This window comes from Corynebacterium suranareeae, from assembly GCF_002355155.1.
Classification (GTDB): Bacteria; Actinomycetota; Actinomycetes; order Mycobacteriales; family Mycobacteriaceae; genus Corynebacterium; species Corynebacterium suranareeae.
On sequence record NZ_AP017369.1, the window covers coordinates 1 to 57,671 of the forward strand.

A 57,671-nucleotide genomic window follows, 5' to 3' on the forward strand; every position below is an offset into this window, starting at 1 on the left:
GTGAGCCAGAACTCATCTTCTTTGCTCGAAACCTGGCGTCGGGTTGTTGCAGATATCACAACTTTGAGCCAGCAACCGGACAGTGGATTCGATCCACTGACGCCAACTCAGCGTGCTTATTTAAACCTGACTAAGCCGATTGCCATTGTGGATGGATACGCCGTGCTATCCACACCCAATGCGATGGCAAAAAAGGTCATTGAGCAGGACTTGGGCGAAGCATTAACCCGAGTGTTGTCGTTGACAATGGGGCGTTCTTTCAGCCTGGCTGTCAGTGTCGAGCCAGAGCAAGAAGCACCAGAAACCCCAGCTCAACAGGAGTTTAAGTATCAGCCAGATACTCAAACCATGCCGGAGCCAACACCTACTAAAGGGCCACAACAATTTGAAGTTGGTGGGAAAGGGGGAACGTCGATAAGCGATGGCTGGGAACGCACCCACACCGCCCCCGCCCCAGAACCGGCCCCAGTACCGGTGCCCGAACCTGTTCCGGAATTGCAAACTCCGCAGCGCATTCCGCGTGAAACCCCTGCTCACAACCCTAATCGGGAAGTGTCCCTCAATCCTAAGTACACCTTTGAAAGCTTTGTGATCGGACCGTTCAACCGGTTTGCCAATGCTGCGGCGGTCGCGGTCGCAGAAAGCCCAGCGAAAGCTTTCAACCCACTGTTTATTTCCGGTGGTTCTGGTTTGGGTAAGACGCACTTGCTGCATGCCGTGGGAAATTATGCCCAAGAATTGCAGCCTGGCCTGCGGATTAAATATGTCTCGAGTGAGGAATTCACCAATGACTACATCAACTCCGTGCGTGATGACAGGCAAGAAACCTTCAAAAGGCGTTACCGCAATCTAGATATCTTGATGGTCGATGACATCCAGTTCCTTGCTGGTAAAGAAGGAACCCAGGAAGAGTTTTTCCATACTTTTAATGCATTGCACCAGGCGGATAAGCAAATTATTTTGTCTTCGGACCGTCCACCCAAGCAGCTGACCACGCTTGAAGATCGTTTGCGTACTCGATTTGAAGGTGGCCTGATCACCGATATTCAGCCACCTGACCTGGAAACTCGCATTGCGATTTTGATGAAGAAGGCACAAACCGACGGCACGCACGTGGATCGGGAAGTCCTTGAACTCATTGCCAGCCGTTTTGAGTCTTCGATCCGCGAGCTTGAGGGCGCACTGATCCGCGTTTCGGCTTATTCTTCGTTGATTAATCAGCCAATTGATAAAGAAATGGCCATCGTTGCGTTGCGCGATATCCTCCCAGAACCTGAGGATATGGAAATCACTGCGCCGGTGATCATGGAAGTTACTGCAGATTATTTTGAAATTTCCGTAGATACACTGCGTGGAGCAGGAAAAACACGTGCAGTAGCGCATGCCAGGCAGTTGGCCATGTATTTGTGCCGTGAGCTAACCGATATGTCTTTGCCCAAGATCGGTGATGTTTTTGGTGGAAAAGACCACACGACTGTGATGTATGCAGATCGTAAGATCCGCCAGGAAATGACAGAAAAACGCGATACTTACGATGAGATTCAGCAACTGACTCAGCTGATCAAATCGCGCGGACGGAACTAGACACCGACTCAAATTACAAGTTTTCCTCTAAAAGGCCCATCTTCGGATGGGTCTTTTTGTAATTCGCCAATTTTCAAGCATTGTGCAGGTGTTTTCCGTGGGAATCTGCAAAAAGCCCAGCTCAAAAAGTTATCCACAGGGTTATTCACAACAGTGTAATTACAAACTTGTAATTCCGTGAGCTTGCTCACTTTAAAATCCGAAATACACCACCAAACCACTTGTGTATAACTTCCTAAAAATTGGGGATAAGCTGGGGATACATCTGCACAGACTGGGGATAAAACACCCACCTCAAAATCTATCCACAGATAGCAAAAGTTATCCACAATCAATTCACACCCCAGTTCACACCGCGGAATTTGGCAGCTACCTTGTAAAACAACGGTCTATCCACAGTTTGAACAGGACTTACTGTTACTACCAATCTTTTAACTAGAAATTAACTACAAGAAAGAGGGGTTGGGGAGAAACTCTCGGGGATAAGGTTCTGGTGCCTAAACAACTAGGTTGGATGCTTCGAAGAAATTGAAATTACAAATTCCAGATCTGCAGGGATCACAGGTAGGTTGGGTTTGTGTAATTCGGAAAAGGTCTTAACCGAACGGGAACTTCCTCGAGAAGTTTTACCTATTGGTGGATGTCCGGATTTAGTTAAACGATGAACTATATTTGTTGGATCTATTTTCCCAAGGAGCTTTAAACAGCATGGAGTCACAAAATGTGTCCTTCCGTGTGGCCAGGGAAGACCTGGTTACCGCGGTAGCCTGGGTCGCTCGCAACCTGCCCACAAAACCGACTCAGCCGGTGCTTCGAGCCATGCTGATCACTGCCGATGATGAAGGCTTAGAGCTAGCAGGCTACGACTACGACGTGTCCACGCGTGTTCGCTTATCAGCTGAAGTTTCACAACCAGGACGCATCGCTGTAGCAGGTAAACTACTGTCTGAAATCACAGGATCTTTGCCCAACAAGCCAGTTGATTTCCGCATCGACGGATCAAAAGCGTTTGTCACATGTGGTTCTTCCCGCTTCGAGCTTCCTTTGATCCCGCTTGATGATTACCCAATGCTGCCCAAGCTTCCAGCTGGTACTGGCTCCATCAACGCAAAGCTGTTTACCGAAGCAGTCTCCCAGGTAGCTTCAGCTGCAGGTAAAGATGATTCCTTGCCCATGCTCACCGGTGTCAACATGGAAATCGTAGGCAATCAGATCAACCTTGCCGCTACAGACCGTTTCCGTTTGGCCTTGCGCACCTTTGAGTGGGAAGCCAATGACCCAGAACTCAACGTGAAACTGCTAATTCCTGCACGTACATTGCTAGATAATGCACGATCCTTGGATACTGGTTTGAACGATTCCATCGATATCGCCGTGGGAACTGGCGATCAGGTTGGCCGCGAAGGACTATTCGGTGTGCACACCGATAACCGCGAAACCACCACTCGTCTTCTTGATGCAGATTTCCCCAACATCGCACCACTGCTTCCCAAAGAGCACACTGCCATTGCCTCGGTAGAAATCGCACCACTAGTCGATGCCATTCGCCGTGTGTCCCTCGTTGCAGAACGCAATGCTCAGATTGTTTTACATTTCAGTGAAGGCCAGGTCATCTTGACCGCCGGTGCTACTGAGGCCGGACATGCTGAAGAAACCTTGCCGTGTGCATTCACAGGTAAAGAACTCACCATCGCCTTTAACCCCGGTTATTTGAAAGATGGACTTTCTGTCGTACCAACCTCACGTGCAGTGTTTGGATTTACTGAGCCATCACGGCCAGCAATTATGATTCCAGAACCTGAAGAACTTCCATCAGCTAATGAAAATGGGATTTTCCAAACCCCGGATACTTACTTCACCTACTTGCTGATGCCAGTGCGCCTGCCAGGCTAAACACCACAATCATCACTTTCGCGCCTGCCTTTGAAACTCCTAGAATGACAAAGACAGGCGCGTTATCCAATCTCATTCCAATCTCATAACTTTTAAGGAGGTCAGAAGATATGCATATCCGTTCTTTGGAATTACGCGATTATCGTTCCTGGCCTGAACTCAAAGTAGATTTGGAACCTGGAATTACAGTATTTATCGGCCGCAACGGTTTTGGAAAAACCAACATTGTTGAAGCAATTGGTTACCTTGCACATTTGTCGTCTCACCGGGTGTCCTCGGATGCGCCCCTAGTGCGAGCACATGCAGCAAATGCACGAGTGTCGGCCGTAGCTGTTAATCAAGGCCGAGAACTGGCAGCTCATCTGCTGATCAAACCACATGCAGCAAACCAAGCAAGCCTTAACCGCACGAAGTTAAAAACCCCCAGGGAACTTCTCGGCGTGGTCAAAACCGTGCTGTTTGCGCCTGAAGATTTGGCATTAGTCAAAGGTGAGCCTGCTGAGCGCCGCCGATATTTAGATGACATTATCGCTACCCGCCAACCTCGAATGGCAGGTGTCAAAGCGGATTATGACAAGGTGCTGAAACAACGAAACGCCCTGCTTAAAACCGCAACCATTGCACTTCGTCGTGGATATGGCACGGAGGAAGGTGCAGCTGCTTTAAGCACATTGGACACGTGGGATGGGCAGTTAGCGCGCTTGGGTGCAGAAGTGATGGCAGCCCGGTTTGCGCTGCTTAATCAGCTGGGCTCGAAAATTTTCGATGCCTATGCCACGATCGCACCTGAATCTAGGCCGGCAGCGGTAAATTACAAAACCACCATCGATGCCGGATTGGCCCAGTATCCGGAATTTGATGCTGGAATCATCGAGGCCACATTGCTCACGGAGTTAGCGGCAAAACGGCAACGAGAAATTGAACGAGGCTCAAGTCTGGTCGGCCCACATCGCGATGACCTGGAATTATTGCTAGGTGATCAGCCAGCCAAAGGTTTTGCCAGCCACGGGGAAACCTGGTCTTTTGCCCTGTCTCTAAGAATCGCAGAGTTTAACCTTCTGCGTTCCGATGGCACTGATCCCATTCTCATTTTGGATGATGTGTTTTCCGAACTCGATGCCGGACGCCGAGAAAAACTTGTCAGCATCGCCCAAGGCGTTGAACAGGTACTGATCACTGCCGCGGTCCACGATGATCTGCCGGAAAATCTCAAAAATGTGCTCGCCGCACAGCATACCGTCACCGTTCAAGACTCCGATACCGGCCGTATTTCACTACTGGATTCGACACCATGACTGATCCCATTGAGCAGGCATTTGAACGCATCCGCGCTGAAGCCATGCGTCGAAATGGATCCGTTCCAGACCTCAAAAAGAATGATGCTTTTCGACGCCCCCCAGCGCCGAAGGGAGGCGTCGACAAGCGAAAAAAGGGCCGTCCCAGCGGCCTAGACGGCCGCCAAAAACGCTATGTGCGGGGCGCGGAATCGCTTGGATCTGTGCTGAATAAGGAAATTCAGCGTCGTGGTTGGGGCAAAGATATTGCCGGTGGTTGGGTGACATCCAACTGGGAGGAGCTAGTTGGGGCGAAGATTGCGCAGCATACGCGCGTAGAAATGATCAAAGATAAAAAACTGTTTATTACTTGTGATTCCACTGCGTGGGCGACGAATCTCCGCATGATGCAACGGCAGATTTTGCAGGTCATCGCCGAAAAAGTCGGGCCGAACATCATTACCGAGCTGCGTATTTTTGGACCGAAAGTACCGAGCTGGCGCAAAGGGCCTTTGCACGTCAAAGGACGGGGTCCGAGAGACACTTACGGATAGTTTGGTGAAGAAAATCGTCGAATTGGGGCCTATTTTGCCGTTTCTCGCGTTGTGTGCGGTGCTAGGTGGGGCCCTAAGCGTGTAAGATGAAAAGGTCTGTATCGGATAAGTAGCGAGGAGTGTTCGTTAAAAGTGGCAAACACTGAACACAATTATGACGCTTCATCGATCACCATCCTTGAAGGTCTTGAGGCGGTACGTAAACGCCCAGGCATGTACATCGGTTCAACTGGACCGCGTGGACTGCATCACCTGATTTGGGAAGTCGTTGATAACTCGGTGGATGAGGCCATGGCTGGCCACGCCACTAAAGTTGAAGTGACCCTTCTAGAGGATGGCGGCGTACAAGTAGTCGATGACGGTCGAGGTATTCCCGTCGATATGCACCCATCCGGTGCGCCAACCGTCCAGGTTGTTATGACCCAGCTGCACGCCGGCGGTAAGTTCGACTCCGATTCTTACGCAGTGTCTGGTGGACTTCACGGTGTGGGTATTTCTGTGGTGAATGCGCTGTCCACCCGCGTGGAAGCTGACATCAAGCTGCACGGCAAGCACTGGTACCAAAACTTCCAAAATTCCGTTCCCGATGATCTCATCGAAGGCGGCAACGCCCGCGGAACCGGAACCACCATCCGTTTTTGGCCAGATGCTGAGATCTTCGAAACCACTGAGTTTGATTTCGAAACCATCTCACGTCGCCTGCAAGAAATGGCATTCTTGAACAAGGGTCTCACCATAACCCTGACCGACAACCGTGCCACGGATGAAGAACTAGAACTAGAAGCACTCGCTGAGCAGGGCGAAACCGCAACCGAGCTGTCACTTGATGAGATCGACAATGAAACCGAACTCGTCGAAGAAACCACGGATGCACCAAAAAAGCCTAAAAAGCGTGAAAAGAAGAAAGTCTTCCACTACCCAGACGGACTTCAGGACTACGTAAAATTCCTCAACCGCAGCAAGACTGGCATCCACCCATCCATCGTGTCATTCGAAGCAAAAGGCGAAGACCACGAAGTTGAAGTGGCTATGCAGTGGAACTCTTCCTACAAGGAATCAGTTCACACCTTTGCCAACACCATCAACACCCGCGAAGGCGGTACCCATGAGGAAGGTTTCCGTTCTGCGCTGACCTCCCTGATGAACCGCTACGCTCGTGAGCACAAACTTCTGAAAGAAAAAGAAGCCAACCTCACTGGTGATGACTGCCGCGAAGGCCTGTCCGCTGTTATTTCCGTTCGTGTTGGCGACCCACAGTTTGAAGGCCAGACCAAAACCAAACTGGGCAACACCGAAATCAAGTCATTTGTGCAAAAAATGACCAACGAGCACGTTGGACACTGGCTGGAAGCAAACCCTGCTGAAGCCAAAGTGATCATCAACAAAGCTGTTGGTTCTGCGCAAGCCCGCTTGGCTGCACGAAAAGCCCGTGACCTGGTTCGACGTAAGTCCGCCACTGACCTCGGTGGCCTTCCAGGTAAGCTTGCCGACTGCCGATCCAAAGACCCAGAAAAGTCCGAGCTCTACATCGTGGAGGGTGACTCCGCAGGTGGCTCCGCAAAATCTGGCCGTGACTCCATGTTCCAGGCGATCCTTCCGCTACGAGGCAAAATCCTCAACGTGGAAAAAGCCCGCCTAGACAAGGTACTGAAAAACGCCGAAGTTCAAGCGATCATCACAGCACTCGGTACCGGCATCCATGATGAATTCGACATCAAGAAGCTGCGCTACCACAAGATCGTGTTGATGGCCGACGCCGACGTTGACGGCCAGCACATCGCAACCCTGCTGCTCACCCTGCTCTTCCGCTTCATGCCAGAACTGGTTGCCCAAGGACACGTGTACTTGGCACAACCACCTCTGTACAAACTGAAGTGGCAGCGCGGTGAACCAGGATTTGCCTTCTCCGACGATGAACGTGACGAACAGCTTGCTGAAGGCCTGGCAAACGGACGCAAAATCAACAAAGATGACGGCATCCAGCGTTACAAGGGTCTCGGCGAGATGAACCCGAACGAGCTGTGGGAAACCACCATGGACCCAACCGTTCGTATTCTGCGCCGCGTAGACATCGCAGACGCACAGCGCGCTGATGAACTGTTCTCCATCTTGATGGGTGACGATGTTGTGGCTCGCCGCAGCTTTATCACCCGAAATGCCAAGGATGTCCGCTTCCTAGACGTCTAATCAGCATTCACATGTCCCGCCTTTGGAAAATCCAGGGGCGGTTTTGTGATTTCACCTTGGGGTCGGACACAGATACCCAACATTGGGGTTTCTGAGGGGCTTGAGCACCGTGATCTGACTCGAACCAAACATACGTGCCAAAGTTTCGGGATTTCGGGATTTCTTGTCACGTATGTTTGGTCTGGCGTGGGTGGTCGAAATTTTGGTGGCTGACCTCAAAAATCTTAAGGCTCCAGAATCGCTTTTAAGGGCTTTTCAAGGCCCCATCCATACCAATGCTTATCACAGATTTTCGACGCCTTAAAACACCCCTGAGCGTGTCGGTCACTAAAGTGCGATTCCTTAAGTTCGATACCGCACCTCCGATACCTCAAGCTCAATTTCTTAACACCGATTTCAGTCGTATTTCCACCCCAAACCGACTGGTATCGAATGTGCGAAATTGGGGATAAGGAATTGGAACGCGAACTCGAAAGGGTGAAATCGCAGTCAAGGTCTCGAAGTTAAAGGCGGCGGCAAACCTCAGTACACACCAGTGTTCATCCTGGAAGTTTGTGTGCCTTATGTGGCCCGGAATGTGGCCTGCAGAGAGCAAAAGCTGAAAACCTCCAACTTCACAGATACTCTTGGGCACGTGTTATCTACTGAACCCACCACCACTGCACATGTTCCACTGCCTGATGGATCGTCTACTCCAGTCCAGATTTGGGCGTCGGAAAATAAAGACGCCACGTTTGTGATGATGTGGCCAGGTTTTGGCATGGGTGGATATTATTATCGTCCGATTGCAGCTGCGTTAAATAATGCTGGTTACCACGTGGCTATTGGTGAGTTACGTGGTCAGGGTCAAAGTTCAGCGAAGGCTAGCCGAAAGAATCAGTGGGGATACCATGATTTGGCTTCCGTGGATTTCCCGCTTCAGATTGCTGCTGCGAAAACTGCACTTGGCTTGGCCCAAGATCATCCCATGAGGTTTTTGTCGCATTCGATGGGTGGGCAGATTTCTTGTCTTTTTGCAGCTCGTCCAGAGGCTGAAAAATACAATCTTCAAGCAATTTTCGGAGTGGGGGCTGGTTCGCCGTGGAGGCCTACGTTTAGTCCTAAAATGGGGAAGCGTTTGGGATTGGGGGCTGTGTTGCTCGGTGGCATTGGTGGGCATGTCATGGGATTTTGGCCAGGTAAAGTTTTAGGAAAAGACTTGGTGGGTTACGGCCGACAATCGGGAACTCACATGCGGGAATGGCGACTATTTCATAAACACAATTCTTTGGAAGATCTTTCCAAGCAGGATATTAACTATGTGGAAGCGATGAAGAATGTGAGCATCCCCATTACTTTTACTCGATGCCCTGATGATGAGGACTGTCCGCGAGCATCAATGGAGGCCTTGGCTAGTTTTGTTCCCGCTGCTCAGGTTACTTTTGAGGAAATTCCGGAGGAGCTTGGCCACAATAGGTGGGCTCGGCAGCCGGAGGCAACGCTCGAGCTTTTTCTACGCCAAATGTCTTAGTGGCCGATGGAACGGAGGTAGAGTTTGCGCCATTGTCTGACAAAAAATCCGATGAAAAAGGCTGCGAACACAGTACCTTCGCGCACACCTATGAGGGCACCCATGGTGATCCAGGACAAAATCGCTGCGCAGGAAACAAAGGTCCAGTCGACGATTTGTTTCATGGTGCCAAATTCCACTTTGGGAAATCTCGTCACCAATGCGGATACGATGCCTTCGCCGGCGATGAACGTGATGTTGGGGAGCACTTCTATAAAAACACCGATCGACATCAAGATGGTGGCCACGATGACCCAAATCCATGCCACAAAGTAATTATCGGTTTCTGCCCAGGTTGTTAAGAGAAGGCTGAAATCACAAAGAAAACCGAAGAGGAATGCCCACACAATCTGGATCAGCATGTGTGGTTTGAATTGTGACCGCAGCACAATCATCTGGCAAAGAATAAGAAAACCATTGAAGATAATGGTGGTCCATCCAAGTGATAAGCCAGTAGCAGCGGTCCAAACCACTGGTGGGGATGAAATTGTGGTGGTGCCAAGGCCTGCATGGACAGTAATGCCGATGGCGAAAGACATAATAAAGATCCCGACAAAAAACATCGCCCACCTAACAGGTAAGGAGAATCTTTGTGCGGGATCTAAAGGTTTCTGATTAGGGTTGCTCACCTAGTTATTGTGCGTGCTTTTCTATCAACTGGCCAATTTTTGGTAGTTCTTGTTCAATTACCTTGGCAGCTTTGCCACGTACGCCTTTGTACACCTTGTCTAGGCCGGGGACGTTGATGTTGTTTGCGTTGCGGTCAGCAACGTTCAAAATCGCATCAAGTGCGCTGGAGCTGTTGGCTTCTAGGTGTGCGCCGAAATCTGTAGCACCGCCATTAGCTTTGTAATCCTGCCACAGGCCATCTAGGGAATCAGCCATTTCTGGCAAAAGGCGCCTGGAGCCTTTGGTTACGATATCGGAATCTACTTTTGTTGCTGCAGCCATTGCGCCTTTGAGTGCGATGCCGGTGATTCCGGATTGCTTGCTCACGGTTTCTTCGATGAAGGCTGACATATCTTTTACTGCAGCGTCGAAGTTTGTGGAGACAAGTAAGTCCTTGAGTGAAGTCATGGTGCATATCTTAAGTGAAATGAGAAAAGACCGGCGCTTTACGCTTTAAAATCAAGCGGACGCTCGGCCATTCTCGTTGAAAAGTGTTGCAACCCTTCCTCCACAGAAACCGCAAACCACAACAGTCACTGCAATCACAACAATCACAAAGCTTACATTCCGTAACATTTGCCCCGCAACATGGGGCACCACAATACGTCTTAAGAATCTACAAATGCCAAAGGATCTTGACGGATGGGATGCAGTGCGACCTGGATAGCTGCAGTGCGCAGAATGTGGGCATCGGCGCGTTGAATTCTTAATTGACTGCCTGTGTTTGAGCGAAGCTGGGTCACCACGATGCGAAGTGTTTCTGGATCCAGAGTAAAAGCCTCGCCGGCAAACACTACTGCTTCGGGGTCAACCACATCGACGGCGGTGGTCACAGCATCGGCGAGGTTATGTGCGCGTTCGTTAAGAATCTCGCGCGCAATCGAGTTTGTGTGGGAGAGTTGGACTAAATCGGAGAATGATGAAGGTGAGAGGCCGCGTCGAAAAGCATCTTTTAAGGTATTTGTATTGCCGAACGCCGTCGGCGTGCGTCCGCTGTTGGGGCGGTGGACGGCGCCATTAAAGATCCAGGCGTGGGAGACCATTTCACGCGCATAGAAATACAGCGTGGACTGCGTGGCTTGTGTCAGGGAAGCGTTGATAATTTCCGATCCCGCCATCGCCGCAACACCCGAACCGATGGTGGCGGGGAAGGGGAGATGCGCCCCAATATCTACGTTTGACCAGCCATAATCTTCCGAAGTGACGGTTCCATCAGCGCTGAGATGAGCAGAAAGTGCCACGCCCACATTACGTGGCGCGGGCAAACCCAAACTTAGCGTTTCTAGTCTGCGTGCCACAAAATTTAAGGTCTCAGCTGCCGTTGATTGCGCGACTTCGTGGTTGACGCGCTCGTATCTAATCACCCTGCCTGCGAGATCGCACACCGTAAGATCCATGCTGCGCAGGCCGATGTGCGCGCCCCAAGCGGTCAGGTGACGTGCATCGATTCCTAATTTGGTGCGCGGCCGCCCTGATTTTACGCCCGCATCAACACGGGTTTCTTCCACAAGACCTGCATCAATGAGCGCTGCCACATGGCGTGTGACTCCCGCTTGGGAAAGGTTGAGATCACGCTGCAAGGAGGTGCGATCGGCATCAGTCGCGCGGATTTGATGGAATACACGCGCGATGGGCAAGTGCGGTGCCGTGATGTGGACGGGGGAAAGACGCTGAGCAAGCATGAGCACATCATAGACTGAATGGTCTATTTTAAAACAGATTAGATTCATGGATTTAGCTGCACGAATCGGCCACATTAGACAGTATTGTCTATTTATTTACCTCCAGAAGCACTCTTTGGGTGACTGCCGCAAAGGTTTCATTTCGACCACTTAACGGCTTTAAAGCACGGATAATTTCAGAAACTTTTTCAGCCATCGCCTCTGCTGATCCGAAAACTCGCACTCCGTGAAAACTTGCGGTACTCAACGCTGCTGCGGCGGACAGTGCCGCGAAATCCCGCACCGCAACCCCGTGCGCGGCGCACACTTCGTCGGCGATGGCCAAGATATTTTCCGCAGACAGCCCCCTCATCGTGCTTGCCTAATTCGCTTTTCGACGCCCGCATACTCCTTCAACATCGCCCGGGCGAGCCCGGCGATCTCAGCGTCATCAACCGCTCTGCTGGCGGCTGCAATGATGGCCCGGGTGGTAGCTTCTTGTTTGCTGCAACCTTGGGCCCGGGCGAGCAGGGTGAGGGCGCGGCCCTGGGCGTCGTTAAGCCTTAAAGTCATAGCCATACTCAGAATGGTATCGCTTTGATACCAAATTTGGGGCGCGCAAGGCGTTAAAGGGGCCTGTGGACTAAAATCGTTGGGGTTGACACGAAGAAAGGTGATCAGTGAGCGACGACAATACCGGACAATTCGACCGCGTTAATCCCATTGATATCAATGAGGAAATGCAGTCGAGCTACATCGACTATGCGATGTCAGTCATCGTCGGCCGCGCCCTCCCCGAGGTGCGCGATGGCCTGAAGCCTGTCCACCGCCGCGTTTTGTACGCGATGTTTGACAACGGCTACCGCCCCGACCGCAGCTACGTGAAGTCTGCAAAACCAGTGGCAGACACCATGGGTAACTTCCACCCACACGGTGACTCCGCAATTTATGACACCTTGGTGCGCATGGCTCAGCCATGGTCCATGCGCTATCCGCTGGTAGACGGCCAGGGTAACTTCGGCTCCCGCGGTAACGACGGCCCTGCGGCTATGCGTTACACCGAGTGCCGCATGACCCCACTGGCCATGGAGATGGTGCGCGACATCCGCGAAAACACCGTCAACTTCTCACCAAACTATGACGGCAAGACACTTGAGCCAGATGTGCTTCCATCACGGGTGCCAAACCTTTTGATGAACGGTTCAGGCGGCATTGCAGTCGGCATGGCCACCAACATCCCTCCGCACAACTTAAATGAGCTTGCCGACGCCATCTTCTGGCTCTTAGAAAACCCGGAAGCAGAAGAAGCTGAAGCTCTAGAAGCGTGCATGAAGTTTGTGAAAGGCCCAGACTTTCCAACTGCTGGCCTAATCATCGGTGATAAAGGCATCCATGATGCCTACACCACCGGTCGCGGCTCCATCCGTATGCGCGGTGTTACCTCCATCGAGGAGGAAGGCAACCGCACCGTCATCGTTATCACTGAGCTGCCTTACCAGGTCAACCCCGATAACCTGATCTCCAATATCGCCGAGCAGGTCCGCGACGGCAAGCTGGTGGGCATCTCCAAGATTGAAGATGAATCCTCCGACCGCGTTGGTATGCGCATTGTTGTCACCCTCAAGCGCGATGCCGTTGCCCGCGTGGTGCTAAACAACCTATTCAAGCATTCCCAGCTGCAGACCAACTTCGGCGCAAACATGCTTTCCATTGTTGATGGCGTGCCACGCACCCTGCGTCTAGATCAGATGCTTCGCTACTACGTAGCCCACCAGATCGAAGTTATCGTCCGCCGTACCCAGTACCGCCTGGACAAAGCCGAAGAACGCGCCCACCTCCTCCGTGGCCTGGTTAAGGCCCTGGACATGCTGGACGAGGTCATCGCACTCATCCGCCGCAGCCCAACCCCAGATGAAGCCCGCACCGGCCTCATGTCGCTTCTCGACGTCGACGAGGCACAGGCTGACGCCATCTTGGCTATGCAGCTGCGTCGTCTGGCGGCACTGGAACGCCAAAAGATCATCGATGAACTCGCTGAAATTGAGCTTGAAATCGCTGATTTGAAGGACATTCTGGCCAGCCCAGAGCGTCAGCGCAGCATCGTTCGCGATGAGCTAGCCGAAATCGTAGAAAAGTATGGCGACGAGCGTCGTTCCCAGATCATCGCTGCTACTGGTGATGTTTCTGAAGAAGACCTCATTGCGCGTGAAAACGTGGTTATCACCATCACCTCCACCGGCTACGCAAAGCGCACCAAGGTCGATGCCTACAAGTCACAAAAACGTGGCGGCAAGGGTGTGCGTGGCGCCGAGCTCAAACAAGATGACATTGTCCGTCACTTCTTCGTCAGCTCCACCCACGACTGGATCCTGTTCTTTACCAACTACGGTCGCGTCTACCGGTTGAAGGCCTTCGAACTGCCAGAAGCATCCCGCACCGCACGCGGACAGCACGTTGCCAACCTTTTGGAATTCCAGCCAGGCGAGCAAATTGCCCAGGTTATCCAGCTGGAAAGCTACAAAGATTACCCATACCTGGTGCTTGCTACCGCTCATGGTCGCGTGAAGAAGTCCCGTCTGCTTGATTATGAATCAGCACGATCCGGTGGTCTGATTGCCGTCAACCTTAACGAAGACGATCGCCTCATCGGCGCTGCACTGTGCGGTGAAGATGATGATCTCCTGTTGGTTTCTGAATTTGGACAATCAATCCGCTTCACCGCAGATGACGAGCAACTGCGTCCAATGGGTCGCGCCACCGCAGGCGTTAAGGGCATGCGTTTCCGCGACAACGACCAACTGCTGTCTATGTCCGTGGTTCGCGACGGCGAATTCCTACTCGTTGCCACCTCTGGCGGCTACGGCAAACGCACCCCACTTGAGGAATACTCCACCCAGGGCCGTGGCGGCGTTGGCGTTGTAACCTTCAAGTACACCCCGAAGCGTGGACGTCTGGTCAGTGCCATCGCAGTAGATGAAGACGATGAGATCTTCGCCATTACCTCCGCCGGTGGTGTTGTCCGTACCGAAGTCAAACAAATCCGACCATCCTCACGTGCAACAATGGGTGTCCGACTGGTTAATTTGGAAGACGGAGTGGAATTGCTTGCCATCGACAAAAACGTCGAAGAAGAAGGCGAAGCATCCGCAGAAGCAGTAGCAAAGGGTGCAGTCGAAGGACCAGCAACCAAAACTGCTGAAGAAACCAACTCCGACGAAAATAGCGAGGAGTAGTACATGGCATCCCGAGAAGTATCCATCACCCGAATCTCACCACTAGCAACCTTCCGAGTTGCACTGGCAATGTCCATCATCGGACTCGTGGCATGGATCATCTGCGTAACCGTCCTCTACTTCGGACTAAACGCAGCTGGTGTCTGGCAAAACCTCAACGATGTCATTGGAGGTGTCGGTGGAGAACAATCCATCACCTTCGGACTCGTCCTGAGTATTTCAGCACTTCTGGGAGCTATCGGAGCGATTACCATCGCTGTGCTCGCACCGTTGTGTGCAGTCATCTACAACTCGATCGTTGATCTTTTCGGAGGACTGAAGATTCAACTACAAGAGGAAGTTGACTAGCTAATAAAACAACACCCCTGGCCATTGCTAAACATAGCTTTTGACCAGGGGATTTGTTGAATTGTTAACTTATGGGTAGAGTCTATTCTCGTTCCTATCGGGGCCTATAGCTCAGTCGGTTAGAGCGCATCGCTGATAACGATGAGGTCGCAAGTTCGATTCTTGCTAGGCCCACCAGGAACAAAGGGGCATTAGCTCAGTTGGTAGAGCACCTGCTTTGCAAGCAGGATGTCAGGAGTTCGATTCTCCTATGCTCCACAGTTTCCCGGTTTACCTTTGATGGTGGGCCGGGATTTTTTCTGTTTGCTTAGATCTGGGTCAGCAGGATGCCGACTAGTGCAAGACTGGTGACAAGCACCGTAGAGCCGAGGGCCAGGATGAAGGGCCTAATTCCAACATGGATGAGGCTTTGAAACTTCACGCCACACCCGAGTCCGAACATCGCTGCAGAGAGTAGAGCAGTTTGTAAGAAACCGCCAGCGGAGATGACCGCATGGGGGAGGGGGAAAGTGGAGCGTAAAACTACCATCGCTAAGAATCCAAGGATGAAAAAAGGAACGATTGGGGGACGCTTTCCATCTGAGGAAGTGTATCCACGGTGCCGCTGGCGAAAACTCAAAATAGCGGTGACGGGGGCAAGCAAGAGTACTCGCGCAAGCTTCACCACAACTGCAACGCCTAAAGCTCCACCACCGATAATTCCTCCAGCAGCCACCACCTGGGCAATCTCATGAATGGAACCACCGGCCCACATCCCTCCAATTTCATTCGATAAGCCCAAGGCCTGAGTGGCCAACGGAATGAAAGGAATCATCAGCGTTCCGAAAATAACAACAAGTGCAACCGCAGTAATGACTTCCTCTTCTTCGGAATCAGTTACTCCTTCTACACCTGCTACAGCTGCAGCGCCACAAATGGAAAAACCACAAGCAATGAGCAGGACCTGGGTGGGTTGCATTTTAAGCAAGCGTCCTAAGAAGATCGTTCCAAAAATTCCCCCTGCCACAATGCACACGATCACTCCCAGCATGGGCAAACCGAGTAACAAAATATCTGAAAAAACTAACTGCAATCCAAGGAAGACAATTCCCAACCGCAAAAGCTTTTTCGACGCCAGGGTGATCCCAGGCGAGGTTGCGGCAGGGAGTTGAACCAGGTTGGTCACGGCAATGCCAATGATGATGGCGATAATCAGTGGGCTTATACCTGAAAAGAAATGGTTCACGATCATCGAGATCAAAACTGCTATAGAGCATAAGAGTAGCCCCGGGATGTACTTCTGAAAAACTTCCATGCGTCGGTGAATGAAGCGGGAAGTTGTTGTCAGAGTGGGTGTAGACATGCTTTAAGGCTGCGCTTTTCCCACACAATGCGGTAGACGGTTTTTCCATATCCACCCATATAATGTTGATATGGATTATCGGTGGCCGAATCTTCAAACACTCGCTTTACTTGTAGCGATCGTAGAAGAGGGAAGCCTGGGTGCTGGTGCACGCAAGGTTGGAATGGCACAACCCAACGCCAGTCGCGCTATTGCAGAGCTCGAGGTCGAGATGAAAACTGAGCTGCTGGTCCGCCACCCTCGAGGATCACATCCGACCACAGCTGGTCTTGCGCTCGTAGAGCACTCACGTGAACTCCTTCAATCTGCGCAAGATTTCACCGCGTGGGTGACAGAAAGTCGAACTGAACAGCCGCTGAAATTACATATTGGGGCCAGTATGACAATCGCTGAGACCTTGCTTCCTTCCTGGATTGCCACCATGCGTATGCGTTTTCCTGACTCTCGCGTCGATGTCTCTGTGATGAATTCTTCTCAAGTGGTTGAAGCTGTCCAGCAAGGACAACTGCAGCTTGGTTTCATTGAAACTCCACATGTTCCTGTCCGACTTAATGCTCGTGTGGTGCAAGAAGACAAGCTCATTGTGGTCATTTCCCCAAATCACAAGTGGGCATCCCGTACTGGCAAGATCAGCCTTCAAGAGTTATCGGAAACTCCATTGATTGTTAGAGAACCTGGTTCAGGTACGAGGGAAGCATTGCAAGAGTTGCTTGGAGATTATGACTCTGTGGAGCCAATTCAGGTATTGAACAGTAATGCTGCAGTTCGGGTGGTTGTTGAAGCAGGGGCAGGTCCAGCAGTGCTTGGTGAATTAGCATTACGTGATCATCTTGCGCTGGGCCGATTACTTAGCGTGCCGTTTGAAGGTAGTGGAGTTACCCGGCCTCTGACTGCTGTGTGGAGTGGTCCGCGCCGACTCCCGGTTCTTGCCGCAGAGTTGGTTGCTATAGCCTCGAGTCATATCTAATTTTTGTTGCTTGAAATTGAGCCCCGATGGAGATCTGATAGGCATGAAAGTTAACAGGTCCAGCGCAGTTTATGGCCCGGGTGCGGTGCTCGCGTTCCACGGCGTCGCGCGTGCAGCAGGAAGCTTTTCGACGCCCCCTTCTTAGGTACCGCGTTTCCGTTATCCACGATCACCGTCCTTGGGCCCTGACATTTTCATCGCATTGGTGGACAGCATTGCAGCTCAATTGCGTTGGGTTCTGTTTATTGGAGAGTCCGCAGAAATCCTGCCTGATTATTTAGAAATCGCCGCTGATCAACAAGCCTGCAGAAACGTAAATACCGACAGGGGCCGTTGGAGCAGCTGCCAGTACGTCTCAGCTTTTGCCTCAGATAGTCAGGTTTTCTTGCTGGGTGTCCTATGCAATCGCCCTGCTACTGGCTGTTCGCTGCCGTAAACTAGAAATCTCACTCAGGTGCTTACTCCTGGATCGACGAAGGGTATGACTTTGGACAGGCAAAACACCATCCTGATTTCAATTTTGTTTCTATTGCATGTAGGAGCCTATATTGCTTTATTGCTTTGGAATTCAGTTACCTTGATCTCTGATGCCGTGGCAATTTTAGTGTTCATAGCTGTGTCTTTTACTTTTTCATTCATGGCAATGGCACTGACGCTCAAAGCACCTTCCTGGATAATCGCCATTGTTGGCGCTGTAGGAATCGTGGGCATAGGAATCAGTCTCTATCTAATGAACATTGAGCCAGAAGGAATTTTGACTCCATTCGTACTGTATTTGAGTATTGGAATTGCTCTTGCAGAACTGGTCGTACTTGGAGATCGATACTGGAGAAACCGGGGTATGTCGAAAAGTATAAATGGATAAAAACATCCCTTTAGCTGCAGATTTCTCTAGATGTCTAGGCTGGGTGTAAAATTTAAAAAGCAAGTTTTATTAAACTTGATTTAGTGCGGGGCATTAGCTCAGTTGGTAGAGCACCTGCTTTGCAAGCAGGATGTCAGGAGTTCGATTCTCCTATGCTCCACAGTTTCCCGGTTCACCTTTGATGGCGAGCCGGGATTTTTCTTTAAAGGTAAGAAACTGAAACCCTCGTTAAGCTTGTGATTTGGTAGTTTTGGCACTAGTCGGTAAAGTTTGGGATTGTTCCTATCGGGGCCTATAGCTCAGTCGGTTAGAGCGCATCGCTGATAACGATGAGGTCGCAAGTTCGATTCTTGCTAGGCCCACCAGGGACAAAAAGGGGCATTAGCTCAGTTGGTAGAGCACCTGCTTTGCAAGCAGGATGTCAGGAGTTCGATTCTCCTATGCTCCACAGTTTCCCGGTTCACCTTTGATGGCGAGCCGGGATTTTTCTGTTTGCTCGTGCTTCCTTGATCTGGGGAGGCGTCGAAAAGCAATGATGCTTAGGCTTTCAAATAAGCCCGGTTACGGCTCGAGGGTGGAGCAGTAGCAATTACAAGACCTGCATCAACAAGTGATCGCAGCAGTGGCCGAAGAGATGCTGTAGTTTTCCCCGTTATCGTGGCAATTTCTCGGATGGTGACAGGGGTGGATCCGTTGATTGCATCGAGGACCGCCTGCTCGCTTGGGGACACACTAACTGCGGGCGAAGCTAGATGATATTGATTCTTGGAGCTTTGATGCAAAATTTGTCGATCGACTAGATCATCCAGCAAGTTTTGCATGTCTTCTGAATCGTGTCCTGTTTGATTGCGGAGATCTCGAGGAGTAACTGCCCCAAGTTCTTTTGCAAGAACAAGAGCAATGCCTTGCGGGTTAGAAAAATTCGGCCCAAGCTTTTCTACAAGCCATTCATTTGTTTGAGTGTCTAGGAGTCCATGACGGCTGAGCTCAACAGTGACGCTAGAAATATCAATCTTAAAATTTGGTACCGGGAGTCCGGCTTCCCGCATCAAATTAAACATTCGGGGCACACCTCTACCGTTACTTTCGGCAAGCACTCCTTGTACTTCATGGGTCCATGGAATATCCATCAGAATTCGTGAAAGTACGCGATTTCTAGGTTCAGAGTATCCATCCATAATTGACTCAGGCCGTTTACCATTGGGTAGTCCGCCTGGGCTCGTAATTTCTACACGGTCTTTGTAAATGTCTACATGAATTGCTTCATTTTGAGCTAGCTCGGAGTAATCACGGTGGAGTACCGCATTTGCTAGAGCCTCTCTCAAAACTTCCTCGGGTATTTCTAAAACATCTTTACCTGAGAGCCCTTCAATGACTCGGCGAACACGTAAGTTTCGCTTGATGGCAGCCATGGCCTCTTGCACCATCTCGAGAAGATTTCCCTCGCAGATTTTTCGATCTTCAAAACGGGTTGAGGTACCTATAGGTGACTTATGTAGACCGGGATGTACTGCAACATCGATGAATACTCCAGGGAAGAACTGTTGAGGATAGCTTCCTAGAGCCAGTAAACCAGCAACTGTCAGTTCTCCGTTGGACGCAGTGATATTTTTACGTAGCAACCAGTTGTCATCTGTTCCAATAGATCGACTTCCTGTCTCAATCAAACGTTGTTTAAATAACGTCACGAGCTGGTTATTGAGGTCATCGATGCTGGAATCTGGAACCGGATTCCTATCTATTTTAGTTTGAACGAATCGATTCTGAAGTTCGTAAATTTCAAGGTTACTGAGCTTTCTATCTTCATCGCCTACTCGTTTGAAGCTGCCATTATTGATGCCAGCGGGAAGGTAGTAACACGGTCCGTTTACATCTAATGGTGAAACTGAAATGACAACAACTTTGGCACCATCAACAGTGATCTCTTTAATTTCATGATGGGGTACCGGCTCTACTTTTTGGCCGTCGCGATCTTGTGGATTTAAACCTGCACGAATGAATTGAATGCTCATCTGTGAGTCAAATCCTTCTACGGGAGTGAAGTCTGGCTCGCTTAGCCCTAAAAGAATGTATCCACCATTGGTGTTTGCAAATGCGCTCAAGGATTCCCAGAAGCTTTTTGATTCTTCGCCTGAAGGCGACGAACTCCAGGATTTAACTTCTATGGTTTTATCGTCTTTTCGGTTTTTCCTTAGCCGATCGAGATGTTCTTCTAATTCAAATGGTTCCATGGTGGCTTGTGCCCCACAATCTATCGGAAGTAGTAGATGTAGCTATCAGTCTACGCCACTGAGGACGTCACTTTATACACTCAAGACCCTCAGTTTCTACACTGAGGGTCTTGAAATCTAGAGTGAGGAGCGCGCTAGGCTTGCCTGAAGGGGTGGAGGGAGGCGTCGAGAAGCAATTCTTTTCTAGCCACTGACACCGGTGAGCTCGTTGGGGGTGCCGGGCAGGGTGGCGCTGGCGAGGATGTTTCCGTTGGCTAGGTCAACGACGTGGAGTTCGTTGTTCGCGGGGTCGGAAACGTAAGCGCGGTCCTTGTTGATGAACAAGGTTGGGCGTGGTTCCTGCCAGACTTCAGGCTCGGTCCATTCGTCGATGACGGGGTAGGTGTTGGTCACTGAGCCGGTGTTGGGGTCGATGATGTGGAGTGCGCCATCGGTGCCAAGGACAACGGCTTCACCGGCAGGGCCACGGCCAAGGGATCGGAAAGAATAGGAAGTTCCGAGGTCAACGAGGGTGAGTTCGCCGGTTTCGGTGTTGGTGAGAGAAACACGTTCTGGACGTTCCAACGTTGCGTCTTTATCTACTTTGTAATCACCGAGAACAACAGGGGAGATATCGCTACCAGCTTGGTTGCCAATGCGTCCGTAGGCATCAGGTGCCTGGACCTTGGTGAACTCGCCATCCTTGTAAATCAGCACTCCGTCTTCGCAACCAACCGCAATGGCGTCGTTTAGAGCTGCGCTTTCACCGTGAACGCCGGGGCATTGTTCATTGCGGGCAATTTCTTCACCGGCTGCGTTGAAGACTACTGCGCCGTTGCGGGAATCTTCATTTCCCAAAGTGTGCAGCAGGTCGCCGTTTTCTAGAACAACTGCCACACCATGGTGGGCTTCAAGGGCGTTTTTGATTTCGGGTTCTACCTCTTCGCCTTTGAGGAGGGACGCGGTATCAAAGATTTGGATCTTGCCGTCACCGTCGCCGAAAAGAACGGTCTTTCCGGCGTGATTTACCACGTGACCAGGCTTATCGGTGGAGTAGGTGATATCGGTAAGTTCTGGGGTGGAGGTGTAGCTGTGGGTGTGATCGCCGTGTGGTTCAGTCCATGCGCCGGTATCAAAAAGCTGGAAACCGCCACCTGTGGAGACAAATACGTGGCGTCCATCGCCGGCGCTGTTGAGGCGGTTAAAACCTGCTAGTTCGGTGTCTTCCAAAACCTCTAAAGTACTGGCGTCGAGGGTGATAATACCGCCGTCGTAGGTTGCCACAATGCGGGCTTGTGGGGAAGATACCTCTACTGCGGTGTCGCTGCCTTCGGCTTCGTGGTTATGTTCCTCAGTGCTCGCGGAGCTCGAGGTAGTTGCAGTATCCGCTGGATCGGCGGAGCTATCTGTCCCACAGCTTGCCAGCAAGATAGAGGCAGTAGACACTGTGGCAATAAGAAGCAGCTTGGGGTGTTTCATAGTTCTCCTTCGGGTCAAATGTAGGGAGCGATCAAGATAAAGTGCTTGCAATGCGCTGGGCATTGATTTTTTGCATGCTGATATACGTGGGGGCTTCACCGTCTGAGTCAGTGAGTGATTCCGTAAAAACAGACACCACTTGCACATCGATGCCGGCATTACTGGCCAAAACCTCAGCGAGACGTTGTGGGCTTGAAGTATCGGTGAAGATTGCGGGAACATTGTTATCTTCAATGGCTGTGGAGATGTCATTGAGATCAGAAGCTGAAGGTGCCGCCAATGTGGTTCCACCTGGGATGATGGTTCCGATGACGGTGTAGTCGAACCGCTTAGCAAGGTAACCAAACACATTGTGATTGGTTATGAGCTTGCGGTTGTCGGGAGCCACACTGGTGAGTAATTCGGCGACTTCCTCATCCAAAGACTTAAGTTCTTCGCGGTATTGCTGTGCCGAATTTGTGATTGATTCCGTCAGTGATGGATCGAGTTCTTTGATTAGTTCTGCTTCTATGACCTTGGTGGCAGTAATCATGCGCGCCGGGTCTGTCCAGAAGTGGGGGTCGGGAACTCCAGGGGAGTACTCGATCGCACCTATGTGTTCGCCGACTTCCAAGACAGGAACCCCTTGGCTTTTGGCATTGTCCACATTGGATTGAAGGCCCTCTTCCAGTCCTAATCCATTAGCCACAATAAGATCAGCGTTTTCCATCACTGCAGCGTCATGTGCGGAAACACCGAAAGAATGCGGATCGGCATTAGGTTTCATGAGCACGTGGACATCTGCAGAATCTCCGACTAATTGCTCCACCACATCGCCCAAAATATTGGTGGTGACCACAATGTCAGGGGTGTCATCAGCTGTGGAAAAGGTGGAACATGCAGTGATACCAAAAGCTAGCGACACAGCTACGGCTGGTACGGCTAGTAGTTTTCGGAGTGCCCGAGCAGGCCCCACCTGAATCGGGAGCGTTTTCAAACAGCCCTTGTTATTGAAAATGTCTTTCAGTATCACGCGGTGAAGTTTAACCTACTAATGGCACTCTTTGTCAATAAGGATCCAAAAAACACTATGGCGCTGAGTAGGGTGATGGTGGCTCCTGCTGCGGTACTGGCATGCCAGCTGATGAGTAATCCGAGGTAAATTTCCGCACATCCAAGAAGTGATGCAACGATCATGATCAGGGAAATGCTGGCTTTATGTTGTATCAAAAGCGCTGCTGTGGCTGGTGGCCCAATAAGAAGTCCGAACACTAAAAGTGTGCCCACCACCTGAAAGGACACCACGGTGGCCAAGGCGATTAACGCCAACATGAGCAGGTGAGTGAATCGGGGTGCAAGTCTAAGGGTGTGGGCTTTGCGTTCATCAAAAGTAAGTGCGGTGAACTGGCGATGAAAAAGGAAAATGATCAACGTGCCAAGTGCTGTGGCAACCGCGATGATGAATATATCTTTCCAGCGGACACTAAGGATGTCGCCAAAAAGAAAACCGGTGAGGTCCACGGCATGAGAGTCGGAGTGGGAAACAATAACCACGCCGAGTGAAAGCATGGTGATAAATTGCAGACCGATGCTCACGTCTTGGGAGAGGCTAGATTTTCTGCTGGTCCACACCACTCCCGCTGACATAATTAATGCGCTAATCGCCGCGCCGAACATCAAATTCCCACCCAGTAGTGATGCTGTGGCCACGCCGGGAAGCATGCCGTGGGACATGGCGTCGCCGAAAAAGGTGAGTCTGCGCAAAATTACCCACGTACCAATAAGAGCGCACAAAATAGCGGCCAGGCATCCGGCGATTAGCGCGCGGGAAACAAAAGAAACGTTAAAAGGAGTCAGAAAAAAGTCGACCAAAAACTGCATTTGAAAATGATAACCGTTATCATTAAGAAATGGCAGATCTTAGAGTAGGCAATCTCACCTGCGCATATGGCAATCACATCGCGCTTAACAACATTTCAGCACGCTTTCCCACCGGCCAGATCACAGCGTTAATCGGATCCAATGGCTCTGGAAAATCCACACTGTTAGAAGCTCTGGCAGGAACACTAAAACCTCGCGCCGGAAGCATAGACAACCTCGCGCCCAACATCGCATTTGTCCCCCAACGCAGTCACGTATCACACACGCTTCCCATCACCGTCCGCCAAACAGTCAACATGGGACGTTGGTCTGCTAGAAAAACTTGGCAACGTCTCACTGCTAAAGACCGAAACATCGTGGATAGCTGCCTCGAACTCTTAGGAATTTTAGACCTCGCCGACCGCCCGCTCGGGGAAATTTCAGGCGGTCAGCGCCAACGCACTCTGATAGCGCAGGGGCTTGCGCAACAGGCGCCTTTATTGCTTCTCGACGAACCCCTCACCGCCGTAGACTCCCACGCCGCCCACCTCATCGATATGGTGATTAACAACCAACGCAGCCAAGGTGTCACCGTCATCGTGGCTACTCATCATCTTGATCAAGCCAATTACGCTGACCAGGTAATCGAGCTAGATAAAGGACATATAAAATCACAGCGCAATGCCTCGACGTTTCCTTAAAGATTGATTTGGTTGGGGTAGCTTCTAAAAACCGTCAAACGTGACCAAATCCAGAAGAAGATCAACGGTCTTTGGTCGCCAGAGCAAGTTTGTTGGCCTGGATAACGCCATATTTGACCAAGGCTTCGTTTTCACAAGCCTTATTGGTCGCCAGATGAAGTGAAGATCAAAAACTTAAAAAAGGGGCCAAAAAACGACCCCTCTAAAATCGTTTCTAAGAGCCTTAAGTATTTCATCTGATACAAACACTCATCCGAAAAACTTGGATGCCTTAAACAAGCGTTAAAAGCTTTAGAGCCACAGTGGATTCTTCATGTCGATTTCACGGTACCGAGCTCAAATCGATCGAAACTGGGGAACTAAGCAAAATTGTGAAATTCTTCAGCAGCCAGGGCATCAACACCTCGATCACCATGATCAGACAGTTGAGCTCGATAAGGGGGTAGATAAAATCACAGCACAATGCCCCTGAATCAATAAAGAACATTCAATAAAGTTTGACTTGTACCTTTGACCTGCGTTGACTTGAGTAAATGAAGCTACCAAGAATCGCCGCAGCGCTCATTGGTGCTGCGCTTTTAATCACGGGTTGTTCAGCTACCGGGGGAGCTCCACGCGCAACAGATGGGGCATCCGGCGGCGGAACCGTTGATACACCTCGTTTAGTTGTCGCGATGGTCAGCCACGGTGCGCCGGGCGACACTTTTTGGGATTTAGTCCGAAAAGGTGCAGAAGATGCAGCTCAAAAAGACAACATTGAGTTGCGTTATTCTTCTCATCCAGAAATTCCAGATCAGGCAAACCTTGTGCAAAATGCCATTGATTCAAAAGTAGACGGCATTGCCATGACCATGCCTAATGCGCAGTCACTGGGTCCTATTGCACAAAAAGCAGCAGATGCAGGCATTCCCGTTGTTGGTCTCAATGCCGGAATGAATGAATACCAAGATTATGGAATGACCGGATTTTTCGGCCAAGATGAATCAGTCGCGGGAACTCATGCTGGTCAACGCCTTGCGGAAGAAAACGCCCAAAAAGTCTTGTGCGTTATCCATGAGCAGGGAAATTCTTCCCAAGAAGCCAGATGTGGTGGTGTGTCTGAAGGCTTGGGCAAGCCAGTAGAAACCCTTTATGTCAACGGCATGGATCTCACCTCTGTGAACTCCACCCTGCAAGCAAAGCTGGCGCAGGATCGAAGCATTGATTGGGTTGTTGGCCTCCAAGCGGGGGTCTCCATGGCTATTTCAGATGCCGCAGATGCTGCGAACTCAGAAGTGAAGATCGCTACCTTTGATACAAACGCACAGCTCATGACCGCTATTCGTGATGGCAAGATTCAGTTTGCCATTGATCAACAACCTTATTTGCAGGGATATATGGCCGTGGATTCCTTGTGGTTGGCGCACCGGAACGGCACCACTGTTGGTGGAGCGCGCCCAGTTTATACAGGTCCAGCCATCGTGGATAACACCAATGTTGATGTCATTGAACAAGCTGTCGGGGAGGGTCTGCGATGACCGTGGTGAGTGAAAAGAGGGGGAGTGCGTCGACAAGCATTTTTGCGCGCGCCATCAAGCGCCCCGAACTGACAAGCCTGCTGGGCGCGGTGCTTGTTTTTACGCTGTTTATGGTGGTAGCGCCTGCTTTTAGGTCATGGGATTCGATGGCGACGGTGCTGTATGCGAGCTCCACGATCGGCATCATGGCGGTCGCTGTCGGACTTTTGATGATCGCCGATGAATTCGATCTGTCCACCGGCGTTGCGGTGACTACAGCGGCACTCGCGGCATCAATGTTTAGCTACAATCTGTGGCTCAACACGTGGGTGGGTGCACTGATCGCTTTGGTGATTTCCCTGGCCATCGGCTTTTTCAATGGTTTTTTGGTGGTGAAAACCAAGATTGCATCCTTTTTGATCACCCTGGCTACCTTCCTCATGCTTCAAGGTATCAATCTGGCTGTCACCAAGCTGATTTCCGGCACGGTGGCTACGCCAACGATCGCTGATATGGAAGGTTTTCCTTCTGCACGTGCGGTATTTGCCAGCTCGATTCCAATTTTTGGCGTAAATATTCGCATCACTGTTTTTTGGTGGCTTCTTTTTGTCATCGCGGGCACGTTTGTGCTGTTCAAAACGCGCATCGGTAACTGGATTTTTGCCGTCGGCGGTGATCAAGAGGCCGCCCGCGCGGTTGGTGTTCCAGTGCGAGGCGTAAAAATCGGCCTGTTTATGTTTGTTGGATTTGCAGCCTGGTTTGTGGGCATGCACAACCTGTTTCTTTTTGATTCGATCCAAGCTGGCCAAGGTGTGGGCAATGAATTTTTGTACATCATCGCAGCGGTGATCGGTGGCGTGGCCATGACCGGTGGCCGCGGAACTGTGGTTGGCACAATGATTGGTGCACTCATCTTTGGCATGACCAACCAAGGCATTGTTTATGCAGGTTGGAACCCAGATTGGTTCATGTTCTTCCTGGGCGGAACGTTGCTGCTTGCCGTGTTGCTTAATCACCGCTTCGAGCTTTTCAACAAGGAGCGATCATGACAGATCTCATTCAGCTTCATGAAATAACAAAAAAGTACGGTGCGTTCCAAGCATTAAACGGCATCAATTTATCTGTTCGGGCAGGAGAAGTTACCTGCGTGTTAGGTGATAACGGCGCCGGTAAATCCACACTGATCAAAATTTTGTCCGGTTTGCATCAAGCCACCTCCGGCGAGGTCATTGTTGCAGGTGAAGAGGTAAATTTCGGATCCCCACGCGAAGCCCTTGATGCTGGGATCGCCACCGTCTACCAAGACCTTGCCGTGGTAGGCCAGATGAGCGTGTGGCGTAATTTCTTCCTCGGTCAGGAAATAACTGGCCGTTTTGGCATTATGAAACAAGACGAAATGCGCCGCATTACCGATGAACAACTCCGTGAAATGGGCATTGAACTACGAGACGTCGATGTGCCCGTGGCCTCCCTTTCCGGTGGTCAACGCCAAGTAGTGGCCATCGCTCGCGCCATTTACTTCGGTGCGCGGGTATTGATTTTGGATGAACCCACCGCAGCTTTGGGCGTGAAGCAATCCGGCATGGTGCTGCGCTTTATTGCTGCAGCACGAGACCGCGGGATCGGGGTCATTTTTATCACCCACAACCCCCACCACGCCTACCTGGTGGGCGATCACTTTGTGCTGCTTAATTTAGGCAAGCAAGTGATGGATAAAACCAGGTCCGAGGTAGAGCTGGAAGAACTCACCCTCGCCATGTCTGGCGGTGGCGAGCTCGACGCTCTAAGCCACGAATTGAAGCGTTAACTTACTTCTTTTTATCGCTTTGATCGCGCTGAGGCGCGTTCTTCTTATCAAATTCAGCTTGAATAGCTTCCGCCTCAGCCTCAACCTCATCGGTTACATCATCCGTAGCATCGGCGGTCTCTGCTGCTTCGCCGTTTAGCTCGGCGTCGATTTCAGCTTCTAAGTCAGCATCAATCGGGGTGCTGGCTTCGGCATTTTCTGAAGACTCGGTGGTGAACACCAAATTTGGCTCTGCTGCTTCTTCTGGTTGCTTTTCTGGTTCCATCTTAGGTTCCTCCTGTTCAACAGCCTTTTTCAACTGCACCTCAACCCGTGGAGGCTGAGTGCCTGGTGCTTCCTTCTTACTCTTGTTTAACAGCGCGTAGGCCACCGCGACAACGCCCGAGGTTGCCAGCGCCGCCAAAGACAGGTTGCGCACCCAGTGCGACTCCTTCTTTCCAGCCGCCTTGCGCGCTGCTTTAGCAGCCTTGTCTGCTTTTCGACGCGCCTTCCGGTTTAATTTCTTACCCGATTTACGAGCGTCTTTCAGCGCAGAAGAACCCTGCTTCTCCGCCTCCGCAAGTGCCTTTTCTAAACGAGCACGCGCAGCCTTGGTGACATTTCCGGCCTTATCACGAGATTCTGCATAAAACTCTTTTGCAGACTCCCGAGCAGACTCCACAGCTTGCTCAGCTTTCGGTGCATACTCACCTGCAGCATGAGACAACGCATCATAGGTCTCTGAAACTTTGCGGTCACGGTAATCCGCGTACGTTCCATAAGCCTTACGTGCGCCGTCCACAACTAACTTGAGGTTGCCGATCGTGCTCATATTCAACTCTCCTTTAATTGGTGGTTCTACGTTAAGACCCCACATTAGTAAAAGCATGGGACATGTGGTTGGCATTTCGCTCGATGTAGTTATGATGGGCGTTATGACTTCTAAGACCGCAACTGCGATTCTGCACACAAATCGCGGAGATATCTCAATTGATCTCTTCGGCAACCACGCTCCAGAGACCGTAGCTAACTTCGTTGGCTTGGCTCAGGGCACCAAAGAGTACAAGTCCGCAAACGCTCAAGGTGGCAGCGAAGGTCCGTTCTACGACGGCGCTGTTTTCCACCGCGTGATCGACGGCTTCATGATCCAGGGTGGAGACCCAACCGGAACCGGCCGTGGCGGCCCAGGCTACATGTTTGCTGATGAATTCCACCCAGAGCTGCGCTTTGATCGCGCATACCTGCTGGCAATGGCAAACGCAGGCCCAGGAACCAACGGCTCCCAGTTCTTCATCACTGTGACCCCAACCCCTCACCTGAACAACGCTCACACCATCTTCGGTGAGGTCACCGATGCAGAGTCCCAGAAGGTTGTGGATGCAATTGCAACCACCGCTACTGACCGCTCTGACCGCCCAACCGATGCCGTTGTCATCGAGTCCGTAGAGATCGTCTAAAGCACCTCTGCACACTAATCTTCAGGTTATGCCGCCATCCGCGGTGTGGCCTGATTTTTTTATTACCTAATAAAGATTGTTGGACGTTATGAATGTAGAGCGGCTTTATCGCCAAGCACCAGCAAGCACGGTGATATCTGCGGTGATCATCGTGGTTTATGCGCTAACAGCAATACAATCGCGGTCTTTAACAAACAACCTTGGGGCAAGCAGCATCGGTGATGCATGGATTTTGTATGCACCGGCAATGGATCATGGTTTTGGTCCGCTGCGCGCTATCGGCGGCATGTTTTTGCATATTGGCCCGGGCCACATGCTGTTAAACCTCCTGCTGTTGTGGTTATTTGGCCGAGAAATTGAACGTGATTTTGGTTCAGCACTTTTTATTGCGATGTACTTTGTCGGTGGCATCGGTGCTTCCGCCGCAGTGATCTGGATGGATCCATTTTCACCTACTGCAGGAGCTTCTGGAGCCATCTACGCGATGATGTCCATTTTGGTGGGATTATTTATCCTGCGCGGTGCAGATATCCGCGCACCACTGATACTTATCGCCATTAACATTGCTTATACCTTGAGTGCTTCTGGTGTGTCTTTGTGGGGACACTTGGGTGGTTTGATCACCGGTGCACTGATTACGTGGCCAATGATCAAAGCCAAAACCTACAAAACGCAATGGCTCATTGTCACCATCGGTCTAGTTTTAAGTATTGTCGCTGTCTTTTTAGGCATTGCGCGGATATAAATAAAGTTCACTTTATGCCCTCACCGGGGTTAACTTACTCCCCTCGGTGAGGGCATTCGTGTATCTATCGACAAACAGAAACTAGAGTAAATTACAAAAATGTCATTTAGCGGGAAAAGACGCCTAGCGGTGGTTTGTCCACAGAATGTGTAATTCCAAGTTTTCTTCTTGTTCACACAGAATCTACTCACATCCCACATGTTTGTGAGTAAAGCTGTGGACAACTGTGGATAACTCACAAGGGGAGAAGTTATCCACATAAGTTATCCACACTGTGGATAGTTACATTTTTGTAATTTACCGAGATGCTGATCGAATTCCTTATTCGAACAGCTAGATAGCGTGGAAACACCGCTGTCAGTACTGGTGCTATTCGAACAAATCACAACCCGGTGGAAACTGTTCACAGAGTTATCCACAGGCTGTGAAATGGTAGGTATACCTGAATCTGTGAACGAAAAACTGTTCCATTCACAATTTGTTCCACAGCCTGTGGATAACTGTGGATGAGTAATTAACTCACACTTGTCCACAGTTTGATGTGAATAACTATGTGTATCTGTGGATAACTTATGGGGTGGGGATGCGTACGCAATCAACTTGATACTGCGCCGGAGTGCAACCATGCGTGGCGGTGAAAGCACGGTTGAAAGCGGATAAATGGGCGTAGCCGAGATTCCGTGCGACTACCCCCGGAGTTAACCCTCGACTCAATTGGATGCGGGCAAGCGTCATCCTTCGGACTAATCCCCACCGCTGCACAGCAATGCCAGTGATGTGGGCAAACCCTTCAGCAATTCCACCTCGAATATCGGAAACATTTGTTTGACGTGATGCAGCTAGATCAGTGGCCAAAGCGATTAGGGTGTCGTCATCGTTACTGAGAGGGGGTTGATCTGTGGAAATCTTGCTAAAAGGAAGCGAGAAGCACTGATCTGGGTTTTTATGATGCGGGTGGAACGGAGTGTAGGTGGAAATAGTGCATTCCAAAAGCTTATTGGTGGAGCATTGGAACTGAATGACATCTACGTGTTGTGCACCAAGTGTTTGTGCACGTGGAACTTGGTACCCCAGTGGCAGAATCAACCCACCTGCTGGAGTGTGTAGGTCAAGGCGAACGCCAGCAGGAAGAATGATGCCCTCACCTTGATTAACGGTGAATTTCCTATCGGCTACGTGAACAACCGAACTTCCTTGAAAAGCCCACACCATAATGTGTGAACCATTAATCCGTGTCCAGGTTTCATTTTCTGGAATCTCACCTGTCCTGAGCCCCAGTACAGGTGGGACAGTGTTGTGCGCAGTTTGTAGCTTATGAATCTGGCTGGGAGAAATGCCCATGTGGGTTCGAAATGCTTTGGCCAAACTGCTTGCTCCGGAAAATCCCACATGGTGCGCTGCCCATTCTGCAGTGTGTCCATCGGAAAGGTACGCCACCGCCAAACTAAGTCGCGTGCGGGTTCTCCAGGTGCCGACATTTAGTCCTGTTTCTTCCAAAAAACGCCGTTGAAGTGTGCGTTCGCTTAACCCAACCCGTCGTGCAATCTCGGCAATAGGCAGGGTAGTTATGGGATCATCGATGATAATCCGGCTTGCTTTTAATGCTTCAGCTGATTGAGGCTTTGGGGGAGTGATGCTGTGTTGCTTAGGAACAGTGGCCACTAGCTCATGAAGGAAAGCATCTGATTCAGGGCTTTCTTTCAAATATCCAAGACCTTGCGCAAAGGCGTACATCAGCCGGTTGTGGGCATGTTCTGGAATGCGCAACACCCCAAGGTTAGGTCTGCAGCCCGTGGGTAATTGAATCGGAATCACTAACGCATCGGGGGAGTATTCCACAGTTATTTCACTGCCTGCGGGAATCAGAATGCCTTGTGCGGCGTGAAGTTCAAATGTGGATTCAATGCTGATGCGTACGCGCCCGCTATATACCCAGATCAAGACCGCATTGGGGGTGATGGTAACAACGTGGCAGTTTAGGAACACACCATCAAATTAGGTGAGGCTATGTTTATTTTCAAGTATTTTCCATATAAAAAAGAGGAAGAATGTCTCGAACTTTAAAACTGCTCGCCATCGGCATGATTGCCCTGCTTGCCACTGGATGTTCCCAATCCGTTTCTGAAGAAGCGGAGTCAACAACCACAACAGATGGGCAATGGCCCAGAACCATCACCCATGAAGCTGGTGAAACAACTATTCCCGAACAACCACTACGCATTGTTTCTACCTCACCATCGATCACCGGCACCTTGCTGGCTGTGGATGCGCCAGTGGTGGGTACAGCCTCAGCACTAGTGACATCACTTGCTGATGACAAGGGCTTTTTCACCCAATGGGCAGATGTTGCCGATGAGCGTGGGGTAGAGGTTGTGTATTCCAATTTGGAAATTGACCTTGATGCCATCGATTCCTTTGAGCCTGATTTGATCATTGGAGCTATTTCAGGTGGAGATAGCGTGGCAGCTGAATATGATCAGCTCAGCGATATCGCCCCAACCGTTTTGCTCAACTACGCAGAACCATCCTGGCAAGAACTGACTGAAACGGTTGCGGAAATCACTGGACATGAAGATGATGCGCAGCAGATCCTTGCTGAATACGATGAGTTTGTATCTGAACAGGCATCATTGATCTCATTGCCAGAGCAACCAGTAACAGTGCTGTCCTATATGGGTGCAGATGGTGGTTGGGTCCTCGATGCTGACAGCCAGCAAGGATTGCTTCTAGACAGCATTGGTTTTGATTATGTGGGTGTGGCACCGGAGTTTGCCTCCCAATCAAATAACGGCGTATCGCAGGTATCTCCAGAAAACCTCCCGGCAGCATTGGAACAGTCACAAACACTGTTCCTTATGCCCACCGGAGGACCCACACCAATCGAAGAATTCACCGGAAATGCGCTGCTAGCCAACTTGCCTGCTGTGAAAAACCAACGGGTATTTGACCTAGGTGATCAGTCTTTCCGCCTGGATTATTACAGTGCTCGTTCCACAGTAGAGCACGTGGTCAGTCTTTTTAAGTGAACCGTCTATACATGGTGATCTTTGGATCACTCGCACTGATGATTGTTTCCATTTTTGTTGGCCTGTGGTTTGGGTCAGCGTCAGTGAGTCCTGGTGAGGTGTTCAAGGCGTTTGTGCAGTTTGATCCCACCAACAATGACCATCTCATCATCAGACATTCACGAGTCCCTCGGATTTTATTAGGCGTCATCGTGGGTATCGCTTTGGGATTAGCCGGTGCCATCATGCAGTCGCTGACCAGAAACCCTTTGGCTGATCCTGGAATTTTGGGAATCAACGCTGGTGCCTCAGCCGCAGTGGTGATCGCGATCGCATATTTTGGCATGACTGATGTTTCTAGCTATCTGTGGTGGGCTTTTATCGGTGCCGCGTTGGCAGCAGTAGTGGTGTACATGTTGGGTGGGGTGTCTAAAAATGGTGCTTCACCTGCACGTCTAGCTTTGGCTGGAGCTGCATTAGCCATGGCAATTGGAGCGTTGACCTCAATGGTGTTGGTGAGTAACGAATCTGCGTTTAATCAATTTAGGTATTGGACGGTTGGTTCTTTGCAGGGCAGAGATTTAGATGTCATCACTGCGGTGGTCCCATTCATCGTGGTGGGTGTGGTGGTGTCGTTGCTGCTTATTAGGTCACTAAATGCCATTGCCTTAGGTGAGGATTCCGCACGTGGATTAGGGGCAAATATTCCTTTGATTCGAGTGGGTTCGTTCCTGGCTGTGGTGTTGTTGGCAGGTGCTGCTACTGCTGCTGCAGGTCCCATTGCGTTTATTGGTCTGGCAGCTCCACACATTGTTCGATTGATCGTGGGTCCTGATAATCGAAAGCTGATTCCAGGCGTGCTGTTTTTATCGCCAGCACTGTTAATCATGGCGGATTCCATAGGAAAAACAGCAGCAGCACCAGGTGAATTACAAACTGGCATCGCAGCTGCAGTTCTTGGTGCACCGGTATTTATCGCTTTGGTGAGATCGAAAAAGGTGACGGCTCTGTGAAAAACCACACCATTCGGTTTTCTCAATTTTCAGTCAGCTTCCGACCCCGCACCGTGATAGTGGCACTGATGGGCTTTTGCGTGGTGGTAATTTTGATCCATTTCAGCCTGAGTGCGGGTTCGATTACCGCGCTCAAAGCATGGTCTGCTGCTGTGGGAATAGGAGATCCTTCAGATATTCGCTCGGTGCAATCACGACGGTTACCGCGGGTACTTACTGCTGTAGGTGTAGGTGCTGCGCTGGGATTATCTGGTGCAGTTTTTCAATCTGTGTCCCGAAATGCACTGGGTTCACCGGACATCATTGGATTTACCACAGGAGCTGCCACGGCCGCTGCGATCAACATCATCTTTTTTGGCGGTGGAGTGGTGTTCACCGGAGTAGCAGCGATTATCGGTGGCTTGGTAACTGCACTGTTTGTTTATGTCATGGCCAGGCACAACAGCAGTACTGGCGGAATGCGATTGGTGCTGGTCGGTATTGGAACCGGCGCATTTTTAGGTGCGGTTCGAGATTTCCTCATGGTGCGCGCAGATATTACTGATGCCACCACCGTGCAGTTGTGGTCGGCGGGATCGTTAAGTGGACGCGGATGGAATCATGCCTTGTTGGTGCTGGGCTCGTGTGCGGTGGTCATACCTCTGCTGAGCATTATTGCCCGACGGTTGCGTCTGATGGAGATGGGTGATGAAGCAGCCGGTGCATTGGGTATTGCTGTGGAAAAAACCAGGCTGATCGCCATTTTATTGGCGGTGTTGTTGGTCGGTATCGCCACCGCGGCTGCAGGTCCCATCGCTTTTATTGCGCTGGCAGCACCGCAGATTGCCAAGGCTTTGGCCCGGGAGGATGGAGTGCTGGTGGCGGCGTCGATAAGCATTGGTGCTGCGTTGCTGGTGGTGGCGGATTATCTGGCGCAACACGTCGATATCGGGCTGCGCACACCCGTGGGCCTGGTGACCAGTTTGCTGGGCGGGGTGTATTTGATGTGGCTTTTAAGCAGAAAGGAGGCATAAATGCTGCAAGCGCATGATCTCACGCTGGGTTATGGCGGGCGACATATCGTCGAAGGGCTCAGTCTGGACATTCCGGAAGGAGGCTTAAGCATTATTATTGGGCCCAATGGCTGCGGAAAATCGACGGTCCTAAAAGCCCTGGGCAGGCTGCTGAAACCACAATCAGGGCAGGTCACGCTACACGGGCGAGATATTTCTAGCATGGGCACCAAACAAGTGGCCAAACACATTGGGCTGCTCCCGCAATCGCCGCACGCGCCAGACGGCGTGAGTGTGACAGAACTGGTTAGCCGCGGGCGCTACCCGCACCAACATCTGCTATCCCAGTGGTCAAAAGACGATGAGAAAATCGTCGAACGCTGTCTGGCTGAAGTAGCCATGCACGCCCACGCTGATCATTTAGTCTCAGAGCTGTCAGGCGGCCAGCGCCAGCGCGCATGGATCGCCATGGCGCTGGCACAAGAAACAAGCATTTTGCTTCTCGACGAACCCACCACCTTTTTAGACATCGCCCACCAAATAGCAGTCCTAGATTTGTGCTCTGAGCTCCACCAACGTGGACAAACCCTAGCGATTGTCCTCCACGATCTGAATATGGCAGCAAGATACGCCACCCACATCATCGCCATGCGGGACGGCACCATCATCGACCAAGGAAAACCCGACGACATACTTACTGAAGCCCTGCTCAAAGAAGTTTTTGACCTCGACGCTTTAGTACTAAAAGACCCCAACAACGGCCGACCACTGATCGTGCCCAAAGACAGGAGAAACCAATGAGAAACACCGACAATGGTTTGAGTGAAAGCGCCCACGACCGCGATATTTCAGAAATCACAGCAACCATCACCGCCCTAGACCGCCCATCACCTTCACTACTGCGCTTTACAGCCCTGATCCCAGGTTCAGCAAACAACCCAGTGTGGGGCCAACCCAACGTAGCGATCCGGCTCTACCTCACTGAAGAATTCGACAACGCCACCCGCATTTACACCGTCCGAACCTTCGATCCATCAACAGAAAGCATCGTGGTAGATGTGGTTCAACACCACCACGATAGCCCCATGATGCGCTGGTCAGACACCATAAAAATCAACGACACCGTGGTGCTCACTGGCCCCCGTCCACACTTTATTATCCCCAAAGGTGAACAAGTAGCACTGTTTCTTGACGACACCGCCATCCCCGCACTCGCCGCCATCATGGATCAATGGCCCACAGGTCTTCGCGGCAAAGGCTGGGTAGTCACCGACGATCCCGCAGCCTTCCATGAACTACCCATCATCGACGGACTGCAACTGGAGTTACTCGCGCCGGGGGAGAATGCGCAGGACCAGCCACTAGCCCGCCAAGCATACAACCTGGAAAACCCCGAAACATATGTGGTGTGGGCAGCCGGTGAAAGAGATGAAATGAAATCCATCCGCCGCCACTTCCGCAACCAGGTGGGATTGGAAAAGGATGCAGTAGCTGTATTTGGGTATTGGAAATACAACACCACCAACACCCAAATCGATGCAGCGCGCAAAGAAAACTACATGAAGATGCTCTCTGAAGGGCAACAGTTGGAAAACTTTGACGATCTCTCATTGGAGATTTAAGAAGAATCTGGTTATCAATTCTGCTTTGCTCCCTGCCTCTATTTGGGCAGGGAGCCTAGTTGATTCTTGAATATCAAAACCGACGCATGACATTGCCGTGGTGTAATTCTGATGATGTCGCATCAATTATTCAATGGCTTCCTAAACCGTCAGACTAAAATGGCCTAAGTCAGGTTTAAGTAGGCTTTTCCTCTGGTGGTTGGGTTTGCTCCCTGATCAGTGTCAGTCATACCGCAACTGTTGAGTCAATCGTTCTGTTGTGTGCGTGTCTCAGTGGGTTCTAGTCCGAGGCGTACCCTCGCATTAATATCAGCGGAATATGATGCGGTAGCAGCATCGTAGACCATGACGGCATCATCTGACCAGGACTGCTTTGCTTGCTGGGCGAGGCTCTGAAAACTTTTCATGAACATGGCGAACCTTTTTGCGTGGCGCGGTATCACGTGGTGGAAATGGTTAGAGCATTTCGTTGGCTATCATCATGTGTTTTTCACCCGACTTGGGTCAAATTAGTGCGGAAATAGCTGCTTGTCCCGCGTGGATTTAGGTGTTCGTTTGCTTGGTCGTGTACTTGGCGGCATAAGACCAAACACAGAGACCCAGAAATCACATTTTCGACGTTTGTGGGTCTCCTAGTTTGGTGTATCGCTCTCAATACCAAACACAGAGACCCAGAATTTAAGTTTTTGAAGATTCTGGGTCTCCTGGTTTGGTCGCTCTCAAATTTAAGTCCTTACCCTGAAAAGTCATACCTCCTCAGAAGCCCGTTTAAGAGGTTTTCAAGGTCAAGCGCATACATAAACTCATCTAGAAAACTCGAGGCTTTAAACAAGCGACAAACGCTAACGCGTATTTTCATGGCAACTGTTCTCGGGTTCCTGGTCAAGTTGCGTTGGTCGGGTTTACCGAGTTGGTGGACCACAATTAGTGCTGATTCCTAAAAAGGTTGATCTGCTCTACTGATCAAATCTTGCTATTTGTATTCCTCACAGGCCGAACTTTCCAGAAGCTCCTATTGATCGACCGAAGTTAAGATCGAAAAGTGTGTATTTTTCGCTGGGGTGCAACGGATGGAGAGTTTGTCACCCATGCCAAAAACAGAGAATCAATAAGTTCTTCCTCTAGTGAGATTGACCCAAGTCGGGTGGAGTTTGTACGGGCCTGGGGTGTGCAAAAGGTCTTGACACTGAGTGTGCACGACCTACTGACACAAAAAACTGCCGCACCACAACGAATAACGGTTGTAGCGCGGCAGTTTTGAAGTTTTTAACGCCAACCCATGGTCATGAGCAGACCGATGATCATCAAACCAAAGCCAATACCGTAGTTCCATGCATCAAGATCAGCCATGAATGGGATTTGAGGACCAGCAAGGTAGTTTGCGATCAGCCAGACAAGTCCGATGATCATGAAGGCAAACATGATCACCTTGTACCACATGGGGGTTCCGGCGGAGTTGATTTTAACCGGGGTGCGGTTTGCGCTTGGGTTGCTTGAAACCGGAGCGGTCTCGTTTTTAGTAATTCTTGCCTTTGGCATTATTCACACCTTCATGTTTATTGTCTTGGAAACCCCAGCAACTGGTACTTATCTTGTTTGAGCTTAACGTATCAGTTGTGGGGCAAGCTAGCTTACTGGTCTTGGATTAGGGCTGAGATATCGAACTCGAAGAGCCGCACGGTTACTTGTGCATCTTTGCGGAACAGATCGTTTGGTGATGGGGATTGGTGGCCGATCTTGTTTTGGTCCACAAGTGCTGCGGTTCGGATGGGGTCGCCGACAATGAGGGATTGATCTGGGGCGGTCCATCCGGCGGCTCTGAGGGCGTCGATTGCTTGTTGGGTGTTTAGTCGAGCCAGGTCAGGGGCCTTGATGAGCATGCCGTTGGAGACTTCCACCGTGATGGTGGAGCCTTTCGGTTGCTCTGTGCTTTGGCCTGAAACTGAAAGGACTTCACCTTCTGGTTGTTCACTGTCCACGTAGGATGCTGTGGGGGTAAAGCCCATGGAGATGAGGTTTTGTTCTGCTTGTGACCAGTTCATGCCGGTGAGGTTGGGGACTCGGATGCTTTCGGCGCCTGAGGACATGGTCAAAGACACCGACGAGCCCACGACTACTTCTTGGCCGGCTTCGGGGTTTTGGTCGATAACGCGGCCTTCTTCAACGTCGTCGGAGTTTTCTTCGCGGACGTTTTGGTTGAGTTCAAGGCCTGCGTCTTCCAAAGTGCGGGCGGCTTCTTCAAGAGTCATGCCGGACACGTCTGGGATGTTGATCATTTCTCGGCCGGTGGACACGGTGAGGGTCACGGTGGCACCGCGGCGGATTTCTGAGCCGACACTTGGGTTGGTGCGGATCACTAGCCCTGTTGATACATCGGCGCTGGGTTCTTCAACGATGTTGACGTTGAATCCTTCAGCTTCAAGTTCAGTTACTGCTTCTTGTTGTGGTAGTCCTTCGACGTTCGGGATAGCTTGGGTAGCAGAAGATGAGCTGTTGGTGACGTAGTCGTAGGTAAATGCGCCAGCAACACCGACGACACCTAAGGCGAGGACGGTGGCAAGCGCAATCAGTCCCTTGGAGCCGCGTTTAGAACTCCCCGCAGATCTACTAGCCCCAGCCTCGCCTGAGGCGGGCGCGATGCGGGTGGAGGTGCGCGTCGATAAGCGTGGTTCTGGTTCTTCTTCGGTCTCAACGTGGGCGCGGGCGGCGTGTGAGACCGCATTGCGGGATAGTCGGCCCAGGTCAGCTGCCATTTCTGCGGCTGTTTGGTAGCGGTCGGCGGGGTGTTTCGCCATGGAGGTTAAAACCACGGCATCCACGTTGAGTGCAGAAGTCGGCGTGAGGTTAGCGATGAAATCCGAAGGAGGAGTCGGATCTTCTTGAACATGCTGATAAGCCACAGCGAAGGGGGATTCGCCTTCAAAAGGTGGCTTGCCGGTGACCAGCTCATACATCACGCAGCCGGTGGCGTAAATATCAGAACGCGCATCGGCGGGCTTGCCCCGGGCTTGTTCGGGGGAGAGGTACTGCGCAGTGCCGATGACAGCGGAGGTCTGAGTCATGGCGGAGGTTGAATCGTTGACTGCGCGGGCGATGCCAAAGTCCATGACTTTCACGCCACCGGTGTTGGTGATCATGATGTTGGCTGGTTTTACATCGCGGTGAATAATTCCTGCTTCGTGGGATGCCTGCAGCGCTTCACACACCGGAATGAGGATGCTTGCTGCATCAACCGGCGTGAAAACGCCATCCTCGGTGACTACTTCGCGCAAGTTTCGGCCGTGGACGCGTTCCATCACGATATAAGGAACGGAGGTGCCATCACGGTCTACTTCGCCGGTGTCAAAAACAGCGACGATTGATGGGTGGCTGAGTTTGCCGGAATTTTGTGCTTCCCTGCGGAAACGTTCCCGGAAATTTGGGTCTTTTGCCAGGTCGATGCGCAGCATCTTTACCGCGACCTCCCGACCAATGAGCGTGTCGGTGGCCGCGAACACCTCGCTCATGCCGCCGGAGCCAATGACGGCGCCCAGCTCATAGCGATCAGCGATCACGAAGGTCACTGCGCTCCTCCTACATCCAATAGGCCATTTACTGCATCAATAAGATCATCTGCGGGTGCAGTGGTCTCATCTGGAACGCTAGCACTCGTTCTAGGGGTTGAGGTAGGAAATGGAGTCGAAGTTCGACTTGTTGTTGTGGAAGTTTCCGTTGAAGGCTCCTCGGTAGTGCTTTCTTCACTTGTCGTTGTTTGATGCGTAGATGTTTCAGGCTCACTGTAGGTAGGCATCGGCGGAAGCGTTGGCGGAACCCATTCGGAGGTAGTTTCCTCCACGGTTGGGGTGTAGGTTTCCGTGATGGTTTCTGGCGTGGTGGTTTCCTCTGGAGTGTTGTTAAACAGCATTCCGGTGGTGCCCGCATAAATCACCGCACCAATAATCACGGCCAAAAGTGCTGCGATAAACAGCCCAATGCCAATGCCTGAACCGCTTTTCGGGGCGGCCTGCTGGGTTATTGTTGCAGGCCGGGCCACCTTGCCCAGCATTGCGGTTGATTCGCTTGGCGACGGCGCCTCCGCCTGCGCCATCATCGCACTCGTGCGCGGTTGCGGCGGGCGTTTGCCCAGGCGCACGGCAGACACCGCCAACGCCATTTCATTTCCATCCGGGAAACGCCTACCTGGATCTTTACGCAATGCAATGCCAATGAGCTCACGGGTTTGCGCCGTAATGCTGGTGGGCATCTGTGGTGGAGCCTGATTGATATGCGCAATAGCCACCGACACGGATGAATCACCGCTGAAAGGTCGACGACCCGACATCATTTCATAGCCGACCACACCCAGGGAGTAGATATCAGAAGCCGCGGTGACTTCCTTACCTTGAGCTTGTTCCGGTGAGACATACTGAGCAGTGCCCACAACCATGCCGGTGCGTGTCAACGGCACAGCAGCGGCAGCTTTTGCGATACCAAAGTCTGTGATCTTCACAATGCCATTGGCAGTAATCAACATGTTGCCTGGCTTGATATCGCGGTGCACCATGTTCATCCGGTGAATCACCGATAGCCCATGCGCTGCCTGTTCCAGCACATCAAGAGCTAGGTCTTCCGGCAAGCTGCCTTCGCGCTCTAACAGATCAGCGAGTGATTCACCGCGCACAAACTCCATGACGATGAAACAAAAAGTATGGCCTGCAGGATCTGGAACTTCGCGGTAATCATAGGTTGCCACCACGTGTTCAGAATCAATATTTTCCGCTGCCTGAGCCTCGTTGCGGAAACGGCTTAAAAATTCCCGGTTATCCGAAAACTCAGGGCGCAGCACCTTGATGGCTACTTCGCGGTCATTCACCACATCATCAGCCAGCCACACCGTTGACATGCCGCCGTGGCCGATGATCCATTGAAGGCGATAATCAGCACCGATGAGTTCTTGGAGTCGATCTTTTCCAGTGATGTCTTCTTGACTCATGATTTAAAATCCTCCGGCTGCCTGAAGCACAGCTCGGCCAATTGGGGCTGCGACCTGACCACCAGTTGCACCAGTGCCAAATCCACCGCCATTTTTCACCAACACAGCAACAGCCACATCATTGTTAAACGCCACGTACCAGGTGTGAGGTGGTGTGTTTTCATCACCATGTTCTGCCGTGCCAGTCTTGGACGCAATCTGAATACCTGCATAACCAGACGTATTGCGTTCTGATGCTTCCATCAGAGTCTTGAGCTGTTCGGCAATTTCTGGTTCAACGCCACCTACTGATTTTGGCTTATGAGTGCTTAGTTCACTTAAATCCTGACCAGTAACTTTAGAAACCAAATAAGGCTCCATGCGCACGCCACCATTGGATACGGTGCCTGCCATGACAGCAGCTTGCAAAACATTCATTTCCACGTCACGCTGTCCGATGCTGGACTGGCCCAAAGCTGCATCATCTGGGATTTCACCCAAGCCACCAGGAACATTGCTCAAACCAAGATCATAGGTTTGTCCCACACCGAAATCCTCGGCAGCAGCACGTAGAGCATCCACGCCGACATCAATGCCGGTTTCAACAAACGCAGTGTTACAGGACAGCTGGAAAGCAGTGAGCAGGGTAGTGGTTCCACCACCTGCACAGGTCTGGCCACCATAGTTAGTCAACGTGGTGTTCGTGCCTGGCAAAGTAACTGCTGCTTCTGCTGTCACGGTGGAATCAGCAGAGTAGCCGTTTTCCAGCGCGGCTGCAGTGGTGATGATCTTGAAAATAGAACCAGGAGGCAGGGATTCCTGCGTGGCATGATTGAGCAATGGTGCACCTTCTGAAGAGGTGTATTCCTCCCATGCTTGTTCTGCTGTTGCTGGATCCACAATCTGATTGGGGTCATAGCTTGGTGAAGACGCCATGGCGAGCACCTCACCCGTGCTTGGGCGAAGTGCCACAACAGCTCCCTCGTAGCCGCTTTGGCTTAATTGCTCATAGGCAGTTTGCTGAGCATTGGTGTCCAATGTCAGCTCAATATTTGCTCCATGGGAGGGGCTGCCAGAAATGACATCCAACCACTGGGAGGTAAATAGGGAAGGGTCACTGCCGTTAAGAACAGAGTTGTATCCCAATTCCAATCCCGCTGCGCCATAAATATCGGAAAGGTAACCCACCACTGGGGCATACGCAGAAGGGTTGGTGATGTAGCTTCGCTGGTAATAGCCCTGATCATCTTGACTAGACTCCGCGAGCACTTGGCCACCAGCAGAGATCTGCCCACGAGGAGTGGACTTTGCCTCCAAGAAGCCACGAGCATTAAGTGGATTTTGGGCAAGCTCATCATCCCTAAACGCCTGAATCCAGGTGAGGTTTGCAATGAGCACCAAGATCAAAATCAACGAGAAGATGGAGGTGATTCGGATCGAGCGGTTCATGCAGACACCTCCGCAGCTGGCTTAGACATCAGTGGTCGGCGTGCACTGTCAGAAATCCGCAAAATGATTGCCAACAAGATGTAGTTAGCCATCAATGAGGAACCACCCTGCGACATAAATGGAGTGGTTAAACCGGTCATCGGCATCAGGGAAGAAATACCTGCAACAACCACGAAGATCTGGATCATAATGGTCATCGATAGTCCCGATGCCACAAGTTTGCCGTAACTATCGCGAGCCAATGTTGCAGTACGCATGCCACGAGTGACAAACACACCAAACAACACGATGATGGCAGCAAGACCCACAAGGCCTAGCTCTTCACCAATGGCAGCCAAGATGAAGTCGGAGTGCACAACCGGGATCATGTTGGGATAACCCTGACCAATTCCGGTGCCGGTGATTCCACCCCAGCTCATGCCAAACAAAGACTGGGACAGCTGGTAGCCGGTGGTGTCATAGTGGGCTACAGGATCGACAAAGTTTTGCACACGTTCTTGGATCTTGGCAGAAACTTGGTACACCGCAAATGCACCCACAGCCACCAGGACTGCACCGATCAGCAGCCAAGAACCACGGCCGGTAGCCAAGTACACCATGGCCAACACGGTGGTAAACAGCAACAGTGCTGGACCAAAGTCATTTGCGCCAGCCATGATCAAAATCGCCAAAGCCCACACCACAAGAATCGGTGCGAGGTCGCGTAGACGAGGGAAATCCATGCCCAAGAAGCGGTAACCGGCAACGGTAAACAACGCGCGCTTGGTTGCTAGCAGCTGAGCAAAGAACAACAGCAGCAAAATCTTAGAGAACTCACCAGGCTGAATGGAAAAAGGCCCAAGCCAAATCCAAATGCGGGCTTCTACGCCACCTGGCTGTGGCCACACCAGCGGCAGCGCCAGCAGCACAATGCCCACCACACCCAAAATGTAGGAATAGCGAGACAAAGACTTGTGATCACGCAGCAGCAACAACACAGCCACCATCAGCACAACACCAACAAAAGTCCACATCAATTGGCTATTAACCGTGTTGTATCCAGTGGCGTTATCGAGGCGGTAAATCATCACCAAACCAATGCCGTTGAGCACCGCCACCACCGGCAGCATGATCTGATCGGCATAGGGGGCTACCCACGCCATAGCTAAGTGCGCCACGATAAATACACCAATGTATCCACCGATCAGCATGAGAATATGCGCGCCTAATTCATTGCCCATGGCCAGCTCGAGGCTGATGAACATGATCGACACAACGAGTGTGGCCAGTATCAACAGCCACATTTCCTTGCGACGCAGCTTTAATCGTTCAAGCGTGTTCATGACACCTCCCTGCAATTGACTCCGGGTTCATTCCTATCGCCACCGGTGGTTACTTCCTTATTCACACACACCGGCAACGCTTGCGCAGCTAAGCGCTGCATTTGCGCCTGGACTTCGTCATAAGAACCAGACGGTAGCCCTGCGACATTACCGCGAACAGACGCCGGTAAATCATCCAACTTGAAAGAAGTACCGTTTTCACAGGATTCCTTGAGAGACAACGTGCCAGCTTCATTCAGACACGCCACCTGGAATTCCGAATGCAAATCCTTGCCAAAGATGCGGTAATCCACACCCTGTTCCACGGTGATGGCTTCTTCATCATTGACAGCGACATAAAAAGTGCTGTCAATACGGGAGTAGCCCCACCATCCTGCGGCAACTACACCGATGAGGATGACCAGGGCTACGATCAAAACCGCAAGTTTGCTGGAACTTTTCTCCGGTGGCTCCTCAATCGTGGGAACATCCTCCGTTCCAGCATCCGATATCTTAGGCGCCGGATCAATTACTTGGGGACGCCGCGTGATTGCTGCAGCACGGCCCGCAGCTGTATCAGGACGCGGATCTTCCGGCTGCTCACCATTGAGTGCTCCAGCCGTTAACGGTGCTGATGCTTCCTCTGCTGCTTCTTCCTCAGAGACTTCCACAACATCAGAGACAATCACCGTTACATTGTCTGGCCCACCAGAACGCAGCGCCAGCTCCACTAACTTGGTAGCCGCATCCTGCGGGGTACCGATACGCAACGTTTCTTCAATGGTGGAATGCGTAACCGGATCAGACAGACCATCCGAGCATAACAACAAACGATCCCCAGGCAGTGCCGGGAATTGCTCCAACGTAGGGACCACAGGGTGGCCGGTATAAGCCTTAAGAATTAAAGAACGCTGAGGGTGAGTTGAAACATCCTCTGGATCAAGCTTGCCCTCAGCGACCAACGACTGAACAAATGTATCGTCGACGGTAACCTGCACCAACTTATCGTCGCGAAGCACATAACCGCGACTATCGCCGACGTGGCACATTGCCAGGTCACGCCCGTTAAACATAAACGCCGTCAACGTCGTACCCATGCCATCGCGCGCCGGGTCCTCAGCGATGCCATCGGCGATCGCCGCATTGGCTTCATCCGCAACCATGCCGACCAACGCCAACATATCGTTGTCACCAGGATCAACATCAAGCGCACGCAAATGATTAATCATCGTCTGGGACGCGATCTCACCTGCAGCATGGCCGCCCATGCCATCAGCCAACGCCAACAAATGCGGGCCAGCATACGCAGAATCCTCATTGTTTCCGCGAACCAGCCCCCGGTCAGATGCCACCGCATATTTAAGTTTCAACATCAGGGAACAAGCCTCACTGTTGTACGACCAATACGGATATCCGTGCCCACCGCAATCTGCTCAGGCTGATCAATGCGCGTACCACCAACAAACGTGCCGTTACGCGAATCCAGATCCTCCACAAACCACTCCGAGCCACGCTTAAACACACGGGCATGCATGCCGGAGGCATAATCATCGCCCACAACAAACGTGCATTCCGGGCTGCGGCCCATCGTCATATCCTCCGACACCTCAATCGAAGAGCCAGCCAGCGGGCCCTCCACCACCGTCAAAAGACGAGGTGGGCTGGAACGGTTAAACGCGCGCGCCAAGCCCTGCGGTGCCGCGACGGAATTGCTTGTCGACGCCTGACCCGTCACTTTCAAATCCGCCCTCATAGCGCGCAGCGCCATCAAAACGAAAAACCACAACACCACAAGCAACGCAACGCGAAGCCCAAGAAGGACCAGAGAATCCATCGATCAACCTCTCCCTCTAGGGACTAACAATACGAACTTCAATATTGGAATGACCCACCGTAATTACATCACCATCAGCCAACAACCAATTATCCACCGGAGTGTCATTGACTGTTGTGCCATTAGTTGACTTCAAATCAACCAAAATGGCATCCCGACCATCCCACGTGATCTCCACATGCTGACGAGACACACCAGTATCCGGCAAACGAAGATCCGCATCATTACTACGACCAATAATGTTCGAACCCTCCTGCACCACATAAGTACGGCTCGAACCATCCTGCAGCAGCAAAGTCACAGTAGGTCCCGCAGGCTTCAAACCACCCTGGCGATGCGCATCCACCTGAGACTGCGACACACCCTGCACAAGAGGCCGCTCAGCTGACTGCGCCGGCAAAAACTCCGTACCAGTGTAAGGGGAACTGTCAGACACGTTCTTCGACTCACTTTCTGCGACCGGCAGGATGCCGTCGCCTTCCAAAGGCAGATAACCGCTACTTAACTCCGGATCCGGATCCTTCTCCGAAACCGACTTCAACTGGCCCGTATGCAACGAAGAATCCTCTTCAATCAACACAACCACCGGCCCAACCAACGTCCAGCCACTGTTCCTGCAAAACCTCATCATCTGATCACCAAAACGAGGCGGCTGATCAGGGAAACGATCGACGAGATTACTAAAATCATTCGGACTTACCGAAACTTTAAAAACATTCGGCGCCTCAACATAGCCATACTCAGTATGAACCACATTGTCCTCAGCCTCCTGCTTCAACAGCTCCTCAAGCTCCGCCGGAACAACACGACCACGGAAAACAAACGCCAACGCATTATCAAGGCCGCGCTGCATAGAACTGTCCAGCTTGGCCAAACTGTTCATAGCATTAGCTATACGACTTGAAGTAGCCATAAAAATTGCGACCTCCTTTTCCTAACAAGTTGGGTGTTCCATAAGTGTCTTCTCCTAGAAAACGCCTAAGGGCATGACTTTGTCCCTCCCTGTGACTGAAATTTCTTTTAAAACCTTCACAGGGTTTAGAACAAAGCGCACGATAGCGTCATTATAGAGGTGAACTATGCCAGAGTTATAGGCGAAAACACCGGAGTGGATAAATTTACATCTTTGTTGCCATTTAGGAAATGGCGGTTTAGCTGCCAATTTGGTATTCATTACCCGTCGCATGCTATCTTTAACAAGTCGCAAAAGACACCCTGCCCGGGTGGCGGAATTGGCAGACGCGCTGGCTTCAGGTGCCAGTGTTCGCAAGGACGTGGGGGTTCAAGTCCCCCCCCGGGCACCACTACCGGAGGTCATTATCTTGAAAAAGATAATGACCTCCGGTTTTTGTGTTCAAGAAGAAGTGGCCCGAGTTCTGGCTGTGTCAGTGGGGCTGTGGTTAAGGGGAAATGTGCGCTTTCCTCAGGTCGGCACGAATAGTCACATACAGTGCTAGTTGAAGTGTCCTGCTCGTCCCTGTCTGATACCGATAGCTGTGAAGATGGGTGTAGGTTCTGGCTTAGAGTGAAATATGATCTCTTGCGATACTTTTGAACTAAGTGTAGGGAACTTACGTGGAAAAATTTTTTGGATCTGCATTGTTGTATGGACAACCGAAAATAGCTGGTACTAAGGGGACATTCTCGGTTGTGGCAGGGCTGTCAGAAGCGCAATACTCAGGGTATCATTTTGCTTTAAATCGGTTGCGTAAATTGTTGATGGACAGTCACGCTGCTTTCCTTGCAATTGCGGTTAAGGATTTTGCAGACACTGTAGATTCAACTGGTGACCGATTGGCGAACGGGCCAATACCCCGGAAACGGCTCAGATTCAGTTGAATATCTGCGCCACAAATTTACTAACTCTCTCCTTTCTGTTTGTTCGCTTATTGTCTTTGAGCAGGATAAGACGATTAATGCCATCGAAAAAAACTATGGGAATGAAAGTGAAGAGTTTAAGAAGGCAAAGCAGGCTTACGCTCTACTTTTCGATTCAAATTTTGGCTACCGTTTTCTTTCTAAACTTCGCAATGTAATGCATCACGATACTATGGACGTCTTGTCGATCGATATACATGCTGGAGTAAATGGACCGATTCGGCAGGGGGTAGCTGATGTTCGTTTGGCGCGGACACCTCTTATTAACAGTCGACACTGTAATAGGCAGCTTAAAGCGCAGCTACGGGAGCTTGACCAAGATCCAATGTATTTAGAAATGATGCTGCAAGCAATTAGTGGTTTGAAAGTTGTAACAAGGTACCTGCGGCCTCTTGTGGAGCCAGCATTGGAAGATCATTGTGCAATATTGAGAAGTTTTGAGTTGCTTTATGGTGGAGAGGCTGGACAAAGAATGCTGGGGAGAGGGACGATCGAAATAATTGAAGGAGTTCCTCGATTACCTCGATATGAACGTGTAGATGCTGAAATTCTAGACTTTGTTCACGGAAATGTGCAGCCTATACCGGTATTTGACTACGAGACAATCGCTCCATTTGATTCTGAGATTTTTGCTAGTGAGTTAACTTAGCTAAGACCTACGAATCAGGACTTAGAGTTGCAGATACTGAAATGCCGGCAAGGGCATGTAGGTATCGGAATCGACAAGTTGAGTCCTTTAAATATAGCGAATTTAGTGCTTGATATTACTTGACAGCCGCCAATATCTCCTTGTTGGCTTCTTCATAGAGTAGTCGAGATTCGGAAAGATTAAATAGAGAATAAATGTTCTAATTGTTCTCCGAGTGTCCACCTTCTCTTATAAATTGGGGCTAAGTAAATAACCCATTAGGAGATCGAAAATGAGTGCCAGACTGTATCAGGGACAGCTTGATAGTAAGCGCAAGCAAAGAGTGGACGCGGAAAAGAAGACAGGTGAGTTTCGGATAAAAGAATCTACTAAGCGAGCAGACGCCGCCAAAGCGAGATTAAGTGCGTCGAGGTCCAAAAATCAGTCCACCATTCAAAGTAAACTTCGAGAAGCTGATCGAAGAGAAAGTGAAGCTGAAACTGCAGGGAAAGAGGCAAATCGCTGGCAAGCTAAAGCATCTGGGTATGCAAAAGAAGAACTGAATTTAGAAATAAAACTAGCCAGGGCAAAGCAAATGGAAGCCGATGCTGTAGAACGGAAACGAAAGCGTGAACAGCTAGCCAGGGAGAGGCGTGAGATTGCTGAGAGAACAGAATTGCAGTCTCGAATTAGCCATTCAGAATTAACTATTGATCGTGCGTTGCGACAGCTTCCTGCTCCAAAATCAGAAAAGTTGAGAGTCTTAATTCTCGGAGCGTCATCTTCAGGAGATCTTCGGGTTGGACGAGAACAGAAACGCATCCGAGCGGCTGTTGAGTCAGCGCTACATCGAGATCAGATTGACCTTGATGTTAGACCTGCGGCTACAACAGATGATTTGCTCGATGGAATCACTAAATTTCGACCTCATATTGTGCATTTTTCTGGACACAGCAATGATGAGCTGATTGTGTTTGAGAGAGAGTTGGATGAACCTCACGAAGGAGCGATTATTAGTGCCCATGCATTCGCCCGAGCACTTTCAGCGACTGATGATCCGCCACTGCTCATTTTGTTGAATTCTTGTAATTCAGCGACACAAATCGGTGATCTTGTGGAACAAGTAGCTCCCTTTGCAATTGGAATGGCGAATGTGATTAGCGACGGTGATGCAATTAATTACGCCGCTCAGTTTTATGCTGCAGTTGCCAACGGGCAATCGATTAATTCTGCTCACATGGCTGGACAAGCGCGACTTGAACTTGATGGGCTTGATAGCGCAGACCTGCCTACCTTAGCGTTTGCTCCTGATGTTGATCCAGGGTTAACTGTACTAGTATCTCCCCCTGCATGATCTGAAAATTAGTTTTACGAATTTTGCATCGATGCGATGATAATTTGAAGTGCGTCGATGCAAAACCGACAAATTTTTTGTTACTTTCTAGCCCCTAGTGTCGGAATTTCTTGGACTCTGAAGTTAAAGGATTCTTTCAAATTCGTAGGGTTAGCGGTGTAGGCTTGCGCAGAAATCTCCTTAGCTCTAAATAAGTGCTATTGGATTGGTATTAGTAATGGAAGCTGAGAGCTGAGTTGGGTATAAGCTAACCAGTATTTTCGGTTGCATACGACAAACTTTCTTGCGATAGCTTCGCAATATCGCGTCCCATGCGATAGCCAAACACCAAGGCTGGTCCGATGTGGGAGCCATAACCTGGGTAGCCGCCGCCGAATACTGACACTGCTGAGGCACCGACAGAGAAGAGTCCGCGAATTGGTTCTCCTGCGGAATTGATGACGGCTGAGTGATTATCAACATCAATTCCAGCGAAGGACCCAAGGTCACCCATCTGGATTTTCACGGCGTAATAAGGATCCTTGTCCAAGGTGGCGAGGTTGGGATTTGGTTTGTGGTCGGGATCGCCGCGGAAGTGGTTGTAGGCGGTGGAGCCTCGGCCAAAGTCATCATCGACTCCCTTTTCAGCAAAGGTGTTGAAGCGGTTGACGGTGGCTTCAAGTGTTTTGGGATCTGCGCCGATCTTGGTGGCTAGTTCGCGGAGCGTGTTTGCTTTGTGGAGAAAGCCGATGTTATGGAAGTACTTGCGGGGGATGGGCCATGGTTTTGCGTAGCCGATTCCGTAGGTGTGCATGCAGGCTTCGTCGGCGATGATCCAGGCGTAGGTATCGTCGTGGTCTTTGTCGTGTTCGAGAAGCTGGCGCCCAAAGTCGTGGTAGCTTAGGGCTTCATTTCCGAAGCGTTTTCCTGTGCGGTCGACGGTGATCATGCCGGGTAGGCCGATTTGGCGAAGGTGTGGGAAGAGGCGTTGGCGGCCGTCGCGAAGCTGTTTGAATGCGGTGATCGGTGCCCAGGATCCTGGTGCGAAGAGGTCGTCGTTGATGTGGCCACCTGCTTGGATCGCCATTTCCGCACTTGATCCATCGTGGCCAACGGTGGGGGTGATGTGGTTGGTGCCGTGAGGATCGTGAGGGAAGAATTGGCTGCGTAGGGATGTGTTTCCGGTAAAACCTCCGCCAGCTAGTACAACACCCATCCGAGCTTTTACCTTGCCGGAGTGAACGCCGCCAAGGATTGCTCCAGAAATTGAGCCGTCGGATTCCTGAATGAGGGATTCAACAGGTGTGGAGGTCCAGATTTTGACACCTGCATCGAGTGCTGATTTCACCATGCGGGTAATCAATGCGGAACCGTTGGTTCGTTTGAGTGGCTGACCGTGGATGGCTGCATCGAACCAGGTGCGGGTGAGTTTTGCTGCAACATAGAGGAAAGATTTGATGGAACGGTTGGCGTGGAGGACTTGGTTGAGGTCTGCGCCGACTTGAGGCATGTATCCAAAAACGGTGTAACTGCTCAAGTAGGGCTGTAGTTCTCGACGGCGATCACCCAGCATGCGTGCATCGGCATCATCGGGAAGGATTGCGCGGCCACTGAGACGAGCACCGGGGAGATCCATTTGGTAGTCGGGTGCTTTTTCTGGGTAGACAAAGTTCACCTCGGTGTTGTTTTCAAAGAAGCTGATGGCTTCTGGAACGGTATCCAAGAATGCATTGACGCCAGCTTCGTTGTAATGCTCCGGTGCTAATGCTTTGAGGTAGGTTTCTACTTCTTCACGGCTATCGCCAGTGGTTTTTGCTCCTTTGGGGTTTCCAGGAACCCACGCCCAACCAGCAGAAATCGCGGTGGTGCCGCCAAAGTACTTTTCTTTCTCTGCGACGATGACATCAAGTCCCTGGTGTGCTGCCGCAAGTGCGGTGGCAAGCCCTGATGCGCCTGAGCCGATAACAAGGACATCGCAGGTTCGGTCGGCGGTGATTGTCTTGGTAGAGGTAGAGGACTTACTCAAGGGAATGCTTCTCTCTTTGTGGTGAGTTTTCTAATTACAAGCTGCGTGCAGGTTCTTTGGTGTGCTGAACTGCTTGCTGGGTTGGCCACGTACCGGTTGCCTTGAGATAAGGCTCGCCGAGCAGTTTGATATCGGTGAATGCAGTTTCACGTGCTGAGAGCACTGCGATGATTGCCAGCAAGGAGCAACCTGCACCGAATACGGCGACTGGAATCCAGCCGTAGGTGCCGTCGTTAAGCAAAAGGCCTCCGATCATGGGGCCGAAACCGGCCACGACCAGGCCGAGCTGATTGCCCATAGCCATGCCGGTGTAGCGCACCGGTGCGGCGAAAAGTTCTGCGAAGAAGCTGGTCCAGATTCCGTTGAAACCGGAGTACAGGACGGTCATGAATAGGAAACTTGCGCCGAAGACGAGCCAAATGTTTCCGGTGCCAAGGGCCAGGAAGTAGACGAAGATGGTGAAACCGCAGCCAAACATGGCAGTTAGGAGGAGTGGTTTGCGGCCGATTCTGTCGGAAAGGCGTCCGGCGAGTGGCATCATGATCATGGATAGACCGATGGCTGTGGCGTTAACGGCCAGGATGGAGGAGCGTTCAAATCCGCCGTGGCTGGTTGCGTACGACAATCCGAATACCGTGAAGATGGTCTGCATGACAGAGAAAATGGACATCATGAGCACGCGCAGCACGTCTGCACCTTGGTACTTCAACACTTCGCCGGCTGGAAGTTTCTTCTGCTGGTCTGCTACTTCATCTTCAAAGACTGGGGTTTCATCAAGGTGTGTTCGAACCCAGAAAGCGATGATGAGGACTACGACAGATAGAAGGAAGGGGATTCGCCAGCCCCAGCTCATCATTTGTGCTTCAGGAAGTGCTGCAACTGGGATGAAGACCAAGGTGGACAGCACCATTCCGGATGCGTAACCAGTCATGATGAAGGAATTGAAAAAGCCGCGTCGACCTTCTGGCGAGTGCTCCAAGGTAAGAGATGAGGCGCCAGCTGCCTCGGCACCTGCTGAGAAACCTTGAGCTAGGCGAGCGACAACGAGAAGAACAGTGGCCCAAATGCCGATCTGCGAATACGTGGGAAGCAAACCGATAGAAAGCGATGCAATACCCATGATCAGCAGGGTGACCAGGAGAACGTTCTTGCGGCCAAGGCGGTCACCGAAGTGTCCCATGACAAGCCCACCTAAAGGACGAGCGATATACGCGACGCCGAATGTGGCAAACGCTGCGATGGTTGCAATCGCTGGGTTTCCATCTGGGAAAAACAGCTTTGGAAAAACAAGTGCTGCTGCAGTGCCGTAGATAAAGAAGTCGTAGTACTCAAGTGTGGAACCAAGAAATGATGCCAGGGCGGCTTTCTTGGGACTGCGTCTTGCTTCAAGATCTGAACTAAGTGTTGCGCTGTGTGTAGACATGATGTGGTCCTTTTCTTAAACGAAATCAGGTTCTTGAAAGAATTCAGGGAATTTCGAAATCGACGTAGGCGATTTCTTCAGCGTTTGGCAAGGAGTAGGGTTTGATCGCTTCATGCAACGGATGTGTGTTGTACACAGCGATTGCTTCTGTATTTGTGAAATCAGCGATGATGACGTGATCCCACGATTTTTCAGTTTTTAAGATGTCGTGACCGTGGATAAGTTTCAGCAGGCCAGGGATATTGCCTTCTAGTTTTTCAAGGCCTTCGACCCATTTGCTCCGAATATCGTCGGTGAAGGAATCTTTCCACCGGATCATAAGAACGTGGCGGATCATGAAGCATGCGATTCTGCAGGAATACGGACACTGGAAGCAATGGTGCGACCGGCTTGATAAGCCATGGTCATGAGGGGTCCAAGGGTTGCTCCCGCTCCGGGGTAACCAGAAGCATAGGGAGATTCAGTGGCATTGCCAGCGGCAAATAGGCCTGGGATGGGATTGCCATCCACGTCGATGACCTGGGCGTTTCCGTCAGTAGCGATGCCACCACAAGTGCCGAATGCACCGTTAACTACTTCCATTGCGTAGAAAGGACCTTGTTGTAGTGGACCTAGTGACGGGTTTGGCCATGGGCAATCGGAATCGCCCCAGTAGCGGTCGTATTCGGAATCGCCGCGACCGAAATCTTCATCCACGCCCTTGATTGCCATGTCATTGAATCGCTTAACAGTGGCAGTGAGGTTTGTTGCCGGAACGTTGAGTTTGGTGGCGAGCTCCTCCAAAGTTTCTGCTTCGATGAGGTAATCAGGAGTTGGTTGGCCTGATCGGTGATCGAGAATTCCGTAGCGGTCAAGGTAGGACTGATCGAAAATCACATGAGCCGGGGTGTTCAGCGTCTGGTTGTTTGGTGAATCCCATGACTGCAGGCAGCGGGCAAGATCGTTGTAGTTTTGTGCCTCATTGGCAAAACGCTGACCATGCCTATTGATCATGATGGAACCAGGCCCTTGGCGTTCAAAGCGAAGGAGCGATCCGATGGGTTCACCATCACGCATGCCACCGGTAATCGACATCGGTGCCCACCATGCCTCGCGAGTTCCACGGGTGGCTGCACCAATGCGCTGCGCCATCTTCAGGCCATCACCAGTATTGGTTGGTGGGGAGCACATTGTGTACAAGCGAGTAGATAATAAGGAATCGGCAAGCTGGTGATCCCATTCAAATCCACCGGATGCAATCATGACTGAGCCAGCAGAAATGGTGTGCCCTTCTTCTAGCTCAACGCCATCGACTCGCTGCGCATCGCCAAGCAACTTAGTAACGCGGGAATCCACAGCGAAGGTGACATTGAGGCGAACACACGCGGCAATCAACATGGATACCAGCGCGTGGCCCTTGGCTGCGAAACCATCTTCCACACGTTGATTAAGTTCATCCCATGGAAATTTGGTGAATGCTCCCCAGGTTTCATATTCCTGCATTGTGTATGGATGCCGGCCATCAGTGCGTACATAATCAGCCAAATCACCGAGTGACTCACGGTAATTAAAAAGCTGAGGTTCGATGGTTCGACCACCCTGGACCGCGCCGGGAAGGTCTTGGCGATAGTCAGGGAAGTTGTCCAGGAAGAGGAACTTCACGCCCAATTCATCTTCGATAAATTCCAGCATGTCTGAGCCGTGAAGGAGGGCGGCGTCGAGAAGCTCTGCACGTCCGCGCCCCCTGGCAACCGCTTCGACGTACTCGCGGCCTGCTTGTTTGGAATCTGCAAAGCCCGCTTCGCGGGCGTAGTGGTTGTCAACGACCCACAGCATTCCGCCGGAGACAGCTGAGGTGCCACCGAGAAGTTCTGCTTTTTCCAACACGAGGACGGACAGTCCCGCGTGGGCTGCGGTGGCAGCGGCGGTGAGTCCGCCAGCGCCAGAGCCGACGACGATAAGATCGTAGTGGTTGGCCAGGTTGGTAGAGTTTAAGACTTTCATTAAATGTGTTCCCGTTCGCAAGTGGTCGACTATGTGATTTAGATCATTGTTGCGGGGAAAGGGGATTGAAAGAGGAAAACCATTGAATGGAACACTGTGTTCCGTTGAATGGTTTTTAATTAATCGGCGCGGGCTTTTCTTATGGGCTAATCGGTACTCTGCGACTTATGACACACACAGATAAAAGAGTTGAAGGAAAAGTAGCGTTCATAACCGGGGCAGCCTCTGGAATGGGCGCATCGCACGCACGAGTTCTTGCAGCGCACGGCGCAAAAGTTGTGATTACAGACCTCAATGATGAGCAGGGTCAAGAACTAGTAAAAGAAATCGGAGAAGAAAAAGCCCACTACATCCACCTCAATGTCACCAGCTTTGAAGAATGGGAAGTAGCTGTTGAAAAGGCAGTGGAGCATTTTGGAAAGATTGACATTCTGATTAACAACGCCGGAATTTTCTCCTCTGGAAGCGTTGAAGATGCAACAGTCTCAGATTGGGACAAGACCATTGCCATTGATCTCAACGGTACTTTTTACGGCATGAAAGCTGCGCTACCTGCACTGAAAGAGAATTCCACCGCGTCGATCATCAATATTTCATCCATCGCTGGCATAACCGGATTCAAAAACCGAGCAGCCTATTCAGCAGCGAAATGGGGTGTGCAGGGACTAACTAAAACATCAGCGATGGACCTTGGAAAATACAATATTCGAGTAAATTCTGTGTACCCCGGCAGTGTGGAAACACCGCTCACCGCCAACCTCAAGCGCGGATTGGGACAAATTCCACTGGGTAGGGCAGCTCTAGTTGAAGAGATCTCAAATCTCATTTTGTACTTGTCTTCAGATGAGTCCGCATTTGTTACAGGCAGTAGCTTTGTCATTGATGGTGGGGAAACTGCAGGTAACAACCTACGAGATGACCAGTAAATATTTAACTCTGGGGTGACTGCCTAGTTTCACGCGTCACCCTCGAATTCACCTCCGGGACCACTCCGATACGCCGCTGGATTGCTCTGGCGGTGATTTTTAATTGTGGGACTATAAGATTCAAATCTTCCTCACCGATTGGAACAATGACGGTGAGAGCAGCAATCGCAAGCTTCTTCGGGCCAAAAATAGGCACAGAAATACCCGTGGACTCAGGGATGATCGTTCCTAGAGAAGCGACAAAACCATCGATACGTGCACGAGTAAGTTTCTCTTTCAACTGCTCAATGTCCGTGGGAGTGGTATCCGTAAACCGTGTGTGAGCACGACTTAAAAACAACCGTTGCCCTTCTTGTGAACCAAAAGCGAGCAGCACTAAACCAGCCGAAGTAGCGTGCGCAGGCAGCCTACCTGCCACCGAAGTGATGTTGACCGTGTAGTCATCTGGAGTAATTCGCTCCAAATAGAGCACCTCATTACGGTCCAAAATTGCCAAAGACAAATGAACTCGAAGCCCTGCGACCAGATCCTCCATCGGCGGAAGGGCTGCGTCTCTTAACGATTGAACCGGTGAGTTTCGGGAAGCTATTTCCCACAGCCGGTTTCCATGTTGCCACCCACCCTCTGACATTCGAACCACTAAGTCTTCTGCCTCTAACTCTTTCAAAAGCCGGTGCGTGGTTGTGACTGGTAGGGAAGCTTCTGCTGCGATTTCCCGCACGCTTAGAGGGCGGTTGTACTTGGGAAACACAGACAAAAGGCGCACGACTCGCGCGATCATCGATTCGCCAGATGGGGAATTGGCCATGACGCCAATCATATTGGACTTGTGTTAGAAAAATCGCCGTAGACTCAATGGAAACTGTCAACACGGAAAAAGGTTGTGTCCATGACTTCAAGCTTGTCCACCAAGAAAACAGGTAAGAAACCGCCGACTTGGCTGCGAATTTTTCTGCCCATGCTACTGATTTTGCTGTGGTTCGCAGGAGCTGGAATCGGCGGCCCGTATTTTGGCAAGGTCAGCGAAGTCTCCTCCAATGATCAAACGCTTTACCTGCCGGAATCGGCCGACGCGAGCCGGGTGCAGCAGCTGATCGGGGAGTTCAACGACTCGGATGCGGTGCCTGCGGTCGTCGTTTTAGTCGGCGATGATCAGTTGTCCGGGGAAAAGATAAAGCAGCTTAACGACGCTTTTACCCAAGTTCTTGGGATTAACGGCGTAAGTGAACAGGCCTCGCCTTTGATCCCTTCGGAAGATGGGAGGGCATTAGAAGCATTCGTTCCCATTGATTCTTCCGCAGACATCAGTGATGTGGTTGATGAAATCAATGCAATGTTGTCGGAGTCTGTTCCTGACGGTGTTCAGAGTTATGTGACCGGACCTGCAGGTTTTGCCGCTGATCTGGGTGAAGCGTTCAGTGGTATCGATGGCCTGTTGCTCATGGTGGCGCTGGCTGCAGTATTTGTC

At 51.1% G+C, this 57,671-nt stretch carries 52 protein-coding genes and 6 tRNA genes (1 of these 58 running past the window's edge); 32 read left to right on the forward strand and 26 right to left on the reverse strand.

All coding sequences use genetic code 11. From position 1 onward, the window contains the following. The 6 genes from dnaA to N24_RS00035 all read left to right on the forward strand — a co-directional run. Positions 1-1,584 (forward strand): chromosomal replication initiator protein DnaA (gene dnaA, locus N24_RS00005; protein WP_231910755.1); only part of this gene is annotated, 1,584 nt, incomplete at its 5' end. A 708-nt stretch (positions 1,585-2,292) separates the two neighbouring features. Continuing rightward, positions 2,293-3,477, forward strand: coding sequence for a DNA polymerase III subunit beta (dnaN, locus tag N24_RS00015; RefSeq protein ID WP_096453230.1), 1,185 nt, complete (start codon positions 2,293-2,295; stop codon positions 3,475-3,477). 110 nt (positions 3,478-3,587) lie between these two features. Next, complete coding sequence (recF, locus tag N24_RS00020) at positions 3,588-4,772, forward strand: DNA replication/repair protein RecF (protein WP_096453232.1); 1,185 nt, start codon at positions 3,588-3,590, stop codon at positions 4,770-4,772. Continuing rightward, a complete protein-coding gene (locus N24_RS00025; RefSeq protein ID WP_096453234.1) occupies positions 4,769-5,305 on the forward strand; it encodes a DUF721 domain-containing protein in 537 nt (178 codons plus the stop codon). Before recF ends, N24_RS00025 begins: the two co-directional genes overlap by 4 nt. Positions 5,306-5,437: 132 nt before the next feature. Then, positions 5,438-7,492 (forward strand): DNA topoisomerase (ATP-hydrolyzing) subunit B, encoded by a 2,055-nt coding sequence (gyrB, locus tag N24_RS00030; protein ID WP_096453236.1) that lies wholly within the window; start codon positions 5,438-5,440, stop codon positions 7,490-7,492. A gap of 634 nt (positions 7,493-8,126) precedes the next feature. Beyond that, on the forward strand, positions 8,127-9,002 hold the full coding sequence (locus N24_RS00035) for an alpha/beta fold hydrolase (RefSeq protein ID WP_231910756.1): 876 nt from the start codon (positions 8,127-8,129) through the stop codon (positions 9,000-9,002). Here the strand turns inward: N24_RS00035 and N24_RS00040 are convergent. The 5 genes from N24_RS00040 to N24_RS00060 form a co-directional block, all read right to left on the reverse strand. Beyond that, positions 8,999-9,580, reverse strand: coding sequence for a YczE/YyaS/YitT family protein (locus tag N24_RS00040; protein ID WP_167381971.1), 582 nt, complete (start codon positions 9,578-9,580; stop codon positions 8,999-9,001). The two genes, N24_RS00035 and N24_RS00040, sit on opposite strands and share 4 nt — an antisense overlap. A 94-nt stretch (positions 9,581-9,674) precedes the next feature. After that, complete coding sequence (locus N24_RS00045; RefSeq protein WP_096453240.1) at positions 9,675-10,118, reverse strand: DUF6918 family protein; 444 nt, start codon at positions 10,116-10,118, stop codon at positions 9,675-9,677. Positions 10,119-10,318: 200 nt separating this feature from the next. Continuing rightward, positions 10,319-11,398, reverse strand: coding sequence for an ROK family transcriptional regulator (locus N24_RS00050; RefSeq protein ID WP_096459493.1), 1,080 nt, complete (start codon positions 11,396-11,398; stop codon positions 10,319-10,321). Between the two features lie 82 nt (positions 11,399-11,480). Next, positions 11,481-11,744: a TetR family transcriptional regulator gene (locus N24_RS00055; protein WP_096453242.1), complete on the reverse strand. Its 264-nt coding sequence runs from the start codon at positions 11,742-11,744 to the stop codon at positions 11,481-11,483. Further along, a complete protein-coding gene (locus N24_RS00060; RefSeq protein WP_096453245.1) occupies positions 11,741-11,950 on the reverse strand; it encodes a CopG family transcriptional regulator in 210 nt (69 codons plus the stop codon). The genes N24_RS00055 and N24_RS00060 overlap by 4 nt, the downstream gene beginning before the upstream one ends. A gap of 101 nt (positions 11,951-12,051) precedes the next feature. On the opposite strand from N24_RS00060, the gene gyrA reads away from it, so the two are divergent. The 4 genes from gyrA (at position 12,052) to N24_RS00080 (ending at position 15,210) form a co-directional block, all read left to right on the forward strand. Next, the gene (gyrA, locus tag N24_RS00065) at positions 12,052-14,604 is read left to right on the forward strand and encodes a DNA gyrase subunit A (protein WP_096453247.1); all 2,553 of its coding nucleotides are present in this window, start codon (positions 12,052-12,054) and stop codon (positions 14,602-14,604) included. Positions 14,605-14,607: 3 nt separating this feature from the next. After that, positions 14,608-14,952 carry a DUF3566 domain-containing protein gene (locus N24_RS00070; protein WP_096453249.1) on the forward strand — a complete coding sequence of 115 codons (345 nt, stop codon included), beginning with the start codon at positions 14,608-14,610 and terminating at the stop codon, positions 14,950-14,952. 100 nt (positions 14,953-15,052) lie between these two features. Further along, a tRNA-Ile gene (locus N24_RS00075) sits at positions 15,053-15,129 on the forward strand. Between the two features lie 8 nt (positions 15,130-15,137). Next, positions 15,138-15,210: transfer RNA gene (locus tag N24_RS00080), tRNA-Ala, on the forward strand. Positions 15,211-15,259: 49 nt separating this feature from the next. Here N24_RS00080 and N24_RS00085 read toward each other — a convergent pair. Further along, a complete protein-coding gene (locus N24_RS00085; RefSeq protein WP_167381973.1) occupies positions 15,260-16,294 on the reverse strand; it encodes a YeiH family protein in 1,035 nt (344 codons plus the stop codon). A gap of 70 nt (positions 16,295-16,364) precedes the next feature. Here N24_RS00085 and N24_RS00090 point away from each other — a divergent pair, with 70 nt between their 5' ends. From N24_RS00090 to N24_RS00115, 6 genes are all read left to right on the forward strand, one after another. Next, positions 16,365-17,261 (forward strand): LysR family transcriptional regulator, encoded by an 897-nt coding sequence (locus N24_RS00090; RefSeq protein WP_096453251.1) that lies wholly within the window; start codon positions 16,365-16,367, stop codon positions 17,259-17,261. Between the two features lie 178 nt (positions 17,262-17,439). After that, the gene (locus N24_RS16490; RefSeq protein WP_231910757.1) at positions 17,440-17,697 is read left to right on the forward strand and encodes a tudor domain-containing protein; all 258 of its coding nucleotides are present in this window, start codon (positions 17,440-17,442) and stop codon (positions 17,695-17,697) included. 18 nt (positions 17,698-17,715) lie between these two features. Continuing rightward, a complete protein-coding gene (locus N24_RS00100) occupies positions 17,716-18,126 on the forward strand; it encodes a hypothetical protein (protein ID WP_157736376.1) in 411 nt (136 codons plus the stop codon). An 87-nt stretch (positions 18,127-18,213) separates the two neighbouring features. Continuing rightward, a tRNA-Ala gene (locus N24_RS00105) sits at positions 18,214-18,286 on the forward strand. A 128-nt stretch (positions 18,287-18,414) separates the two neighbouring features. Further along, positions 18,415-18,491: transfer RNA gene (locus N24_RS00110), tRNA-Ile, on the forward strand. Positions 18,492-18,501: 10 nt separating this feature from the next. Further along, positions 18,502-18,574 (forward strand) — tRNA-Ala (locus N24_RS00115). A 91-nt stretch (positions 18,575-18,665) separates the two neighbouring features. Here N24_RS00115 and N24_RS00120 read toward each other — a convergent pair. The 4 genes from N24_RS00120 to aztB form a co-directional block, all read right to left on the reverse strand. Further along, complete coding sequence (locus N24_RS00120) at positions 18,666-20,357, reverse strand: ATP-binding protein (RefSeq protein WP_096453255.1); 1,692 nt, start codon at positions 20,355-20,357, stop codon at positions 18,666-18,668. Positions 20,358-20,540: 183 nt separating this feature from the next. Continuing rightward, positions 20,541-21,815: a zinc metallochaperone AztD gene (gene aztD / locus N24_RS00125; RefSeq protein ID WP_096453257.1), complete on the reverse strand. Its 1,275-nt coding sequence runs from the start codon at positions 21,813-21,815 to the stop codon at positions 20,541-20,543. A gap of 31 nt (positions 21,816-21,846) precedes the next feature. Continuing rightward, the gene (locus N24_RS00130; RefSeq protein ID WP_096453259.1) at positions 21,847-22,827 is read right to left on the reverse strand and encodes a metal ABC transporter substrate-binding protein; all 981 of its coding nucleotides are present in this window, start codon (positions 22,825-22,827) and stop codon (positions 21,847-21,849) included. Continuing rightward, positions 22,824-23,675: a zinc ABC transporter permease AztB gene (aztB, locus tag N24_RS00135; protein WP_096453261.1), complete on the reverse strand. Its 852-nt coding sequence runs from the start codon at positions 23,673-23,675 to the stop codon at positions 22,824-22,826. The genes N24_RS00130 and aztB overlap by 4 nt, the downstream gene beginning before the upstream one ends. Before the next feature lie 29 nt (positions 23,676-23,704). Between aztB and aztA the strand changes: the two genes are divergently transcribed. The 4 genes from aztA to N24_RS00155 all read left to right on the forward strand — a co-directional run bounded on the left by aztA (position 23,705) and on the right by N24_RS00155 (position 27,658). Then, positions 23,705-24,355, forward strand: coding sequence for a zinc ABC transporter ATP-binding protein AztA (aztA, locus tag N24_RS00140; RefSeq protein WP_096453263.1), 651 nt, complete (start codon positions 23,705-23,707; stop codon positions 24,353-24,355). A 533-nt stretch (positions 24,356-24,888) separates the two neighbouring features. Beyond that, on the forward strand, positions 24,889-25,872 hold the full coding sequence (locus tag N24_RS00145) for a substrate-binding domain-containing protein (protein ID WP_096453265.1): 984 nt from the start codon (positions 24,889-24,891) through the stop codon (positions 25,870-25,872). After that, positions 25,869-26,900 (forward strand): ABC transporter permease, encoded by a 1,032-nt coding sequence (locus tag N24_RS00150; RefSeq protein ID WP_096453267.1) that lies wholly within the window; start codon positions 25,869-25,871, stop codon positions 26,898-26,900. The genes N24_RS00145 and N24_RS00150 overlap by 4 nt, the downstream gene beginning before the upstream one ends. Then, positions 26,897-27,658, forward strand: a complete 762-nt coding sequence (locus tag N24_RS00155) for an ATP-binding cassette domain-containing protein (RefSeq protein ID WP_096453269.1) — start codon at positions 26,897-26,899, stop codon at positions 27,656-27,658. The genes N24_RS00150 and N24_RS00155 overlap by 4 nt, the downstream gene beginning before the upstream one ends. Before the next feature lies 1 nt (position 27,659). Here the strand turns inward: N24_RS00155 and N24_RS00160 are convergent, their stop codons facing one another. Beyond that, positions 27,660-28,469: a hypothetical protein gene (locus N24_RS00160; RefSeq protein ID WP_096453271.1), complete on the reverse strand. Its 810-nt coding sequence runs from the start codon at positions 28,467-28,469 to the stop codon at positions 27,660-27,662. Positions 28,470-28,572: 103 nt separating this feature from the next. Here N24_RS00160 and N24_RS00165 point away from each other — a divergent pair, with 103 nt between their 5' ends. Both N24_RS00165 and N24_RS00170 read left to right on the forward strand, forming a co-directional pair. Next, the gene (locus N24_RS00165) at positions 28,573-29,094 is read left to right on the forward strand and encodes a peptidylprolyl isomerase (protein ID WP_167381974.1); all 522 of its coding nucleotides are present in this window, start codon (positions 28,573-28,575) and stop codon (positions 29,092-29,094) included. Positions 29,095-29,182: 88 nt separating this feature from the next. Continuing rightward, positions 29,183-29,839: a rhomboid family intramembrane serine protease gene (locus tag N24_RS00170; RefSeq protein WP_096453275.1), complete on the forward strand. Its 657-nt coding sequence runs from the start codon at positions 29,183-29,185 to the stop codon at positions 29,837-29,839. Positions 29,840-30,409: 570 nt separating this feature from the next. Here N24_RS00170 and N24_RS00175 read toward each other — a convergent pair. Then, positions 30,410-31,825 (reverse strand): helix-turn-helix domain-containing protein, encoded by a 1,416-nt coding sequence (locus N24_RS00175; RefSeq protein ID WP_231910760.1) that lies wholly within the window; start codon positions 31,823-31,825, stop codon positions 30,410-30,412. 62 nt (positions 31,826-31,887) lie between these two features. Here N24_RS00175 and fepB point away from each other — a divergent pair, with 62 nt between their 5' ends. Genes fepB through N24_RS00205 form a run of 5 tightly spaced genes read left to right on the forward strand, consistent with a single transcriptional unit; the run spans position 31,888 to position 36,471 of the window. After that, positions 31,888-32,865, forward strand: a complete 978-nt coding sequence (gene fepB / locus N24_RS00185) for a Fe2+-enterobactin ABC transporter substrate-binding protein (RefSeq protein WP_096453279.1) — start codon at positions 31,888-31,890, stop codon at positions 32,863-32,865. Beyond that, positions 32,862-33,857: a FecCD family ABC transporter permease gene (locus N24_RS00190; protein WP_231910762.1), complete on the forward strand. Its 996-nt coding sequence runs from the start codon at positions 32,862-32,864 to the stop codon at positions 33,855-33,857. The genes fepB and N24_RS00190 overlap by 4 nt, the downstream gene beginning before the upstream one ends. After that, positions 33,854-34,870, forward strand: coding sequence for a FecCD family ABC transporter permease (locus N24_RS00195; protein WP_231910764.1), 1,017 nt, complete (start codon positions 33,854-33,856; stop codon positions 34,868-34,870). Before N24_RS00190 ends, N24_RS00195 begins: the two co-directional genes overlap by 4 nt. Next, positions 34,871-35,650 (forward strand): ABC transporter ATP-binding protein, encoded by a 780-nt coding sequence (locus tag N24_RS00200; RefSeq protein ID WP_096453283.1) that lies wholly within the window; start codon positions 34,871-34,873, stop codon positions 35,648-35,650. After that, complete coding sequence (locus tag N24_RS00205) at positions 35,647-36,471, forward strand: siderophore-interacting protein (protein ID WP_096453285.1); 825 nt, start codon at positions 35,647-35,649, stop codon at positions 36,469-36,471. The genes N24_RS00200 and N24_RS00205 overlap by 4 nt, the downstream gene beginning before the upstream one ends. A 245-nt stretch (positions 36,472-36,716) precedes the next feature. Here N24_RS00205 and N24_RS16310 read toward each other — a convergent pair whose 3' ends face one another. The 9 genes from N24_RS16310 to N24_RS00250 all read right to left on the reverse strand — a co-directional run bounded on the left by N24_RS16310 (position 36,717) and on the right by N24_RS00250 (position 46,919). Further along, entirely contained in the window at positions 36,717-36,878 is a 162-nt protein-coding gene (locus N24_RS16310) for a hypothetical protein (protein ID WP_167381969.1), read from the reverse strand. Positions 36,879-37,737: 859 nt separating this feature from the next. Next, positions 37,738-38,010: a cell division protein CrgA gene (crgA, locus tag N24_RS00215; RefSeq protein WP_096453289.1), complete on the reverse strand. Its 273-nt coding sequence runs from the start codon at positions 38,008-38,010 to the stop codon at positions 37,738-37,740. Positions 38,011-38,102: 92 nt separating this feature from the next. Then, entirely contained in the window at positions 38,103-40,034 is a 1,932-nt protein-coding gene (pknB, locus tag N24_RS00220) for a Stk1 family PASTA domain-containing Ser/Thr kinase (RefSeq protein WP_096453291.1), read from the reverse strand. Beyond that, complete coding sequence (locus N24_RS00225; RefSeq protein ID WP_096453293.1) at positions 40,031-41,443, reverse strand: serine/threonine-protein kinase; 1,413 nt, start codon at positions 41,441-41,443, stop codon at positions 40,031-40,033. Before N24_RS00225 ends, pknB begins: the two co-directional genes overlap by 4 nt. Before the next feature lie 3 nt (positions 41,444-41,446). Then, the gene (locus N24_RS00230; protein WP_096453295.1) at positions 41,447-42,871 is read right to left on the reverse strand and encodes a penicillin-binding transpeptidase domain-containing protein; all 1,425 of its coding nucleotides are present in this window, start codon (positions 42,869-42,871) and stop codon (positions 41,447-41,449) included. Next, entirely contained in the window at positions 42,868-44,193 is a 1,326-nt protein-coding gene (locus tag N24_RS00235; protein ID WP_096453297.1) for an FtsW/RodA/SpoVE family cell cycle protein, read from the reverse strand. The genes N24_RS00230 and N24_RS00235 overlap by 4 nt, the downstream gene beginning before the upstream one ends. Continuing rightward, positions 44,190-45,545: a PP2C family protein-serine/threonine phosphatase gene (locus N24_RS00240; protein ID WP_096453299.1), complete on the reverse strand. Its 1,356-nt coding sequence runs from the start codon at positions 45,543-45,545 to the stop codon at positions 44,190-44,192. Before N24_RS00240 ends, N24_RS00235 begins: the two co-directional genes overlap by 4 nt. Further along, positions 45,545-46,006 (reverse strand): FHA domain-containing protein FhaB/FipA, encoded by a 462-nt coding sequence (locus tag N24_RS00245; protein WP_096453301.1) that lies wholly within the window; start codon positions 46,004-46,006, stop codon positions 45,545-45,547. Before N24_RS00245 ends, N24_RS00240 begins: the two co-directional genes overlap by 1 nt. Before the next feature lie 16 nt (positions 46,007-46,022). Next, on the reverse strand, positions 46,023-46,919 hold the full coding sequence (locus N24_RS00250; RefSeq protein WP_167381975.1) for a DUF3662 and FHA domain-containing protein: 897 nt from the start codon (positions 46,917-46,919) through the stop codon (positions 46,023-46,025). 304 nt (positions 46,920-47,223) lie between these two features. On the opposite strand from N24_RS00250, the gene N24_RS00260 reads away from it, so the two are divergent. The 3 genes from N24_RS00260 to N24_RS00270 all read left to right on the forward strand — a co-directional run bounded on the left by N24_RS00260 (position 47,224) and on the right by N24_RS00270 (position 49,866). Next, positions 47,224-47,310 (forward strand) — tRNA-Leu (locus N24_RS00260). Between the two features lie 482 nt (positions 47,311-47,792). Next, positions 47,793-48,533, forward strand: coding sequence for a hypothetical protein (locus N24_RS00265; protein ID WP_096453305.1), 741 nt, complete (start codon positions 47,793-47,795; stop codon positions 48,531-48,533). Positions 48,534-48,804: 271 nt separating this feature from the next. Next, positions 48,805-49,866, forward strand: coding sequence for a CHAT domain-containing protein (locus N24_RS00270; protein ID WP_096453307.1), 1,062 nt, complete (start codon positions 48,805-48,807; stop codon positions 49,864-49,866). Between the two features lie 247 nt (positions 49,867-50,113). Here N24_RS00270 and N24_RS00275 read toward each other — a convergent pair whose 3' ends face one another. The 4 genes from N24_RS00275 to N24_RS00290 form a co-directional block, all read right to left on the reverse strand. After that, on the reverse strand, positions 50,114-51,871 hold the full coding sequence (locus N24_RS00275) for an FAD-dependent oxidoreductase (RefSeq protein ID WP_096453309.1): 1,758 nt from the start codon (positions 51,869-51,871) through the stop codon (positions 50,114-50,116). A gap of 34 nt (positions 51,872-51,905) precedes the next feature. After that, positions 51,906-53,228, reverse strand: coding sequence for an MFS transporter (locus N24_RS00280; protein WP_096459505.1), 1,323 nt, complete (start codon positions 53,226-53,228; stop codon positions 51,906-51,908). 109 nt (positions 53,229-53,337) lie between these two features. Next, positions 53,338-53,631 (reverse strand): Dabb family protein, encoded by a 294-nt coding sequence (locus N24_RS00285; RefSeq protein WP_096453311.1) that lies wholly within the window; start codon positions 53,629-53,631, stop codon positions 53,338-53,340. After that, positions 53,628-55,277 carry an FAD-dependent oxidoreductase gene (locus tag N24_RS00290; RefSeq protein ID WP_096453313.1) on the reverse strand — a complete coding sequence of 550 codons (1,650 nt, stop codon included), beginning with the start codon at positions 55,275-55,277 and terminating at the stop codon, positions 53,628-53,630. The genes N24_RS00285 and N24_RS00290 overlap by 4 nt, the downstream gene beginning before the upstream one ends. A 167-nt stretch (positions 55,278-55,444) precedes the next feature. Here N24_RS00290 and N24_RS00295 point away from each other — a divergent pair, with 167 nt between their 5' ends. After that, positions 55,445-56,203, forward strand: a complete 759-nt coding sequence (locus N24_RS00295) for an SDR family NAD(P)-dependent oxidoreductase (protein ID WP_096453316.1) — start codon at positions 55,445-55,447, stop codon at positions 56,201-56,203. 4 nt (positions 56,204-56,207) lie between these two features. Here N24_RS00295 and N24_RS00300 read toward each other — a convergent pair whose 3' ends face one another. Further along, complete coding sequence (locus N24_RS00300) at positions 56,208-57,011, reverse strand: IclR family transcriptional regulator (RefSeq protein WP_096459508.1); 804 nt, start codon at positions 57,009-57,011, stop codon at positions 56,208-56,210. Positions 57,012-57,092: 81 nt separating this feature from the next. Between N24_RS00300 and N24_RS00305 the strand changes: the two genes are divergently transcribed. Then, positions 57,093-57,671, forward strand: partial view of an MMPL family transporter gene (locus tag N24_RS00305; RefSeq protein ID WP_096453318.1) — the beginning only. 1,515 nt of this gene lie beyond the right edge of the window; 579 of the gene's 2,094 nt are visible here — the first part of the coding sequence; its start codon is at positions 57,093-57,095; the stop codon falls past the right edge of the window.

Bases quoted from the DNA above. Each gene is read 5' to 3' on its own strand.
- N24_RS00250 (WP_167381975.1), bottom strand. From the start codon at position 46,919: ATGGCTACTTCAAGTCGTATAGCTAATGCTATGAACAGTTTGGCCAAG.
- N24_RS00225 (WP_096453293.1), bottom strand. From the start codon at position 41,443: ATGAGTCAAGAAGACATCACTGGAAAAGATCGACTCCAAGAACTCATC.
- N24_RS16310 (WP_167381969.1), bottom strand. From the start codon at position 36,878: ATGAAAAGTTTTCAGAGCCTCGCCCAGCAAGCAAAGCAGTCCTGGTCA.
- N24_RS00040 (WP_167381971.1), bottom strand. From the start codon at position 9,580: ATGTCTTTCGCCATCGGCATTACTGTCCATGCAGGCCTTGGCACCACC.
- recF (WP_096453232.1), top strand. From the start codon at position 3,588: ATGCATATCCGTTCTTTGGAATTACGCGATTATCGTTCCTGGCCTGAA.
- aztD (WP_096453257.1), bottom strand. From the start codon at position 21,815: ATGAAACACCCCAAGCTGCTTCTTATTGCCACAGTGTCTACTGCCTCT.
- N24_RS00070 (WP_096453249.1), top strand. From the start codon at position 14,608: ATGGCATCCCGAGAAGTATCCATCACCCGAATCTCACCACTAGCAACC.
- N24_RS00060 (WP_096453245.1), bottom strand. From the start codon at position 11,950: ATGGCTATGACTTTAAGGCTTAACGACGCCCAGGGCCGCGCCCTCACC.
- N24_RS00055 (WP_096453242.1), bottom strand. From the start codon at position 11,744: ATGAGGGGGCTGTCTGCGGAAAATATCTTGGCCATCGCCGACGAAGTG.
- fepB (WP_096453279.1), top strand. From the start codon at position 31,888: ATGTCTCGAACTTTAAAACTGCTCGCCATCGGCATGATTGCCCTGCTT.
- N24_RS00150 (WP_096453267.1), top strand. From the start codon at position 25,869: ATGACCGTGGTGAGTGAAAAGAGGGGGAGTGCGTCGACAAGCATTTTT.
- N24_RS00235 (WP_096453297.1), bottom strand. From the start codon at position 44,193: ATGAACACGCTTGAACGATTAAAGCTGCGTCGCAAGGAAATGTGGCTG.
- N24_RS00200 (WP_096453283.1), top strand. From the start codon at position 34,871: ATGCTGCAAGCGCATGATCTCACGCTGGGTTATGGCGGGCGACATATC.
- N24_RS00270 (WP_096453307.1), top strand. From the start codon at position 48,805: ATGAGTGCCAGACTGTATCAGGGACAGCTTGATAGTAAGCGCAAGCAA.
- N24_RS00045 (WP_096453240.1), bottom strand. From the start codon at position 10,118: ATGACTTCACTCAAGGACTTACTTGTCTCCACAAACTTCGACGCTGCA.
- N24_RS00295 (WP_096453316.1), top strand. From the start codon at position 55,445: ATGACACACACAGATAAAAGAGTTGAAGGAAAAGTAGCGTTCATAACC.
- N24_RS00245 (WP_096453301.1), bottom strand. From the start codon at position 46,006: ATGGATTCTCTGGTCCTTCTTGGGCTTCGCGTTGCGTTGCTTGTGGTG.
- dnaN (WP_096453230.1), top strand. From the start codon at position 2,293: ATGGAGTCACAAAATGTGTCCTTCCGTGTGGCCAGGGAAGACCTGGTT.
- N24_RS00085 (WP_167381973.1), bottom strand. From the start codon at position 16,294: ATGTCTACACCCACTCTGACAACAACTTCCCGCTTCATTCACCGACGC.
- aztA (WP_096453263.1), top strand. From the start codon at position 23,705: ATGGCAGATCTTAGAGTAGGCAATCTCACCTGCGCATATGGCAATCAC.
- N24_RS00205 (WP_096453285.1), top strand. From the start codon at position 35,647: ATGAGAAACACCGACAATGGTTTGAGTGAAAGCGCCCACGACCGCGAT.
- N24_RS00170 (WP_096453275.1), top strand. From the start codon at position 29,183: ATGAATGTAGAGCGGCTTTATCGCCAAGCACCAGCAAGCACGGTGATA.
- aztB (WP_096453261.1), bottom strand. From the start codon at position 23,675: ATGCAGTTTTTGGTCGACTTTTTTCTGACTCCTTTTAACGTTTCTTTT.
- N24_RS00300 (WP_096459508.1), bottom strand. From the start codon at position 57,011: ATGGCCAATTCCCCATCTGGCGAATCGATGATCGCGCGAGTCGTGCGC.
- N24_RS00230 (WP_096453295.1), bottom strand. From the start codon at position 42,871: ATGAACCGCTCGATCCGAATCACCTCCATCTTCTCGTTGATTTTGATC.
- N24_RS00285 (WP_096453311.1), bottom strand. From the start codon at position 53,631: ATGATCCGCCACGTTCTTATGATCCGGTGGAAAGATTCCTTCACCGAC.
- N24_RS00090 (WP_096453251.1), top strand. From the start codon at position 16,365: ATGGATTATCGGTGGCCGAATCTTCAAACACTCGCTTTACTTGTAGCG.
- N24_RS00160 (WP_096453271.1), bottom strand. From the start codon at position 28,469: ATGAGCACGATCGGCAACCTCAAGTTAGTTGTGGACGGCGCACGTAAG.
- N24_RS00240 (WP_096453299.1), bottom strand. From the start codon at position 45,545: ATGTTGAAACTTAAATATGCGGTGGCATCTGACCGGGGGCTGGTTCGC.
- N24_RS00120 (WP_096453255.1), bottom strand. From the start codon at position 20,357: ATGGAACCATTTGAATTAGAAGAACATCTCGATCGGCTAAGGAAAAAC.
- N24_RS00145 (WP_096453265.1), top strand. From the start codon at position 24,889: ATGAAGCTACCAAGAATCGCCGCAGCGCTCATTGGTGCTGCGCTTTTA.
- N24_RS00165 (WP_167381974.1), top strand. From the start codon at position 28,573: ATGACTTCTAAGACCGCAACTGCGATTCTGCACACAAATCGCGGAGAT.
- N24_RS00155 (WP_096453269.1), top strand. From the start codon at position 26,897: ATGACAGATCTCATTCAGCTTCATGAAATAACAAAAAAGTACGGTGCG.
- crgA (WP_096453289.1), bottom strand. From the start codon at position 38,010: ATGCCAAAGGCAAGAATTACTAAAAACGAGACCGCTCCGGTTTCAAGC.
- N24_RS00025 (WP_096453234.1), top strand. From the start codon at position 4,769: ATGACTGATCCCATTGAGCAGGCATTTGAACGCATCCGCGCTGAAGCC.
- N24_RS00290 (WP_096453313.1), bottom strand. From the start codon at position 55,277: ATGAAAGTCTTAAACTCTACCAACCTGGCCAACCACTACGATCTTATC.